At 30.0% G+C, this 57671-nt stretch carries 37 protein-coding genes; 30 read left to right on the top strand and 7 right to left on the bottom strand.

Annotated elements, in window-relative coordinates; all coding sequences use genetic code 11:
• Nucleotides 1–89 precede the first annotated feature (89 nt).
• The gene (locus tag P3X86_RS05950) at nucleotides 90–1577 is read right to left on the bottom strand and encodes a GIY-YIG nuclease family protein (protein ID WP_483291714.1); all 1488 of its coding nucleotides are present in this window, start codon (nucleotides 1575–1577) and stop codon (nucleotides 90–92) included.
• Between the two features lie 900 nt (nucleotides 1578–2477).
• On the opposite strand from P3X86_RS05950, the gene P3X86_RS05945 reads away from it, so the two are divergent.
• From P3X86_RS05945 to P3X86_RS05860, 18 genes are all read left to right on the top strand, one after another.
• Nucleotides 2478–3980 carry an alpha-amylase gene (locus P3X86_RS05945; protein WP_483291713.1) on the top strand — a complete coding sequence of 501 codons (1503 nt, stop codon included), beginning with the start codon at nucleotides 2478–2480 and terminating at the stop codon, nucleotides 3978–3980.
• A 240-nt stretch (nucleotides 3981–4220) separates the two neighbouring features.
• Nucleotides 4221–5906 carry a MutS-related protein gene (locus tag P3X86_RS05940; RefSeq protein WP_483291712.1) on the top strand — a complete coding sequence of 562 codons (1686 nt, stop codon included), beginning with the start codon at nucleotides 4221–4223 and terminating at the stop codon, nucleotides 5904–5906.
• A gap of 59 nt (nucleotides 5907–5965) precedes the next feature.
• Nucleotides 5966–6532 carry a Type 1 glutamine amidotransferase-like domain-containing protein gene (locus P3X86_RS05935; RefSeq protein ID WP_483291745.1) on the top strand — a complete coding sequence of 189 codons (567 nt, stop codon included), beginning with the start codon at nucleotides 5966–5968 and terminating at the stop codon, nucleotides 6530–6532.
• Nucleotides 6529–7065, top strand: a complete 537-nt coding sequence (locus P3X86_RS05930; RefSeq protein WP_483291711.1) for a flavin reductase family protein — start codon at nucleotides 6529–6531, stop codon at nucleotides 7063–7065. Before P3X86_RS05935 ends, P3X86_RS05930 begins: the two co-directional genes overlap by 4 nt.
• Before the next feature lie 29 nt (nucleotides 7066–7094).
• Complete coding sequence (locus tag P3X86_RS05925) at nucleotides 7095–7577, top strand: GNAT family N-acetyltransferase (RefSeq protein WP_483291710.1); 483 nt, start codon at nucleotides 7095–7097, stop codon at nucleotides 7575–7577.
• Nucleotides 7578–7792: 215 nt separating this feature from the next.
• Entirely contained in the window at nucleotides 7793–8575 is a 783-nt protein-coding gene (locus tag P3X86_RS05920) for a thioesterase II family protein (protein WP_483291709.1), read from the top strand.
• Between the two features lie 63 nt (nucleotides 8576–8638).
• The gene (locus tag P3X86_RS05915; protein WP_483291708.1) at nucleotides 8639–11467 is read left to right on the top strand and encodes an amino acid adenylation domain-containing protein; all 2829 of its coding nucleotides are present in this window, start codon (nucleotides 8639–8641) and stop codon (nucleotides 11465–11467) included.
• Nucleotides 11464–12555, top strand: a complete 1092-nt coding sequence (locus P3X86_RS05910) for a saccharopine dehydrogenase NADP-binding domain-containing protein (protein ID WP_483291707.1) — start codon at nucleotides 11464–11466, stop codon at nucleotides 12553–12555. The genes P3X86_RS05915 and P3X86_RS05910 overlap by 4 nt, the downstream gene beginning before the upstream one ends.
• Nucleotides 12552–13640: a Gfo/Idh/MocA family oxidoreductase gene (locus tag P3X86_RS05905; RefSeq protein WP_483291706.1), complete on the top strand. Its 1089-nt coding sequence runs from the start codon at nucleotides 12552–12554 to the stop codon at nucleotides 13638–13640. The genes P3X86_RS05910 and P3X86_RS05905 overlap by 4 nt, the downstream gene beginning before the upstream one ends.
• Before the next feature lie 25 nt (nucleotides 13641–13665).
• Nucleotides 13666–19155 carry an amino acid adenylation domain-containing protein gene (locus P3X86_RS05900; protein WP_483291705.1) on the top strand — a complete coding sequence of 1830 codons (5490 nt, stop codon included), beginning with the start codon at nucleotides 13666–13668 and terminating at the stop codon, nucleotides 19153–19155.
• An 8-nt stretch (nucleotides 19156–19163) separates the two neighbouring features.
• Nucleotides 19164–20606, top strand: coding sequence for a condensation domain-containing protein (locus P3X86_RS05895; RefSeq protein WP_483291704.1), 1443 nt, complete (start codon nucleotides 19164–19166; stop codon nucleotides 20604–20606).
• A 20-nt stretch (nucleotides 20607–20626) separates the two neighbouring features.
• Entirely contained in the window at nucleotides 20627–29305 is an 8679-nt protein-coding gene (locus P3X86_RS05890) for an amino acid adenylation domain-containing protein (protein ID WP_483291703.1), read from the top strand.
• 166 nt (nucleotides 29306–29471) lie between these two features.
• The gene (locus P3X86_RS05885) at nucleotides 29472–30089 is read left to right on the top strand and encodes a TetR/AcrR family transcriptional regulator (protein WP_483291702.1); all 618 of its coding nucleotides are present in this window, start codon (nucleotides 29472–29474) and stop codon (nucleotides 30087–30089) included.
• 28 nt (nucleotides 30090–30117) lie between these two features.
• Nucleotides 30118–31839: an ABC transporter ATP-binding protein gene (locus P3X86_RS05880; protein WP_483291701.1), complete on the top strand. Its 1722-nt coding sequence runs from the start codon at nucleotides 30118–30120 to the stop codon at nucleotides 31837–31839.
• A 17-nt stretch (nucleotides 31840–31856) separates the two neighbouring features.
• The gene (locus P3X86_RS05875) at nucleotides 31857–33572 is read left to right on the top strand and encodes an ABC transporter ATP-binding protein (protein ID WP_483291700.1); all 1716 of its coding nucleotides are present in this window, start codon (nucleotides 31857–31859) and stop codon (nucleotides 33570–33572) included.
• Between the two features lie 21 nt (nucleotides 33573–33593).
• Nucleotides 33594–34178 carry an MptD family putative ECF transporter S component gene (locus P3X86_RS05870; RefSeq protein WP_483291699.1) on the top strand — a complete coding sequence of 195 codons (585 nt, stop codon included), beginning with the start codon at nucleotides 33594–33596 and terminating at the stop codon, nucleotides 34176–34178.
• Nucleotides 34178–34897, top strand: a complete 720-nt coding sequence (locus P3X86_RS05865) for an energy-coupling factor transporter transmembrane component T (protein ID WP_483291698.1) — start codon at nucleotides 34178–34180, stop codon at nucleotides 34895–34897. Before P3X86_RS05870 ends, P3X86_RS05865 begins: the two co-directional genes overlap by 1 nt.
• A gap of 14 nt (nucleotides 34898–34911) precedes the next feature.
• On the top strand, nucleotides 34912–36339 hold the full coding sequence (locus P3X86_RS05860) for an ABC transporter ATP-binding protein (RefSeq protein ID WP_483291697.1): 1428 nt from the start codon (nucleotides 34912–34914) through the stop codon (nucleotides 36337–36339).
• Nucleotides 36340–36468: 129 nt separating this feature from the next.
• Here P3X86_RS05860 and P3X86_RS05855 read toward each other — a convergent pair whose 3' ends face one another.
• Nucleotides 36469–36798, bottom strand: a complete 330-nt coding sequence (locus P3X86_RS05855) for a hypothetical protein (RefSeq protein ID WP_483291696.1) — start codon at nucleotides 36796–36798, stop codon at nucleotides 36469–36471.
• 333 nt (nucleotides 36799–37131) lie between these two features.
• Nucleotides 37132–38604: a multicopper oxidase domain-containing protein gene (locus tag P3X86_RS05850; protein WP_483291695.1), complete on the bottom strand. Its 1473-nt coding sequence runs from the start codon at nucleotides 38602–38604 to the stop codon at nucleotides 37132–37134.
• Nucleotides 38605–39027: 423 nt separating this feature from the next.
• Here P3X86_RS05850 and P3X86_RS05845 point away from each other — a divergent pair, with 423 nt between their 5' ends.
• From P3X86_RS05845 to P3X86_RS05825, 5 genes are all read left to right on the top strand, one after another.
• Nucleotides 39028–40251 (top strand): DNRLRE domain-containing protein, encoded by a 1224-nt coding sequence (locus tag P3X86_RS05845; protein WP_483291694.1) that lies wholly within the window; start codon nucleotides 39028–39030, stop codon nucleotides 40249–40251.
• 154 nt (nucleotides 40252–40405) lie between these two features.
• Nucleotides 40406–42889: a DNRLRE domain-containing protein gene (locus P3X86_RS05840; RefSeq protein WP_483291693.1), complete on the top strand. Its 2484-nt coding sequence runs from the start codon at nucleotides 40406–40408 to the stop codon at nucleotides 42887–42889.
• 418 nt (nucleotides 42890–43307) lie between these two features.
• A complete protein-coding gene (locus tag P3X86_RS05835; RefSeq protein WP_483291692.1) occupies nucleotides 43308–43607 on the top strand; it encodes a hypothetical protein in 300 nt (99 codons plus the stop codon).
• 154 nt (nucleotides 43608–43761) lie between these two features.
• The gene (locus P3X86_RS05830) at nucleotides 43762–46302 is read left to right on the top strand and encodes a MerR family transcriptional regulator (RefSeq protein ID WP_483291691.1); all 2541 of its coding nucleotides are present in this window, start codon (nucleotides 43762–43764) and stop codon (nucleotides 46300–46302) included.
• 261 nt (nucleotides 46303–46563) lie between these two features.
• Nucleotides 46564–47436 (top strand): class I SAM-dependent methyltransferase, encoded by an 873-nt coding sequence (locus tag P3X86_RS05825; RefSeq protein ID WP_483291690.1) that lies wholly within the window; start codon nucleotides 46564–46566, stop codon nucleotides 47434–47436.
• Between the two features lie 93 nt (nucleotides 47437–47529).
• On the opposite strand, the gene P3X86_RS05820 is transcribed toward P3X86_RS05825, so the two are convergent.
• On the bottom strand, nucleotides 47530–48378 hold the full coding sequence (locus tag P3X86_RS05820) for a helix-turn-helix domain-containing protein (protein WP_483291689.1): 849 nt from the start codon (nucleotides 48376–48378) through the stop codon (nucleotides 47530–47532).
• Between the two features lie 259 nt (nucleotides 48379–48637).
• Between P3X86_RS05820 and yiaY the strand changes: the two genes are divergently transcribed.
• Together yiaY and P3X86_RS05810 are read left to right on the top strand one after the other, a co-directional pair.
• Nucleotides 48638–49786 carry an L-threonine dehydrogenase gene (gene yiaY, locus P3X86_RS05815; protein WP_483291688.1) on the top strand — a complete coding sequence of 383 codons (1149 nt, stop codon included), beginning with the start codon at nucleotides 48638–48640 and terminating at the stop codon, nucleotides 49784–49786.
• Between the two features lie 131 nt (nucleotides 49787–49917).
• A complete protein-coding gene (locus P3X86_RS05810; protein ID WP_483291687.1) occupies nucleotides 49918–50046 on the top strand; it encodes a hypothetical protein in 129 nt (42 codons plus the stop codon).
• Nucleotides 50047–50101: 55 nt separating this feature from the next.
• Here P3X86_RS05810 and P3X86_RS05805 read toward each other — a convergent pair whose 3' ends face one another.
• A complete protein-coding gene (locus P3X86_RS05805; RefSeq protein ID WP_483291686.1) occupies nucleotides 50102–50482 on the bottom strand; it encodes a hypothetical protein in 381 nt (126 codons plus the stop codon).
• A gap of 171 nt (nucleotides 50483–50653) precedes the next feature.
• Between P3X86_RS05805 and P3X86_RS05800 the strand changes: the two genes are divergently transcribed.
• The gene (locus P3X86_RS05800) at nucleotides 50654–51535 is read left to right on the top strand and encodes a class I SAM-dependent methyltransferase (RefSeq protein WP_483291685.1); all 882 of its coding nucleotides are present in this window, start codon (nucleotides 50654–50656) and stop codon (nucleotides 51533–51535) included.
• Nucleotides 51536–51960: 425 nt separating this feature from the next.
• On the opposite strand, the gene P3X86_RS05795 is transcribed toward P3X86_RS05800, so the two are convergent.
• Both P3X86_RS05795 and P3X86_RS05790 read right to left on the bottom strand, forming a co-directional pair.
• On the bottom strand, nucleotides 51961–53568 hold the full coding sequence (locus P3X86_RS05795; protein ID WP_483291684.1) for a hypothetical protein: 1608 nt from the start codon (nucleotides 53566–53568) through the stop codon (nucleotides 51961–51963).
• Nucleotides 53546–54061, bottom strand: coding sequence for an RNA polymerase sigma factor (locus tag P3X86_RS05790; protein WP_483291683.1), 516 nt, complete (start codon nucleotides 54059–54061; stop codon nucleotides 53546–53548). The genes P3X86_RS05795 and P3X86_RS05790 overlap by 23 nt, the downstream gene beginning before the upstream one ends.
• 260 nt (nucleotides 54062–54321) lie before the next feature.
• Here P3X86_RS05790 and P3X86_RS05785 point away from each other — a divergent pair, with 260 nt between their 5' ends.
• The 4 genes from P3X86_RS05785 to P3X86_RS05770 are packed head-to-tail and all read left to right on the top strand — an operon-like array spanning nucleotide 54322 to nucleotide 57544.
• Complete coding sequence (locus tag P3X86_RS05785) at nucleotides 54322–55176, top strand: ABC transporter ATP-binding protein (RefSeq protein ID WP_483291682.1); 855 nt, start codon at nucleotides 54322–54324, stop codon at nucleotides 55174–55176.
• 1 nt (nucleotide 55177) lies between these two features.
• The gene (locus P3X86_RS05780; RefSeq protein WP_483291681.1) at nucleotides 55178–56290 is read left to right on the top strand and encodes an ABC transporter permease; all 1113 of its coding nucleotides are present in this window, start codon (nucleotides 55178–55180) and stop codon (nucleotides 56288–56290) included.
• A gap of 15 nt (nucleotides 56291–56305) precedes the next feature.
• Nucleotides 56306–57310, top strand: coding sequence for an ABC transporter permease (locus tag P3X86_RS05775; protein WP_483291680.1), 1005 nt, complete (start codon nucleotides 56306–56308; stop codon nucleotides 57308–57310).
• A 21-nt stretch (nucleotides 57311–57331) separates the two neighbouring features.
• A complete protein-coding gene (locus tag P3X86_RS05770) occupies nucleotides 57332–57544 on the top strand; it encodes a hypothetical protein (protein WP_483291679.1) in 213 nt (70 codons plus the stop codon).
• The last annotated feature ends 127 nt before the right edge of the window (nucleotides 57545–57671 follow it).

Genomic DNA, 57671 nt, shown 5'->3' with positions numbered 1-57671 from the left:
AATAGTCAAAGCAAATTATATACTTTGACTGTTTTTTTGGGTCTAAAAATAGTACTTTTATTCTTAGTTTATAAAAAAATCTAGAGATATTAAATATCTGAATTGCAATATATATTTTGTTCTAATGATGCTCGATACTCCGTAGCTAATATAGTTTTTCTAAATTCTGCGCTTGGGTCAATCTCTGTTATTGTATTTGCTAGCTCGTCTATAGAAACTTTAAAAAATTCTTTTCTATAGTTTACTTTGTTAACTCTATTATCAGAGAAAATTTTATGCAACTTGTTCTCTAAAGCAGGAGCATCTTCTGAAAATATAAAGCTATGTACATCGAAAGGAAATGGTACGCTTGCGCTACTGAGTTCCTTAATTCTGTCTAATGGTTCAAGTCTTCTAGTCATTCCAATTTTAAAGATATTACTACCAAATGATCCTATATTACTTATAACATATATATTGCCAGCCTTTCCATTTTGCAGATTTATAATAGTTTCTTTTTTCTGCTCTACATCTAATAGCATTTGTTCTAGCTTTTCAATCCTATCTAATAGTTTTTGACGTTTTTTCATATCAAGTTCATCATTAATTTTAGACTTAATGTTGTTAATTTCTGATTCATATTTTAATTCTTCTTTGGCAAGCTTTTTCTTTTCTTCTGCGAGTTTTCTTTGTTCAGCCTTTTCTTGAGCAATTTGTTCTTTTAATAATCGTTGTTCTTCTTTATTTCTTTCTCTGGTTACATAGTATTGATATTCAATATCTATCAATTGATTGTAAAGGTATTCTACTTCTCTAATAAATTTTGCTGTTGTATTATATATTGTCTTATTACCGTCTATTGCAATAGCTAAGTATTTTAAAATCATTTTTTCTAATGATTCTTTGCTCTTGTCAAGATTAGTATATCTAAGGTTTATTATTATATTTTGAAGTTCAGAATTAAGTGAAAGAACCATTAGGTTGTATAGTGATTTATTTGTTTTAGTTGTGTACCTATTTTGATAGTCGTTTACTAATTTCTCAATATCTTTTTTTATTTTAGTGGATTGTTTTTTTAATATTTTAATGTCATCAGAATGTATGGGGAAGTTCACTGCTGGGGCTAATAAATCTAGTTCATATTGACTTATATCATCAAAATCATCATAAAGTCTATAAGATTCAATAGAATGTTTGATTGACATGTATGAATTTTTTAAACTTTCAATTTTGGATTTTAAGTTACTTTTTTGTTTTATTAACCTTTCTACTTGCGATTCTAATTTAAGAAATTTTTGTTTAGTTTCTATCCTTTTAAATTCAGTAACAACGATAGTTTGTGCTAGTGTTTTTTCTTTCTCAAGTAATTCATTTTTTATTATATTAGCTTCTGTAGTTGCTTTTTCTAAGAGTAAATTTGCATCATCATTAATTTTATTGTTTAAATTAGAGTAATAGTTTTTGTCAAATTTATATTGCATGAATAAAAGTATAATTCCTATAATTGCAGGAATTATAGCAAGCCACAAACAAAACATGATAGAGATAAAAGGAGTTGATAAATACCATGGTCTTTTAATAATATATTTATTTTTCATTAAATTCCTCCTATACAGTTATATAAAGATTAACATTCATCCTATTTTTATGTTTGTATACAAGTAAAATGCCAAATATACTAACCTTTGGGCATATCTAAAAATACCGATGCCTTTTCAGTTTAAACTACTAAAATTTTTTAAAAGAAAACTTATCAACTTCAGTAGAAATTCAATGATGCTAGAGGTTTTGTTATTAAAGTGTTTAGTTATATAAAAAATTCAAATCATCACTCCTTTACTTATATGTTATATCAATACCATAATTCTACAAAATTAACAGAATTCCTTTTATTTTTACGGTTTTAAAAAGTATTTTGTATTAAAGAATTATGAAAAATAATATGATTGACAAATATATATATTTTAAATAAACTAATGATAAGATATTAGCTATTTTATTTATGTTTAATTGTTATAGGTTAATTTTTATTAATGTCTATTTAAGAAAAGAATTTTACAAATATATATTAATAAAATTTTGCCAATTATATTATAGCCATAATATAATTAGTAATTGTTTATATAAAACATAAAAAAAGTAAGCTTAACTTTAGATATTATTGAGAAAAGAATAAAAATATGGTAAAATACAAATAAGAAATCTTTTCTCTCAAAACCTATATATACCATAGTCCATTTTTTTTACCTGATTATGAAACCGTTTGCAAACATAAAATGTAAATTTATATTTATTATAATTTAGTTCGACACATATTGCGTTTTTTTCACAAAAATTATATTGAAAGTATTATTTTTAATATAATTTTTACTACAAATCATGAAAACGGTTTCACTAATTTGGGCAATTTTCTAATTTATATATTTTTATTTAGTTTTTATAAAAGAGATTGGAGAGATTTCAAAATCTTATTTTTATAATTGAAGGAGGATTTAGTTATGAAAAAGAAAGCCGTTTTATCTTTAGTTTTGATTGCATTATTATCTATCAACAGTTGCATGGTTTTCGGTAGTTTTAATGGAACTATAATGCAATATTTTGAGTGGTATAATTCAAACGATGGACAGCATTGGAACAAGGTAGCAAATGATGCAAAACATTTAAGTGATCTTGGAATAACTGCTGTTTGGTTACCGCCAGCATATAAAGGACATAGTGGAATTAATGATGTTGGTTATGGAGTATATGATCTTTATGATTTAGGTGAATTTAATCAAAAAGGTACTGTTAGAACAAAGTATGGAACTAAAGATCAATATCTTAACGCTATAAACCAATTGCATAAAAATAATGTACAAGTATACGCAGATATAGTATTGAATCATAAAATGGGCAATGATTACAATGAAAATATAACAGTTACTGAAGTAAATCCTCGTAATAGGTATGAAAATTATAGTACATTCACAAAGAATTGCCCAACGGGATATACATTCCCAGGACGTAATGGAAAATATTCAATTTTTACATGGAATCATACTCATTTTGATGGTATTGATGATTACGGAAAGATATATCGTATTTATGGTAGAAGCTGGGACAATAATGTAGATTGGGAAAATGGAAACTATGACTATCTGATGGGAGCAGACCTTGATATGCAAAACTCTACAGTTGTTAATGAACTAAAAAATTGGGGTAATTGGTATACAAGCTTTGCTAAATTAGATGGATATAGAGTAGATGCTATTAAGCATATTAGTACAGATTTCTATAGCGATTGGCTTGATAATCAACGTAGTGTTTCAGGTAAAGAACTTTTTACTGTAGGAGAATATTGGAGCGCTGATTTAAGTAGACTTGAAAATTACCTTAAAAAAACTAATTATAAAATGAGCCTTTTTGATGTACCTCTTCATTCACAGTTTGTATCTATATCTTATGGGAACGGTAATTTTGATATGGGTTCATTAGGACAAAATACATTAACAAAAAAGCATAGTACAAAATCTGTTACTTTTGTTGACAATCACGATAGTCAGCCAGGCCAAATGCTTGGACCTAGTGTAAATGAATGGTTTAAACCACAAGCTTATGCATATATATTAACTAGACAAGAAGGATATCCGTGTGTATTCTACGGAGATTATTACGGAGTTAGTGAGCCAGGAAAAACTATAACATCTATAAAAGAAAGACTAGATGTATTATTAAAGGTTAGAAAGGATTTAGCTTTTGGTTATCAACGAGATTATTTTGACCATAAAGATATAATAGGATGGACAAGAGAGGGAGATTCTGAACATCATAAATCTGGAATAGCTGTTCTACTTAACGATGGTCCACAGGGAAGCAAATGGATGTGTGTTGGAAAAAAACATGCTGGAAAAGTTTTTTATGATATAACAGGAAATTCGTCTCATACTGTTACTATAAACAATGATGGATGGGCCGAATTTAAAGTAGGTGGGGGATCTTACTCTGTTTATGTTATTCGTTAAAAAGTCATTCTATGGCTTTAGTTAATAAATACCCCTTAGCAACGAAAAGAGCGAATATTTTTAAATCGCTCTTTTCGCATATATTTAAATAACATTTTATAAAAATAATGGATTAATAAAGAAATAATATGTTTGACAAATAACTTGGTATTACTTAAAATATTCATAAGATATCTAATTAGTATTAATTGATTAATAAAAATGTTAAAGTTTGTTGCTAGATTATAAAGGAGCGAAAGTATGAAAATATTAACCATAGTAGTAGTTGTTGTTGCTATATACATATTCATTGTAGTAAGAAATAAAGCAAGAAATAAAAAAGCATTAAAAGAGATACAATTTAGGTTTGGCAAAAAAGTTCAGAGAAAAAAATATAGTTGTAAAGAAATAGAGTACTACTGGAAAGAGCGCACTAAAAATATAAATGATGATGAAAAAATAGATGATATTACTTGGAATGATCTTGATATGGATAATGTATTTATGAGGATGAATGATTGTAATTCTTATGTAGGAGAGCAGATATTGTATTCAAGATTACATTGTATACCTAAAGGTGATAGTAGTACCAAAATATTTGAGGATAAAATGGCGTTTTTTTCATCTAAAATTGAAGAAAGAAGTAAGATACAGCTCTTACTAAATAGCTTAGGGAAATATAAAGATAATTATAATCTTCCTATATTTTTAGCTAATTTAAATTTAAATAGAATACTGAATATATGGAAGTATAAAATGTTGCAAGTATTATTAATTTTATCGATAATATTTCCTATAGTTATGCAAGATACTAAATACTTCTTAATAACGTCAATGGTATTTGCATTAAATGTGATGGTTTATTGTCTTAGTAAAGCTAAGTATGAACTTAATCTTGATATGTTAGAGCATGTAGTTGCGATGGTAAATGTTGCAAATAAAATATCTAATAATAAAGAATTTTCTTATGAAAGCACGTTTGGTGATTTAAAGAAAAAAACTATACCATTTAAAAAGATAACGAAAATGCTTGCATTTATAAAATTCAAAAAGGATGCGTCTATATCAGGAGATGTTTTTGCACTATTATATGATTATATAATAGGGGCAACAATGTGGGATATTGTTGCATATAACAATATTATTGATCTATTAGAAAATAAAAGAGAAGAATTCATGGAGTTATTTGAAGCTTTAGGAGAGATAGATGCTACTATATCAGTTGCTTCATTTAGAAAGAGTTTACCGTTTTTCTGTAGACCAACATATGTTAAAAAGCATGAATTGAATATGGAAAAATTATATCATCCTCTGATAGATGAACCTGTTTGTAATACAGTCAATATAAAAAATAGTTCTATTATAACAGGGTCAAATGCATCAGGTAAATCTACGTATATTAAAGCTGTATCAATTAATATTATTTTAGGACAAAATATAAATACTTGCATGGCTGAGAAGATATCTTTTCCAAGAGCTTATGTTATTACATCTATGGCTGTTAGAGATGATTTAATGGCGGGTGATAGTTATTTTATAAAAGAAATCAAATATCTTAAGCGAATAGTTGAGCGGGCTAATCAAGGTAGATTTATGGTTTGTGTAATAGATGAAATACTTAGAGGCACAAATACAGAAGAGAGAATTGCATCTTCAGCTTCAGTTATGAGCTTTTTGAAAAGTAAGAATTGTATTGCTATAGTTGCTTCACACGATTTTGAGTTAACACAGATACTTGCAGGTCAGTATGATAACTATCATTTTACAGAAAAAATAAACTCAAATGACATAGTGTTTGATTATAAAATCCATGAAGGTGCTTCTAATTCAAAGAACGCAATAAAACTTTTAAAATATGTTGGTTTTCCAGATAAAATAATCAAAGAAGCTCAAATGTTTAATTATAATGAAATTAATATATCTAGAGATCGCTTAGCAAAAGGCTAAGAACAGGAGCTAAAAATGATTATACTAAATGGCGTTCATATTATCCTGAATCACTACAAATTGATAAAGAATGGACAAGGCATATTTCTAAGCAAGATTTGATATCGTTTATTCCTTCTGCTACTGTTAGATCAAAAGAAGAATATCTAGTCTTTTTTAAAAAATATATGAAGAATTATGAATTAACTAATATTATATCCCTTGATTTATATGAAATTGGATGGAAAGAGAAATTGAAGAAATCTAAAGTAATATTTATAGCAGGTGGAAACACATATAAATTACTTGATATAGTAAGGCAATCCGGATTTGATGAGTTTATTAGAGATAGGCATGAGGATAAAATTATAATAGGAAATAGTGCAGGAGCGGTTATCATGGGATTAGATATAGTTACAGCTAATAGTAATGATATAATTGGATTATCGAATACTAAGGGTATGGGTTTAGTCAATTATTCTATATGTCCTCATTATACGAGTGATAAATATGCTAAATTATTAGATAAATCTAATAAACTAAAACATGAAATAATAGGGTTACCAGAGGAGTCCGCTATAATAATCGATGGCGATAAGGAGCATATAATTAATGAAATAGAAATAATAAAGGGGTGTAAAAAATGAAAAAAACACATAATGAATTAATTGATGGCATAAAAGCTTTGCCTCCATTTCCAGTCGTATTTGTAACGGTAGGGAAAAATATAATGGTAGCAGGTGCATTTCATTTTTTTTCTTATAATCCCCCATCAGTAATGGTTGGTATAAAGCCAGAAAAATATACATATGAGTTGATAAAATCAATGAAAGAATTTGCTATAAATATACCTAGTAAGGAACAGCTTGACAGTATAAAAATATGTGGAAGTCTATCAGGGCGAAAAGAAGATAATAAATATGAGCGAGCAGGGTTGACACATAAGCAAGGTAATAAGATTAATAGCTATATAGTTAATGAATGTAGTGTAAATTTAGAGTGTGAGGTTGTACATGAGATAGACTTTGACGGTAGCCATAAATGGTTTATAGGCGAAATAAAACAAGTACATGTAGATGAAAATTATAGAAGAAGCGATACTTTGATGTTCTGGCTTGGGCAATTTAGAGAAGTAGGCGCTTTGATAGAGGGAAGGAAGGATGAAGATATATTTTTATAAAATTGCTAATAAAAGGATAGGAGTATGTTATGAATGTTAATGTAAAACTTCAAAAATGTACAGATAAAGATATAATAATGAATTTATATCCACTATATTTGCATGATTTATCTCACTATAATAAAGAGGATGTTAATGAAAAAGGCAAATATGAATATGATGAGATAAATTTATATTGGCAAAAGGACAACATGCATCCATTACTCATAAAGGTTAATGACTGTATAGCTGGATTTGTATTATTAACTGAAAGAGTTTATGTTAGAAAAGGATGTGATTATTGCATACAGGAATTCTTTATTCTAAGAAGATATCGAAAAGTTGGTATTGGACAAAAAGTATTTAAAGAACTTATTAAACAGTTTAAAGGGAGATACTGTCTTTTAGTACTTAAAGAAAATGTGACTGCATTGAAATTCTGGACTAATAATTATAAGATTAACGATATTAAGTACGAAGAAGGGGATTTTGAAAAAGATAACAAGGCATATTATCATGAATTTTGTTTATAAATATATAAAGACAAAAAAGAAAATCAAATACGATTTTCTTTTTTTTTTTCTATAAATTAATATATAAAAAATAAGAACCATATTTCTAACTAGGCATATCCAAGCAATTTACAACACAATTACCATAAAAAAGAATACAAATAAAATATAAATTGCATAAAATTATTAATATTGACAAATAGTGAAAAAACTATTATAATAGTTACAGCATAATAATGATAATCATTATCAAATTAGGAGGTGGGACTATCAACAACCAAGATTTTTATAAAAAGTGGTTTCCTTTTGAAACAGGATTAAAAGAGAAAAATAAAATAACATTGTATTGTTTTCATCATGCAGGAGGAAGTGCATCCGTGTTTAGAAGATGGATATCTAAAAAGAATGATATAAATATTATTTCTGTTGAGTTGCCAGGGAAGGGAACCAGAATGGATGAACAGTTCATAGAAGATATGGATTTATTAGCCGACCAATTGGCAGATGCTATTATATTTAAAAGTCAAGATAGCCAATTTTGTTTTTTTGGACATAGCATGGGAGCTGTTATTGCATTTAAAGTAGCATATAGACTTAAGATAAGGTACAATGTTGAGCCTATAAAATTAATTGTTGCAGGCAGACATGCTCCATATGAACCTAATCCAGACGAGTTCAAAAGCTATATGGATGATGATGCATTAATAAAAGAAATGAAGAAAATAAATGCTACATCAAAACAAATACTAGAAAATAAAGAATTAATGGAATTTTTGTTACCTATAATAAGAAATGATTATAGATTACATGAAAGTTTCAAGTACCAAGGCGAAGTACTTAGCATACCTATTATTGCACATGCTGGTAAAAATGATATAGATGCTAATAAAGAAGTTATGGAAAAATGGAGAACAATGACTAGTAAAGATTTCACATTAAGGGAATTTGAAGGAAAACACTTTTTTATTTATGACTTAGGAGAGGAATATATTAATGAGCTAATAAAAGATATAGCTTAGTTTTTTATGAAGATACATATCATCTAGTAGAAGGGAGGAATAAATATTATTACAGAAGCTCAAATGCAAATTAGGCAAAAAGTAAACAAAACAAAAACTTATATTAAAGAACAATGCTTATATGAAGGATTTTTAAAAAATGCTGAGATAAATCCAAAAAATATAGCAGTAATATGGTATGAAAATGGTAACAGAAAAACTATGGCTTATGATGAATTAAAAGAAAAATCAATGAAACTCGCTCAAATGTTAGTAGAGGAAGGAATTAATAAAGGAGATTTAGTTGCAATATGTCTACCAAAAGGCATAGAGCAGATAATAAGTGTGTTAGGAATTTTAGCTTGTGGAGCAGTATATGTGCCTATAGGAGTTAAACAACCAGTCGATAGAAAGAAATCAATATTAGATACTGGAAAAATAGAGTTTATTATTACTGATTCTAAGATGAAACAAACTTTAAAGACTGATACAAATAGAAATATTGTAGTGGTAGAAGATATTCATAATTATAATGAATTAAATAGTGTTATTGATATATCTACTAAAGACACTGCATATATTATATTTACTTCGGGTTCAACAGGAACTCCTAAGGGAGTTGTTATATCTCATGAGTCAGCATATAACACTATTGCAGATATAAATAATAAATTTAAGATAACAGAAAAAGATACTGTAATAGCTGTATCAGAGCTAGATTTTGATTTATCAGTATATGATATATTTGGATTATTGTCGGTAGGTGGAAAAATAGTTTTACTTGATGACAGTACAAAATTAGAAACAACCATCTGGAAAAGAATGATTAAAGATAACGATGTGACCATATGGAATACTGTGCCTGCACTATTTAAAATGCTCATGATAACATGTCAAACAGATAAAGATAACCTTCCACTAAAAAAAGTGTTTTTATCTGGAGATTGGATAGATATGGACCTATATGAAAAAATGAAAGATAATACAGAGGATTGTAAGTTTATATCATTAGGTGGGGCAACAGAAGCTTCTATATGGTCAAACTATTACGAAGTTATAGAGATAGATAAAAACTGGAAATCCATACCTTATGGCATGCCATTAAGTAATCAGAAATTCAGAATAGTTGATGAAAATGGAAAAGATTGTGAAGACTATGTTGTTGGAGAACTTTGGATAGGAGGAACTGGAGTAGCTAAAGGTTATCTTAATCAAGAAGTTTTAACGAAAGAAAAATTCATAGTATATGAAGGAGAACGTTGGTATAAAACAGGGGACTTAGGTAGATATGATAAAGATGGAGTTATTGAATTTTTAGGGCGTAAAGACAATCAAATAAAGATTAATGGATTTAGAATAGAGATAGGTGAAATTGAAAATATTTTAAAACAACATGAGTATATATGTGATGCTGTTGTTACGAAAAGTAAATATGGTAATTCTCAGCACTTAGTTGCAGGGATAGTGCCAAATAACAATATGAATAATAGTCAGACAGCTATTATAAATAAAGTAAATAAAAAAATAGAACCCATATTCGAAAACCAAGCGTTGATAGTTGAACAGTTTATCTTTTATCTATTAGAACTTCAAGTATCAAAAGATAAGCAATGGTTATATGAAAAATACAACCAATATACAAATACAATCCAGATGTGGCTTCGCTGGTTAACTCAAAGACAAGTCATAAAAATAGAAGGTGGTGAAATAATACCTGCAAAAAGGTTTAATATTGTTTTCTACAATATAGAAAAGAACAAAGTAGAATTTTTATTTGATTCTATAGATATATACAAAAAAATACTGCTTGGAGAAACGCCAGTATTTTCACTATTAGAAAATCAAAAATTGTCACCAGAACATATAGCAATGAATGAAAAAGCTACCACGTTAGTTCTAGATAAAATCATAGACAAAATAAATGAAATTTATGAAGAGCAAGAAACAACAAATTTAAGGATAGCTATTTTAGATAGTAGAACGGGCTTAGTAGTTCAGAAGATAATTAATAGATTAAGTTTACCTGCTGAAATTACACTTTTTGATGAAAACATAGCCATGCACAACGAGTCAAGAATCAAGTTTAAAGACACTGTATCATATGAAATTATAACTGATGGTATAGTTAATAATCATTGTAAGTATTCATTTGACATTGTGATTGCAGTAAATGCATTGCATAGATACAAAAATCCAATACATGGGATACTTTTATCTAAATTACTGTTAGATAAAGGAGGATATCTACTAGCACTTGAATATAGCGAATTAGCGCCGATAGCATTAGTTACATCAGGATTACTTGAAGATGGATTTAAGAATCTATACGAAGGTAGAAGTAGAAAATATAATCCACTATTACTATCAGATGAATGGGTAGAATTTATCAAAAAAGCTGGATTTGAGCAAATAAACATTAACACTTATGAAAACGATGTTATTCAATATATACAGGCTAAAGATTTTAAAAATAAGACTATATTTAATGTTGAGGACATTATGGAGTTTGCAAAAGATAAACTACCAGAATATATGGTGCCTGATAATATAGAAATATTACCATGGGTTTCGCTGACAGACAATGGGAAAATAGATAGAAATAAAATAGCTAAGCAAATCAAAAAGAAAACTAATAAAGAAGATTATCATAAACCACTCCAGGGAACTGAAGAAGAAATAGCACATATATGGGAATCGTTAATACAATGCAATAAAATAGGAAGAAAAGAAAGTTTCTTTGAAGTAGGAGGAGACAGTCTAATAGCAACACAGTTTCTGTCGGAAATAAAAAAAATATATGATATAGAGTATACTTTTCAAGACATGTTCCAAAAGCCACGATTGTTTCAAGTAGCAGATAAAATAGATTTCCTTATCAATGAAAGAGGAAGCATGGTGGAGGGTGAAATATGATTGGAATAATTGGAGGGTATGGAGATATTGGTCTAAATACAGCTAGGATATTAAAGAATTTTTTTGGTGAAAAGTTACGTATTGGAGGAAGAAACATAGAAGCTGTATCAAGAGAAATAAAGGAAGAATTTAAAGATGATGAATGGATAAAGATAGATATAAAAAATGAAAACAGCTTAGATGAATTTATCAAAGGTGTTGATGTAGTTTTAAATTGTGCGGGAACTACTAATGGCTATACTGATAAATTGTGTAAAGTGCTAAATAAGTATAAATGTAATTATGTAGATGTTGGTTACAGTAAAGAATTTGAACGATTAAAAGTTATAAATGAAAGTAGCTTTATCTATGGAGCAGGATCTTCACCGGGATTATCGGGAATACTCCCTAGGTATTTGTCTAAACAATTTAACAAAGTAACAGATATGAATTATTACTATGGCGTTTTAGATGTATTTACAAAAGTTGCTGCTAGAGATTATTTGGATGGTATTAAAGATACTGAAAATAAATCAATGATGATCTTAAAAGAAGGAGAATATACTGCATATATTCCAAAAGAAAATACAGAGATATTTCCTTTATCTGTTCGTGATGTGACAGTTTTTCCTTATATTGATAAAGAAGCAAAAACTATTATAAAAAAACTCAAAATAAACAATGCTAGGTTCAATATGGTAGTTGACGGTGAAAATGCATTAAGAGTATTGGAAAAAGCAAGGAGAGATTACAATAAAGATAAAGAAAAACTAATCACAGACTTGTGTACAGCTACAAAAATAGATTGTCAAGGAAGAAAAAAATATGCAGGATTTGTTATTGAGATGTCAGGTGTAAAATCTAAAAAATATATTACTAAGACATTAATAGTAGAAGCTAATACTCAAGGGGAATTGACAGGATTATCTTCTGCTGTGGCATCAAAGCTAGTTAAAGAAGAGATACTTCAAAAAGGTGTTATAAGCTTAGGAGAAATAGATCAAACAAATGAAATCATGAATTATATTATAAAATCAAAGGCCGTTGAGCTAGAAATATTAGATGGTAGTATTAACGAATTATTCACGAAAGTTGAGGGGGAGCTATGAAGAATAGAAGAATACGTACAGTAGTATGCGGGACAACATTTGGTCAATTTTATATGGAAGCACTGAAAATTCTTGAAGATAAATTTGAGCTAGTAGGTTTATTAGCAAGAGGAAGTGAAAGATCAAAAATGTGTTCAAGAAATTATAACGTAAAGCTATACACAAATATAGATGATTTGCCAAAGGATATTGATTTGGCGTGTGTTGTTATGCGTTCAGGAGCACTTGGAGGGAAAGGCACTGAAACTGCAATGAAGTTTCTTGAAAGAGGAGTAGATGTTATACAAGAACAACCTATACATCATAAAGACTTGGAGAAATGTTATCGTGCTGCTAGAAAGAATAACAGACATTTTCAAACAGGAAACCTATACTGCAATCTTAAAGAAGTAAGAAGATTTATAGAGTGTGCTAAAGAGATGAATAAAATACAAAAGCCACTATATTTAAATGCAAAGTTTGCGCCACAAGTATCATACCCAGCTATGGCTATTTTACTAAGAGCAATGCCTTCTATTAGAGCATTGGATATACATATGGTCAATAAAGATAGTGGTCCTTTTTATATAATAACAGGAAGGCTTGGTAAGACACCTATTACATTTGAGATACACAACCAGATAGATCCAACTGATCCTGATAACTACATGCACTTATTACACAGCATAACGATAATGTATGAAAGTGGACGACTTTCGTTAACTGATACACATGGGCCGGTCATATGGAATCCTAGAATGCACGTTCCCACAACATTGTATAATACAGGTATACATCATGGGCAGCTTCCAGAGCATTTATTTGAAAATTCCACACACATATTGGGTGATTTCAAACCTGCTAATTATAAAGACATAGTAACAGAGAAATGGACAAAGGCGGTATCAGAGGATTTATTGTCTATAAGAGAAATGATGCAAGGAAATAATAAAGACAATCAAAAAGCACAGAGGGAATTATTAAGTTCAAAACAATGGCACAAAATAACAAAAACAGTTGGATTTGCAGAGTTGTTACATGATTGTAAGCATAAACATCTGCCAGCAGAGGTATTGAAAGAAATAGCAATGGGTATTGATGAGTAATGACAATTGAAAGGGGGAAACTTAAATGACAAATAATGAATCAAAAAAAATTATGGACTATTTTGAAAAATTAGGTTTTACACTATGGAGCGAAGATGGCAAATTGCGATACAAAGCACCTCAAACTGTATTAACTCCAGAAAACATTAATAAATTAAAAGAAAATAAAGAACTTATAATTAACTATTTAAAGAACAACAAGACAATAAAAAACATAGAGATTACCGAGAATATAGAGGCAAGATATGAAGAATTTCCTATGACAGATGTACAATCAGCTTATGTACTTGGAAGAAAGGATACTTTTAAATATGGAAATGTTGCTTGCCATGTATATTTGGAGATAGATTACAAAGAAGAATTACAAATAAATAAAGTAAAAAAAGCATGGGATAAGTTAATTGCAAGACATGATATGCTAAGAGCAGTTATGTATGAAAATGGTTATCAAAAGGTATTAGAAACAGTTCCGTCTCTAGAAATACCATTTTACGATATGGCGGATGGAGCTTCTACTAAAGAAGTTGATAAATTAAAAGAAGAGATGAGTCATAGAGTTTATCCACTTGGCAAATGGCCGATGTTTGGAGTAGCAATCACAAAGAAAAAAAACATTAGTACAATGCATTTTTCGATAGAGTTCTTAGTGGCTGATTGGACGAGTATATGGTCGCTATTAAGACAGTTTGAAACTGTATATTTTGGCTTAGATATTAAACTAGAGGATGTTAGATTACGTTTTCGTGATTATGTTTTAGCAGAAAGAAAGTTAAAGGAAAGCAGTAGGTATTTAAAAGATAGAGATTATTGGTTAAGTAAAATAGATAGTTTTCCATTAGCACCTAAGTTACCTATATTAAAAAACAGTGAAGATAAACCTAGATTTAAACGTCGTTTTTTAAACATGGGTATAGATAAGTGGACAAACTTTAAAAATCATGCACGAAAAAGTGGAGTTACTCCTACTGCAGCAGTATTGGCAGTTTATGCAGATGTCATAGAAAAATGGAGTAATAACAATAGATTTTGCTTAAATCTTACAGTATTAAATCGAATGCCATTACATCCAGAGATATCAAGTGTTATAGGTGATTTTACATCTATTAATTTATTAGAAGTCAATAACGATAGTAGCAAGGCTTTTTCAGAGAGAGCAAAAGATATAAATATGCGTTTATTTGAAGATCTTGATCATAGATTATTTTCTGGTATAGAAGTGATAAGAGAGATTTCAAGAAAAAAAGGAAGAGAAGCTTCAATAATGCCAATAGTATTTACTAGTGCAATAGGTTTAATTAATAACGATAAAGAGAAAATGAAAGGTAATATATCAGGAGAAGGTATAAGTCAAACTCCTCAGGTCTTTATAGATTGTCAAGCTATGGATGGAGACTTCGGACTACAGATTAACTGGGATTACAGAGAAGGTATTTATCATGAAAGCATGATAAGAGATATGTTTTCGATATTTGAGACTAAACTAAATAAATTAGCAGATTCGCTAAGTGAGTGGAGTGTAGATAATCATATTACATTACCAAAGTGGCAAACAGACTTACTTGTGGATGTAAACAATACAAAAACAAAAATGCCAGAGGGATTATTGTATACGAAATTTATTGAAAACGTAGCAAAAAATCCAGAAAAAATAGCAGTAATAGATGAGAGAGGTAGCTATACTTATAGTGAAATAAATAAAAGAGCTATAGAAGTTGCACAAAAAATTAAGCAACGAGGATTTAAGCAAGAGAATATAGCGATAGTTATGGAAAAATCTATGCACCAAGTAGTATCAGTATTAGCAGTATTATTTGCAGGTTGTGTATATGTTCCTGTTGATGCTAATCAGGCGAAGAAAAGAAGAAATACAATTATAGAGAATGTAGGAGCCAAAATAGTTTTAACAACATCAGGTAGTGACCATGATTATGAAGGTATAGAAATTATAAATGTAGATGAAGTTACTGCCACAGAAAAAGAGTTCAAACCAGAAGATATAAGTAGTGATTCACCAGCTTATATAATATACACATCTGGGTCGACAGGAGTACCAAAAGGAGTTGTTATTACTCATAGTTCAGCACTTAATACTATAGAAGATATAAATAATAGATTTAACATAACTGATAAAGATAGAGCATTAGGTTTATCACAACTTAATTTCGACCTGTCGGTATATGATATATTTGGAATGTTATCAATAGGTGGAAGCATAGTATATCCATCAAATGAAAGATATGCAGATGCGTCTCATTGGGTAGAGCTTATTAATAAACACAGCATAACAACTATAAACAGTGTACCTGCATTCATGAAGATACTGCTTATGCATTTAAAAGCAGATGAAAAAATTTCAGTGCCTAGCCTTAGATTGTCAATGATGTCAGGAGATTGGATTCCACTGCAAATGCCAGATGAACTGATTGAGAGAGTCCCAAATATAAAAATAGTAAGTCTTGGGGGAGCTACAGAGGCATCAATATGGTCTAACTATCATGAATATAAATGCTTAGAGGAAAATTGGGTTAGTATACCATATGGAAAGCCATTGAACAATCAAGGGTTCCGCATATTAGATAAAAATATGAATGATTGTCCTATATTCGTAGCAGGTGATTTATATATAACAGGTAAGGGATTAGCACTTGGCTATTATAACGATGAGAAACTTACAAAAGAAAAATTCTTTACACATCCTAATGATGGACAAATGCTTTACAAAACAGGAGACTTAGGAAGATACTTAGAAAATGGAGAGATAGAATTCTTAGGTAGAAGTGACAACCAAATAAAAATCAGAGGACATAGGATAGAGTTAGGTGAAATAGAAAACGCTATTATGGATCATAAGGCAGTTGATCGCAGTGTAGTATGTGTAAGTCAAGATGTGAAAATAGGACAAGAAAAGAAACTATACGGATTTGCCGAAGTTAAAAGTATTGATGATTTTAAGGAAGAGTATGTGTATAGTGAATTTTCTAAAGACACAAATGATATAGAGGATGAAGTTAGTAATATAATAAAAAAGCTATTAAAACAAGATATAGAAAAAACATTAGATTTAAGAGATAAAGCAGCACTTATGTCTATGTTGTATGGTTTGCAAAAATTAGGCATGTTAACAGAAGAAAGATACTATAATATTGACGATATATTGGATTGTGAACAGATTAGTGAAAAATATCGTTGGTTAGTAAGACACTGGTTGGTAAAGCTTGAGAAAGAAGGTTATTTAGATAAAAAATCTGATAGTTATAAAGCAAAAATATTTATAACAGAGCAAGATTACTCAAAAGCGTGGTCAGACATTAGAGAAGTATGGACGGACGATTTTGGAACAACTGATTTTATTAACTATGTGAAAAGTAATACAGATAAATTAGTAGGATTGTTGAAAAATGAAGTTGATCCAGTAGCATTACTGTATCCAGAAGGAAAGCGTGATTATACAGAAGCTTTATATGTTAAGAATACTATGGCTATTTACTTAAACAAGTGTATTTGTGAATTTGTAAAGCGTATAGCTAATAACAATCCAAACAAGACATTAAGAGTACTAGAAGTTGGTGCAGGTACAGGAGCTACAGCGAAGCATGTATTAGAAGCACTAAATGGCTATAACTTTGAGTATCATTATACAGATGTTTTAAAATACTTCCTACCTAGTGCAAAAGAAAGATTTAGTCATTTAAAAGAAGTTAAATTCAGTGCACTCGATATAGATAGAGATATTAGAGAGCAAGGCTTCTTGCCAAATAGTTTTGATATAGTAATAGGAGCGTATGTCTTAGAAAATGCTAAAGATATAGCTGTAAGTATGGACAGGATAGAAGAACTATTAGCACCAGGAGGATATTTCTTATTTACAGAGCCAGTTAAGGAAGAACCTTGGATATTAGCATCACAAGCTTTTATGATGATGAGACCAGAAGACGAAATCAGAAAAGATGTTGCATTTATTGAATTAGATGACTGGATAAAGTTACTAAATAGACGAACATCAGAAGATTCATTGAAAGTTATACCTTCTAATGAAGATAGACTCTCTAGAATGGGATTAAATCTATTTATAAAGCAGTTTAAAGTAGACAAGCAAAAAGTTAGGGAAAATGAGATAAAAGAACATTTAGAGAAGGCTTTACCAGAATATATGATACCAATTTCAATACAACTTGTTGATAAATTACCAATTACTTCAAATGGGAAAATAGATAGAAAACAAGTACAGAATTTAATTGTTAGTAAGCAGGAAACAGTGTTAGGTTCTGATACTGAGAATAACGAAATGGATGAAATGGATAAAGAGCTATCAAAAATAGTAGGTAAAGTGTTTAAAGTAGATTTCGTAGGTAAAAACCAAAACTTTTATGACTTTGGGGCAGATTCTCTAAGTTTAGCAGAGGTATCAACACAGGTTAGAAGTAGTATAGCAAAAGATATTCCATTTGATACAGTTTTAAGACATATGTTAAACCATCCTACAATTGCACAGCTTTCTAAATTCATAAAAAATAGTGCTATTGGTAACAATGCAAAAGATGAAGTTGCTGTAGCAAAAGGAGAAGATGAAAAAACTCATAATGCAGTTATAAGAAAATACTCAGAAGGTAAAACAGATACACTCAGGGTTGTATTCCATGGTGCCTTCGGGATGCTAAATAGCTTCCGTCATCTTATACCAGAGCTTGCAAAACAACAAAAGGGACAAGTTATTGGAATTGGTATAGAAGACATTGATAAATATTGCGAAATGGACGCAGCTAGCATAATAGACAATCTTGCAGATGATTATACTAAATTATTGTTAGAGACAGAAAGTGAAAACATGCAACTAGTAGGATATAGTTTAGGTGGATTGGTTGCAGTAGAGGTTGCAAAAAGATTAATTGAAAACGGAATAGACATAAAAGATTTAGTTATTATAGATAGTCAAACAGTACCGTACGAAATCAATGATGAAATAATGATGGAGTTGTTGTTTGCAGATACAATGAATGTATCAATAAAAGATATAGGTATAGAAAATGAATTGGAATATGATGAAGCTATTGCAGAGCTTCTTAAAGCAAATAATAATATAATCATGAAAGATGCACTCAGTAACCTAAAAGGTAATAATGAGAGAATAAAGATAAGTGAAGCAATTAGTAAATTATCCTCACTAGATAAAAAAGAGCGTTTTAAGAAATATATAAAAATAAGCGAGCGTAAAACAGGAAATAAAGCAGATTTGAATGTAATACAGAGAATGTATAAAACGTTTAAGCAGAGCTATAGAGCTATGAATTATCTTCCAGATGCATATGTAGGAGATATAAGATTTCTTTACGCAAAAGAGGTGGAGGGCTTATTTAAATACAAGCATAAGTTATTAGAAAACTGGAAAGAAATGTGCCTAGGAGATTTAAGTATCATAGAAATAGAAGGAAATCACTATACATGCATAGAAGATAAAGCAAATTCTCTGATAGTAGCAAAACATATAAATGAAGCATTAAAAAGCAAAGAAGCGTAGGTTTTGATATGGAGATGTTAGATAAATGCCTAAGAGATGGAATTAAGCTATGGGTAGAAGGTGAGAAATTAAAATATAAAGCGCAAGAAGGGAAGATGACGCAAGAGGTAATCAATTTTCTTAGACAAAACAAAAGTGAAATAATACAGTATCTAAAAGAAACGAAAAATAACACATGCAAATTGACGCCGATACAACACGCATACTTGATAGGACGAAAAAAAGAGTATGAGCTAGGAAATCTAGGAGCACATTACTATGGTGAGTATAGACTAGAGCATATAGATATAGATAAACTAGAGAATGCTATAAATATGATAGTAGATAACCATGAGATATTGAGAACAATAATATACAGTGACAGTACTCAAAAGGTTATAAATCCTACAGAAAAAGTAAAGGTTTTGTTTGCAGAAAAAGTAGATGATCAAGAGCTAAAAGAAATTAGAAATAAATGGTCACATCATACTTATGAAATAGGCGGGTGGCCTATGTTTGACGTAGTTGTTAGTAAAACGATAGAGGATTACTTTATATTACATCTTAGCTTTGATTGCATGATACTAGATGGGTGGAGTGCAGGAATAATGCTAGATGAGATATTTAAAGTTTACTATGGAGAACAGGTTAATAGACCATCTTTTACATTCAAAGAATATGTCAAAAATGAAGAAGAGTGGTTAAATAATAATAGTAATAACAAAGAAGCTAAGGAATATTGGGGCAACATATTGCCTCATATTCCTGATTCACCAAAGCTTAAATACAAACGTGAATTAATAAATATAGATAAACCGCATTTTGATAGGATAAAACATGATTTAAGCAAAACCGAATCTCAAGTATTTTTAAAAAAATGTAAAGAGAACAGATTTACTCCGTCAGCCGTCTTGCTTACGGCATACATGAAATTGTTGTCTACATTAAGCGAAGAGAGGGATATTACTGTAAATCTTACGTTATTTAAACGAGTTCCAATGAATAAAGAAGTGCATCAAGTACTTGGAGATTTCACTAATGTAGGATTAGCATCGTACAAATATGATGATTCCAATACGTTTTTAGATGAAGTTAATAATATCCAAAAGCAGATTTGGCAACTTGTAAAATATAGATATTATAATGGAGTGAAATTGATACAGGAACTTTCAAGAAACAAACCCGGAAAAGCAGTGATGCCAGTAGTTTTTACGAGTATTTTACAAGGAAAACTAGATAAAAAAACTTATTATCCAGAAGGATTTAAAGAAATCTACGCGATAAGTCAAACTCCTCAAGTGGCATTAGATCATCAAGTGTATGATATTAACGGCACAATTGCCCTAGCATGGGATTATGTAGTTGAGGCGTTTAGTAACACACAAATAAAAAATATGTTTGAAGAATATATAAATCTAGTAGAAAAGTTAATATATAAAGATGACTGGCAAAAGATTGATATGGACACATAACCGTAAAGGGGGTAAACAAAGTGGATGTACAAAAATTGCTTATTAATTGCTTTCGATACAATAAGAGTACAATAGAGGTAAAAGACAAAAACCAAGTAACAAAACTCACATATAAACAGCTTGAAGAAAGAATCACAGCACTTGCTACCTTGTTATATGAAAATGGAATAAAACCAAACGATTATGTCATACTTCAGATGAATTCAAGTAAGCACTATTTAATAGCTGTATTAACACTATTCTACATGAGAGCTATTCCTATGGCAGTACCTATAAGCAATAATATTGAACAGTTTGGTAGATTAAAAAAAATAAAATCAGAAGTACCTAGTGCTGTGATACTAACAGATACGGATGGAAATGAATATATCAAATTATATGATGAAAATAATGATTTAAAGACAATAACTTTAAATGAACAAGATTTTAATTTAAAGTGGACAGACAAAAAAAGATACAATATACAAATAGATGAAAATGTTAGTGATGAAGATGTAGTAATAGTACAGTATTCTTCTGGTACTACGTCAAGTCCTAAAGGTATAATGCTTACTCACAGGGGGTTTTTGAACAATCTAAAAGGGTTTAGTGATGCAATTAATAGTGATACAGACGACATTTGGATGACATGGATGCCATTAACGCATGTTAGTGGATTATTTTACTTGATGATACCTCTTTACAATGATAGTGATACAACTTTCTTAGAAACAAGTGAATTCTTAAAAAGTCCAAAAAGTTGGTTTGATGAATTAGAAAGAGTGAAAGCAACTGTCACCATAGGCCCAAATTTTGCATTTGGATATTTAACCAAAATGATTGATGAACATGATATATGGGATTTATCAAATGTTAGAGTTATAATAAACGGCAGTGAGCCTGTTTCAAAAGGTATCATTGATGGCTTTGTTAAACAAATGGACAGATTTAAACTTAAGCAGGATGTCATTTATCCAGCATACGGGTTAACTGAAGCGACTCTTTTGTGCACTTTGAATACTTCTATTTTAGAAGATAAACCAGTTAATTTTGAAAGAGTAGTTTCAAAAATAGATTTTGATGTTGAAGACATCAATCACCTTAAAGAAGATTTAACAAGTATTGGACCAGCTATAAAAGGAGTTACACTTAGAATCGTTGATAATGAGTATAATGAATTAGAAGAATATCAAATAGGTAATATACAAGTTGGAGGTTTTTCACTTTGTAAAGGGTATCTAGGAAGAGATGATAGTGAATTATTTTACAATGAATGGATTAATACAGGAGATATAGGATTTACAGTAGATGGAAATTTATATATTGTAGGAAGAAAAAAAGACATGGTATTTGTAAATGGTAAAAACATATTTTTAATGGATATAGAACATGCGATCAAAGAGAGATTTAAAGTTAGAAATGCAGTATGTGGCGAACATATAGCTAGCGAAGGAAAAGCAAATATATATGTATTTATAGAAATGGATGTAGATAAAGAAAAGTATGAAGAAATTAAAAATGAAATCAGGCAATTTATACTGAAAGATACATCTATATTGGTCAAAGAGGTAGTATTTATGGACAAGCTGAAAACTACTAGAACTGGTAAAATCAACAAACCATCGTTACTTAAATGGTATAAGCAAAAAATAACTAATTCATATGAAAATAAAGATATTGTACTCAAAAAGCTAGAAGGTATATTTGATGATAAGCTTGAAGTAAACATGTCTATTTTTAATATAATGGAAGATTCTATAAATATGTTTCAGAAGATAGCTAAGATAAACAAACAGTTTGATATAGAGATAGAGATGTTAGATATAGCAAAATGTAGTACAATAAAAGATTTGGTAGATAGAATATGTAGTAAAATAAAAAATGAAAAGAAGTATATAGAGAAATCAAACATAACAAATAAACAGATTATAAACCAGATGATGCCACTTACTAAAATACAAGAAGCTTATTATATAGGGAGAGAGCAGGAGTTTTGTGGAGGATTTAATTCAACTCATTTTTATGCAGAAATACAGCATGATATGGATATAGAAAGACTTGAGAAATGTATGAATAAATTGATAGAAAGACATGAAATGCTCAGAACCGTATTTATTGATAGTAAGCAAAAGGTTCTTACGATAAATCAAGTAGGTAAATATAGTCTAGAAATGTTGAGCATAACCAAAGATAGAGCTGATGATTTCATTAAAACAATGAGAGAAGAAAGTCAAAAAAATATAACAGATCCAGAAAAGTGGCCACTATTTAAAGCAACAAATGTGAAAGTTGATAATAACAATATACTTATAATAGACATAGATATGTTGATAGTAGACGGTATGAGTATAAAAATTTTGATAAACGACTTTTTAAAGCTTTATAATGAAGAAGAACTAGAGCCAGTAACAACTAGCTATAAAGATTATATTGATTGTATTATGAATGAGAAAACAAGTAGGAAGTATAACAGAGATAAAGAATATTGGATAAATAAAATTAAAGACATACCTGAGTCTCCAAAGCTTCCATTAAAGCATAACATAGAAAACAATGAAAACATTTATAGCAGAATAAAACATGATTTTACAGCTGATGAATATGATAAACTAGAAAATTTCACACGTGAAAATGGAGTTACTGTTAGTTCACTGTTATGCTTCTTGTATATGAAAACACTCTCAAGGTGGAGTGAAAATCAAGATTTGACAATAAATATTACTATATTTGATAGACACAAAATAAAAGATTCACATAAAATAATAGGTGATTTTACTTCTTCGGTATTATTTGATTATAAATCATCAGATTATAAAAATGATATCCTAAGCAATGTTAAAAAAATAAGAGAAAAGCTGTACGAATATCTAGATCATAATTCATTTGAAGGAACAGAGGTGATTCGTGAACTTTCAAGACATAGAGCAGAGCATGCAGAGAGTCAGATGCCAGTAGTTTTTACAAGTATGCTTTTTGAAGAAGGTATAGATTTTATGAGTCTAGGTGAAATACTGTATGGACAATCACAGACTTCTCAGGTTTATTTAGACAACCAAATAATAAAACTCAAAAAAGGTTTTGTTATAAGGTGGGATTATTTAGAGAAATGCTTTAACCTAGACATACTAAAGGATATGTTTACTTATTATATTGAGAGTATAAAGAATATAATAAACAAAGATATCTCAGATGTAAAAATATCATCAAGTAAAGCTTTTGTAGATTATAACAATACTAAAGTATCTTTTAAACAAGCTCAAACTCTTGATTGTTTAATAATAGAGGCACTAGATAAATATAGACATAAAAATGCCATGTATGATAATGGCAAATACATCACATATGAAGAACTCAAAGACAGTATATATCGTATATCATCTCAACTTGACGCTATGGGCATAAAGAAGGGTGATTATATAACGGTACGTGCAAATAAAAGCATTGAATCAATATCTGTGCTAATAGCAGTAGTTGTAATAGGAGCGGTGTATATCCCTGTTCCAATGGATTACCCACAAGACAGAATACAGTTTATTATGAATAATTCAAAATCAAAACTATTGATTAACTCGATTAAAGTTTTTGATGATGCTAAGAGTAAAACACCACTCTTTAATATAAAAAAAGAGTGTAATAAAGAAGATTCAGCATATATCATATATACATCAGGAAGTACAGGTGTTCCAAAAGGTGTAGAAATCACACATGAAGCAGTGGTAAACACACTATTAGATATAAACGATAGATTTTCTATAGATAGCAAAGATAAGATAATAGGAATATCCGCACTTAATTTTGATTTATCAGTATATGATATATTTGGAACTATTATAGCAGGTGGATGCCTTGCAATTGTCAAAGATCAAAGAGATACGAGTCACATACAAACTGTGCTAGATTCTACTAAATCTAGTGTTTGGAATACAGTACCAGCTATAATGGAACTCTTTTTAGAAGGAGTAGAGATAGGGTATATAAACAGAAATCTTAAAAAAATACTGTTAAGTGGAGATTGGATTGATTTAAAATTACCACAAAAGATTAAAAATTCTTTTCCAAATGCTGAAATTTACAGTCTTGGTGGCGCAACAGAAGGATCAATATGGTCGATATATTATCCTATAAAAGAGGTAAAACTAGAGTGGAAGAGTATACCTTATGGATATCCACTAGCTAACCAAAACATATATATACTAAATAGTGAGTTACAGCTTTGCCCATATGGTGTTGCAGGAGAAATATATATAGGTGGAAAAGGTGTGGCAAAGAGATATATTGGAAACAAACAAAAAAGCAGAGAAGCTTTTATTGATACAGAAAAATTTGGACGAATATATAGAACTGGTGATTACGGAGTATTCTCAAGAGAAGGATATGTTACATTTTTGGGAAGAAAAGACAGTCAAGTAAAAGTAAGAGGTCACAGGATTGAACTTTTTGAGATAGAGCTAAATTTGAACAAGCTATCTTTCATCAAAGAATCAATAGTTATACTTGATGATTCAAAGAAGATTATAGCATATTATACAGGAGAGGAAGAAAGTGATAAGGCAATAAAAGGAGCATTAATGAATTTCTTACCAGAATACATGATTCCTAACCAATATGTATGCATAAAGGAAATACCACTTAGTGAAAACGGAAAAATAGCAAGAGATAAATTACCTAAAACATCTATAAAGAAAAGGGAAACAAAGCTTCCCAATAGTGATATACAACAAAGAATAATTAAGATCTGGAAAGAAGTATTAGATATAGATGATTTAGGCATTGATGATGATTTTTTTGAGCTAGGAGGAGATTCATTATCAGCGCAGAAAATAGTACAAAAAATAAAAAAGGAATTTAAAGAAAAGATATCAATAAACGCTATAATCAAAAAAGGAACAGCCCGAAAACTTTCAGAGTTATTACAAAAAAACGATCAAGTGATAATTAATAAAACAAACAACCTACTTACATTAAAGCAATTATTTGATATACAGGACGAAAGATATAGTAGTATTGGCGGACGTAGAATAGAGTACGGTAGTGATGAATATTACAAGTACAAAGAGGAAATGTCATTAAGACATAATAAGAATAATAAAGACCTTATAATGTTAAATCAAAGCGAAGAGTATCCTGATTATATGGAAAAAAGAAGGTCTATTAGAGAATTTGATAAAAACACCAAAGTCTCATATTCAGTGTTTTGCGATGTGCTATCAAGTTTTAGACAGAAAGACGACAAAGATCAGCGTAGATGCTACTATCCAAGCTCAGGAGGATTATATGCGATAGATGTATATGTGCATGTTAAAAAGAATAGAATAGAAGGAATAAATCAAGGCATGTATCTATACAACTCACATGAAAATGGGTTAAAGTTAATAAATAATCAAGTGGATTTACCATCAAATGTACATTTTTATAGTAATAGAGATATATTTGATTCATCAGCATTTTCAGTGTTTTTCGTATATGACACTAAATGCAATATGCCAGTGTATGGAGGAATGGGGAATTTTAATGCTCTCATAGATACAGGATTTATGGCATATCAATTAGCACTTGTTGGTCAGATGAAAGGCTTAGGAAGTTGCTCTATAGGAGATATGAATTTTGATGAAGTTTTAAAATTGTATAATTTGTCTCAAGATAACATGATACTTCACGCAGTGGAGATGGGAATAGAAAAGTGTACTTTAGAAAAAGAGCAGTATCCACAATCAGAGATACAAAGAGCTTATCTCAATGGAAGAAATGAAGGATTCGAACTTGGAAAATACGATGCTCATTACTATTTAGAAATAGAAACAAAATATGATACCAATCTAATAGAACATAGCATCAATGAATTAATAAAGAGGCATGACATATTAAAAACAGTGTTCCTTACAAATGGAATGCAAGAAGTAACAAGACAAGTACCATATTACAAAGTTAAGTTGACTGATGTATCAGAAAAAGATGAAATAGAAAAACAAGAAGCAGTTGATAGAATAAGACAAAAACTATCACATAAAAGATACACATATGACAAATGGCCATTATTTACTTTTGAGTTTGCCAAGACAGAGAATGATAAAGGTATATTATTTATAAGTATGAATTTAATGATATGTGATGGAGCCAGTTTTCATATTATTATAAAGGAACTATCAGAGTTACTGGATAATAAATTTGATAGTGAACAATTGAGATATTCATTTGGAGAATATACACGTAGCTTGGAAAAACTTAAAGATAGTAGTGAATATATAAAGGCAAAAGAATATTGGTTAGAAAAAATAAAGAGTTTTTCAGAGTACCCTAAGCTACCGATGAAACAAAAGCTGTCATCGCTTAAAGATTATTCACTTAAAAGAAAGAGCGGAGTAATTAAATCAGATGTATGGAAAAGAGTAAAGGATTATGTAAAGAAAAAAAGAATATCTCCATCGGCAACTTTGTGTACAATATTTAGCAAACTACTTTCGATATGGAGCAATCAAGCAGAATTGATACTTAATCTTACAGTATTTCAGAGACTAGATTTTAACGAACAAGTTGACGAAATAGTAGGAGATTTTACAAAGTTAATACCTCTTAATGTTAACTTAGATAGTAAGGATTTCATTGATTGTGCTAAAGATACACAAGAGAATATATTAAGCGGAGTAGATAACATAGCGTTTGATGGAGTAGAAGTTATAAGAGAACTATCTAGACAAACACAAAGTATAGGGAAAGCAGTATTGCCAGTAGTTTTTACCAGCATGTTGTTTGATACAAAAGTGAACTATTTTAATAGAATAGGAAAAATAAAATATGCAGTTTCTCAGACACCACAGGTATTTTTGGATTGTCAAGTAATGGAGTTAGAAGGAGAGCTCCATATATCATGGGATTATGTAGACGAGCTATTTGACAGTGATATGATTTCACAAATGTTTGGTCAATTTTTAGAAATGATATCAAAAGCCAACAATGAAAAAGAAATGCTAACTGATATCAAAACTGATAGTCTGGAACTTTGGAACAAATACAATCATATAATAAAGTCTGCTAAACCATTAACTATGCATGAAATGTTTATAAAGCAGGTAGCCAAAACACCAAAAGCTATAGCCATTGCGTTCGAAGGGGAAAAATATACGTATGAAGATATAGATAAAAAATCAAATCAAGTAGCTAGATATATACTTGATAACGGTATAAGTGAAAAAGCTAGAGTGGGTGTTATTGGATTTAGAAGACCAGAAACTATCATATCTATCCTTGGTATATTAAAAGCAGGGGGCATATATGTGCCGATAGACCCCAAATATCCAAAAGATAGAATAGAGTATATTTTAAGAGATAGCTCTTGTGAAATGTATCTAGATTTAGAGATATATTCATGTTTAACATTAGATAAGTACAATAATGATAAAGTCAATGTAAAATATGACCCTGACTCAATGGCATATATCATATATACTTCTGGTAGTACAGGAAAACCAAAAGGTGTCATGATAGAACACAAAGCTGTATGTAATACAATAGAAGATATAAATGAAAAGATAAGCTTGTCACAAGACGATTGTATAATAGGTATATCCTCAGTATGTTTTGATTTATCGGTATATGATATATTTGGAGCACTCAGCACAGGGGCAAAACTTGCTATAATAAAAGATCCAAGAGATAGTGGTGAGATACTAAGAGTTATTAAAGACGAAGGAGTTACAATATGGAATACAGTCCCTATAATAATGACGATGCTGACTAGCTATATGGAAAAAAGAAATATAGAAAAAATCACTACACTAAGAGAAGTAATGCTAAGTGGAGATTGGATACCAGTTGAGTTACCAGCAAATATAAAAGATAAATTTCCTAACTCCTTTACGACTAGCTTAGGTGGGGCTACAGAGGGATCAATATGGTCAATATACTACCCTATAAAAGAAATAAGAGATGAATGGAGCAGTATACCTTATGGTATGCCACTTAAAAACCAAGCTATGTATGTGCTAAATTATGAAAAAGAATTATGCAGTGCAGGAGTAAAAGGCGATATTTACATTGGAGGAGTGGGTCTTGCAAAAGGCTACAACAATGACGAAGAGAAAACTAAAAAAGCTTTCATAAACCACCCACAGCTTGGTATGATTTACAGAACAGGAGATATAGGTGTTTACAACAAAGATGGTTATATAGAATTCTTAGGTAGAGCAGATAATCAAGTAAAGATAAGGGGTTATAGAGTTGAGTTAGGAGAGATAGAGACAGTACTGAGCAAAAACAACGATATAAAAGAAGCTGTAGTGCTAATGTCAAAAGAAAACAAGCAGTTAATAGGGTATGTAGTAACTAAAGGTAATACAAAAGATGAAAATATAAAAGACTACTTAAACAAAAAACTACCAGATTATATGGTACCAGCTCACATAGTGATGCTAGATGAGTTGCCAAGAACGGTAAATGGTAAGGTAGATAAGAAAAACTTGCCTTCAATAAAAATAGAAGATTCAAAGGATAAAAATTATAAAAAACCAATTACAAAATTGCAGAAAGAGCTAGTAGAGATTTGGGAGAACTTATTTGAAATGACACCAATAGGAATAGACGAAGATTTCTTTACACTAGGGGGAGATTCCATAACTCTAATGAAAATGATAGAAGAAATAAATAGAATAACAGGAGTAGATGTATCAATAGATGATCTACTAAACTATAAAACTATAGAAAACATAGCACTAAATATTAGTTAAACAATCCTTTAGGATGTCTGATTAGACATCCTAAAAATTTTCATTTAAAAATATGTAATAAATATTGACTTTACCATATTTATAAACTATAATTGATAATGAATATCAATATTGTTGATATATTTATTTTGTCAATAAGATAACTAAGTTATCTAAGGGAGGAATAATGTCAAGAAACTATAAAAAAACGCATATCAAAATACTAAATAGTGCTAAAAATAATTTTCTAGATTATGGTTATGAAAGGACTAATCTCAGGAAAATTTGTAAAGATGCAGATGTTACAACAGGAGCATTTTATAAACATTTTCATAATAAGGCTACATTATTTGAGAGCTTAGTATCACCAGCTTTAAAAGAGATTAAAAATATGTATATTGAATCAGAGAATGAATATTTTGATTTAATTAATAGTGATGAATTATATAGAGCATGGCAATTGTCACCTGAGACTGTAAAGCAATATGTTAAATTAATATATGCACATTATGACGCATTTAAATTATTACTAACATGTTCAGATGGTACTGTGTTTAGTTCATTTGTAGATGACATGGTTAACATTGAGGTAAAGGAAACTATTAAATTCCTAAATGAAGCTAAGAAAAGAGGTATTACTATAAATGAGTTAAACGAAAAAGAACTTCACATACTCATTCATTCATATTTATCATCATTGTTTGAGATTGTAATTCATGATTATATATTAGAGGATGCATTAAGATATGCAAATACACTCGTTAAGTTTTTTAATGCAGGCTGGCAGGCTGTACTAGGATTTTAGGTTTAAGAAAGCATAAAGGAGGTGAAATATGAACACTTTTATAAAAATACTTAACTTTGCCAAAGAAAGCAAGAGTAAAATGATACTAGCTGTAGTACTTGCAATGACTGGAGTGTTATGTGGGATGTTTCCCTATTTAAGCGTAGCTAAGATTACGGTAAACCTATACAATGAAACAGCAACAATAAACATAATTTTTCTATGGGCAATATTTGCTATAATAGGTCAGATTTTAAAAGTATTACTCACAACAATATCTTCAATGATCTCACACGACATAGCTTTTACTATATTAAAAAATATAAGAGCAAAGATTTTAAAAAAGATGGCTAAAGTTCCAATGGGAGTAATGATTGATACCCCAACAGGATCACTTAAAGCGTTAGTAGTAGATATAGTAAATAAGTTAGAAAAACCACTAGCACATATATTACCTGAGATGACATCAAATGTTTTCGTGCCAATAGTGATAATCATTACTTTATTTATTTATGACTGGAGGATGGCACTTGCATCTCTGATATCTATACCGCTAGGATTTATTATACTTATGGGACAGATGATAGGATACAAGGAAAAATCACAAGAGCATTTTAGAGCTGCAGATGATATGAACAATGCTATCGTGGAATATGTAAATGGTATTGAGGTAATAAAAGCATTTAATCAATCAGCAACATCTTATGCTAAATTCACAAAATCAGTAGAGTATTTTAGAGATTATACTCTTGATTGGTGGAAAAAGTGCTGGGGATTTTCATCTATAGGATATACAGTGATATCTTCTACATTAATTGTTGTATTGCCATTTGGAGCTTATTTATTTATGAAAGGAAGCATTGATTTTTCTACATTTATTACATGTGTGATACTATCACTTGGTATAGCTGGGCCTATAATGGCAGCTACTCAGTTTATTGATGATTTTGCATTGGTGTACCAAAGTGTAGACCAAGTTGAAGAATTTCTAAATAAAGATGAGCAGAAAAGGCCACAAAAATATGTAGAATTAGATGATAGTGGATACCACTTTAAAGATGTAAGTTTCTCTTATGGACAAGAAAAAATACTGCATGATATAAATCTTACTACATTTAAAAAAGGAGTAACAGCAATAGTTGGACCATCAGGAGGTGGAAAATCAACTATTGCAAAATTAATGGCAGGTTTCTGGGACTGTGATAGTGGAAGTATACATATGGGAGGTAAAAACATAAAAGACATACCAGCTAATCAGTTAATGAAAAATATTAGTTATGTTACTCAAGATAATTTTTTATTTGATACATCTATTATCGAAAATATTCGTATAGGAAAACCTACAGCAACAGATAAAGAAGTTTATGAGGCTGCAAAGTTAGCAAACTGTCATGATTTTATTAATAAGCTTGAAGATGGTTATAACACAAATACAGGAGAAGCTGGTGGAAAGCTTTCGGGAGGAGAAAGACAGCGTATAACTATAGCTCGTGCTATATTAAAAAACTCAGATACCATTATATTAGATGAAGCTACAGCATATGTTGACCCAGAGAATGAGATGGTTATGCAAGAAGCAATTAATAAATTAATAAAAGGTAAGACATTAATAGTAATAGCACATCGCCTGTCTACCATAAAAAATGCAGATAAAATAATAGTTGTTGATAGTGGGAATATTGCAGATGAAGGTATTCATGAACAGCTATTGGATAACTGCAGTTTATATAAAAAAATGTGGAATAGTCATGTCGTAAATGCAGAAGCATAGGAGAAGGGGGTGTCAAAATGATTCATACTATAAAGCGTATTATAAAACTTTGTGGTTCATATAAATCCAGAGTAATTTATGGCATAATAAGTAGCTTAATGTATTCCGTATTTACATCATTGTCTATTTTCGGGATATTGTACATACTAATAAATCTTAAAGAGTTAAATAATCACATAATAACAAATAGCTTTCTAATATTAATGATTAGCGTTGTAGGAAAGTGTATTTTCAAATGGCTTATAAGCATATATATGAGTGGAAATGGGTATAGTGTATTTTGTGAAAAGAGATTAGAGATTGGAGATAAATTAAAGAAAGCGCCAATGGGTTATTTTAACGAACAAAACCTTGGCAAGATAAATAATGCACTTACAACAACTATAGAAGAGTTAGAAAAATTTTCTATGATGGCTGTGGAAAATATGATAGGAGGGATAATACAAGCTATATGTATTACGATTTTACTATTTTATTTTAGGTGGCAGATAGGACTTATAACATTATTAGGGATAATAATATCTTCATATATTTTAGTGCTTATCAAAAAAAAGACAATAAAGCTTGCACCTAGGAGAGCGAAGGCAAAAGAAACTATGGTAACTAAGGTCATAGAACATATACAAGGCATAGCAGTCGTTAGATTGTTTGGGCAAGATGTAGATGATAGCATAGATGGAGTTCTAGAAGAAGATAAAAATGCACATATAGCAATAGAAAGAAGTGTTATGACCCTAGTTAGTTCATACAAAGGTGTATTAGAAGTGGCAAGTGGTTTTGTAATTATGATAACTGCATATATGTTATTTGTAGGCACAATAGATTTTGCTATAGGTATGATGTTCTTAGTTTCATCATTTATGGTTTATGGACAAATGGAAACTATGGGTAATGGAGCATTTTTGCTTAGAATAATAGATACTGCTTTAAATAGTATAGAGGAGGTAACTAATATACCAATAATAAAGAGTAATGACGAAGCTGTATCAGATAACTATGAAATAGAAGTAAAGAATATACGCTTTGCATACGAGAGTAGAGAAGTAATCAAGAATGTAAGCTTTAAAATACCTCAAAATTCAAAGACTGCTATAGTAGGGTACTCAGGGTGTGGTAAGACAACACTATGCAATCTGTTAGCTAGATTTTGGGATGTACAGTCTGGCGAAATACTATTTGGTGGGAAGAATATAAAGGAGTATTCAAATGACAGTTTACTTTCAAATATGAGTATGGTATTTCAAAATGTCTATCTTTTTAATGACACAATTGAAAATAATATCAAATTTGGAAAGCCAGATGCTACTAGAGAAGAAGTTGAGTTGGCAGCTAAAAAAGCATGCTGTCTTGAGTTTATTAACAAGTTACCAGAAGGATTTGATACAGTTATAGGCGAAGGAGGTTCGACGCTTTCAGGTGGTGAAAAGCAAAGAATTTCAATAGCTAGAGCTATATTAAAAGATGCAAAGATAGTCATATTAGATGAGGCAACATCTAGTGTAGACCCAGAAAATGAAAATCAGCTTTTAAAAGCGATAGAAGAATTAACTTATGAAAAAACACTTATAACTATAGCACATAGAATGTCTACAGTGAAAAATGCTGATCAAATAATAGTATTAAATAATGGACAAATAGTCCAAAGAGGTAGACATAGTGAACTTGTGAAAGAAGAGGGGATATATAAAAGGTTTGTTGAAATAAGAGAAAAATCTGCTTGTTGGCAGATATAAAATATAAAGGGGTGTAATTTAATGAAAAATAACAAATTAAATTCAAAGGACTTAATAAACATAGGTATTTATACAGCGATATATTTAGCGATTTTCTTTGTGGTTGGAATGATGGCAGCTGTACCTATTTTGTACCCAGTATCATTATTTGTAATACCAATTTTAACAGGTATACCATTCATGTTGTTCTTAACTAAAGTAAAGAAAAGAGGAATGGTTTTAATTATGGGACTAATTTTAGGGTTGTTCTGGTTTAGTATAGGATATACTTGGACTCCAATAGCATCATATTTATTAAGTGGCTTATTAGCAGAATTAATACTTAGGGTTGGAAACTATGAGAAATTCTCTAGTATGTTATTAGGGTTTGCAACTTTTAGCTTGGGAGCAATTGGTTGTACACTTCCGATGTGGATAATGGCAGATACTTATATGGAGCATATCAGAGAAGGAATGGGAGAACAGTACGTTGAGCAGTTAGGAATATATATGCCGGCATGGATGGGTGTTGCAGGTTTAGGAATAATATTTGTAGGGGCTTTGATTGGTGGTGTATTAGGAAAGAAGATGCTTAAAAAACATTTTAGAAGAGCAGGGATTGCATAATGAGAAACTACAACTATGAAGTACAGTCTAATACTAAAGTAAAATTAGACCCAAGAACTAAATTACTATTGATGGTTCTTATAACAACAACAATGTTCATGTATAACAATGTCAAATTAATACTAGGAATAGCACTCATACCTTTTGTATTACTTATGTTTAATAAGCAATATAAATTAGCAATATCATATATTTTGATATTTATATTATCTATATGGGCTAAGGTATCACACGACGCTATCCATATAAACCAAGTATTCAATGGTATACTAGTGTTATTAGTAGGTCTTGTAATGAGACTATTTCCTGGACTTATGATGGGAGCATATGTTATTTCAAGCACAAAAGTTAGCGAATTCATAGCAGCTATGGAGAAAATGCACTTAAGTCAAAATATAATAATACCATTAGCTGTAATGTTTAGATTTTTGCCTACAGTAAGAGAAGAATCAAGATCAATAAAGTTGGCAATGAGGATGAGAGGAATCCAATTTGGGTCAAAGAAATTTTTTCGCAATCCAGCTACTTTATTAGAATATAGGATGGTACCATTACTTACTTCAATAGTTAAGATTGGAGATGAGCTTTCTGCAGCAGCACTAACAAGAGGGCTGGGTAGTCCTATAAAAAGAACTAATGTGGTAAAAGTAGGATTTGGAGTATACGATGTGTTATTTTTAAGCATAGCTTTAATTTTATTTATGGTCTTGTTTCTATAGAGGTGGTGTAATAAATGATAGAATTAAACAATGTTTCCTTTACATATGATAATGAGGAAAATGAAGTAATCAGAAATGGCATAAAAAATATTAACCTAAAAGTAAAAAAAGGAGAACTTGTACTAATATGTGGAGAGTCAGGATGTGGAAAAACAACAATTACTAGATTAATAAATGGATTAATACCTAATTTTTATGAAGGTAAATTACAAGGGGAGGTATTGATTGACAATATTAAAATAGCAAATCAGCCTTTATACGAAACAGCTAAAAAAGTAGGTTCAGTTTTTCAAAACCCTAGATCTCAGTTTTTCAATGTTGATACTACTAGCGAAATAGTATTTGGTTGTGAAAACATGGGGCTACCTATGGATACAATACTTAGTAGATTAGACAATATAAATAATAGTTTAAAGATGAACAAATTATTAGATAGAAGTTTGTTTGCACTTTCAGGAGGAGAAAAGCAGAAGATAGCATGTGCATCAGTTGCTGCAATGAGTCCTGAAATATTTGTGCTAGATGAACCATCTTCTAACCTTGATATATTATCAATATATGATTTAAAGGAAGTCATCAAGGTATGGAGAAAAGAGGGTAAAACAATAGTAGTTGCGGAACATAGATTACATTATCTTATAGATATAGTAGACAGAGTTATATATATGAAAAGTGGGAAGATTATAATGGATATATCAAGAACAGATTTTACTAGTATGTCTAGTGATAGGATTTCACAGCTTGGTCTACGATCTTTGGATACAATTGAATTTGATAAATTAAAGTATATTAAAAAGGAAGAAAACATAGAAGATAAAATAAAGTTCAAAAATTTTAAAGTTGCATACGATAAAAAACAAGTGCTTAATATAACAAATCTAGAACTACCTAGAAACGAAATAATAGGCATAATAGGTAAAAATGGAGCAGGAAAAACTACTTTCTCAAAGTGTTTATGTGGTTTATTAAAATCGCTTAGAGCTAAGTTATCTATAAATGACAAGGAATACAGTACAAAACAGAGACAAAAAATTTGTTATATGGTTATGCAAGACGTAAATCATCAACTTTTTACAGAAAGAGTATTAGATGAGATTTTACTTAGCATGGAAGGTGTAGATGAGCAAAAAGATATAATAAGAGCAGAAAAGATACTAAAAAGTTTAAATTTACTAGACAAAAAAGAGTTACATCCTATGTCGCTATCAGGAGGAGAAAAACAAAGAGTAGCAATAGGAAGTGCTATAGCTTCAAGCAAAGAAATAATACTTTTTGATGAACCGACGAGTGGTCTAGACTACAGACACATGGTCGAAGTTTCAGAAAATATAAAGCTTCTTAAAAAACTAGGAAAAAGCATATTTGTGGTAACTCATGATGCAGAGTTGATTAAAAGATGTTGTACTCATATTGTTAACATTGATGAAGGACAAGTGGTTTGATATAGCCAAAATTTATTTAAAGTTAATGCGATTAATTAATCGGTGTAACTGCATTTCTGAGAGTTACACCGATTATAATTTTTAAGCAATATTAGAATCTAAATGTCTATTAATAGTTTAAGTACAAAATTAACTTAATGGAATTAAAAATGCTTCATGTACCCAGCCAGCTCCAAGTGAAAGACTAAATACTTTTATGTAAGGACCATCTTTTTCATCCCAATTATATACAATCTCCCCACCGATTAAAACACCTATCCTGCTACAACCAGCTTCCCATATAGGCTTATTCCATAAAATTGCATTACTTCCACAAATTAAGTACGTATCAGTAGTACGAGTAACTACTTGTTGCAAATTATTACTCTCATTCATAATATCAATAGCAAAAGCCCCTGTATTAAAAGATGCTAGAATTACAACTACTAATAAAAAACTCATTAATTTTTTATTATTCATAATTTACCTCCTTTTGTATAAGTATACATCTTTACAACAGTTATCTAAATAAATATTAAATTGCAAACAGCACTATAAGCATAACATAATTGGAGCAAAATGTAAATGCAAGACATTGTTCTCGACGGAGTTAATTTACTATTGGAAATTTAAGACAGAAAAAACATTCGGTAATAATATAAAATTGTCTTGTTTTATTAAAAATTAACAGGATTAAGGTTAATAAACACGCTACCTAAAAAGTTTATCAGATAGCGTGATTAGTGTTGATAAATTAAGAATAAGCTTAACCTATTTATTTGTATTACTTTACCTTGGATAAATGTGAACTTATCATTTCTTTTTAACAGGTAAAATAGCACTATTACATGGGTAATTAGGAGGGAGTATTTTATTTGGTGGATCTACCTGGTATAATGCTATTTGACCACCAGGATAATTTCCGTAATTTGTGTTTTGATAATCACTATGATTGTGCATAGGATAGAATTGAGGGAAATAATTATCATTTGGATCACCAGGAGGTTGATTGCAAATATCTATACTAGTTATTGTTTTAGGATTTGGACAATTAACAGGTTCTGTAGGGACATTTGCAATGCTTGATGGATTTACTCGCTTTATAAACTTCATTTGACTACATTGAGAAGTGATTCCATCTTGTCCATTAACAATGTAATTTCTATACTGAGCACGTTGATCACTTGTAGGAACAATAATATCCTTTGTCTGACCTGGTGCTACGTTAATCGTAAATCCTTTTTGAGCCAAATTCAAACTAAAATCATTATTTTGAGATGCAATTTTAAGAAAAGGACTCAGCTGTGCATCTTCTCCAGCTATAAAATAGTGGAAACCATGTATATGAAAAGGATTTGGTTGATAAGCAAGGTTACTCATTCTTAGTAAAAAACTCTGACCTGCTGATACATGGACATAAGCGTTATAACTTACATCGCTTCCGGGCTCTTTAGGGTATGGTAATAAAGTATCAGGATATGCACGACCATTTATAAGCCAATAATCAGGCTTATAGTCTACTGAATTATATGGATAACCATATAAATGACTTTGATGCCACTCGTAATCAATATCTGAAAAGAAATAAACATATTCTTTGTCAAAAAAAGTATGAATATCATTGTAAGCAAAATTTCTGTTTGTTGCTGTTTTTGGTATTTGAGGCTGCAATTGGTTATTAAAATACCATTGTTTCGTATCAGGATCTTGCTCGATGCCAGCATCTTTTAAACTCTCTACAGATGGATAAACAAACAAAGATCCATACATACCCATCTGAATATGGTCGTCTGCACGTACATGACAATGATACATGTAAGTACCGGGATTTGGTGAATCAAACAAATATGTTGTCGATGGAGGTCTTGAAAAATTCCCACTACTATCAGGTTCCCATACAGGAACATTAAGGCTAGTTTCTGGAAAACCATCTACCGTAGTTGCTACTTGCGCACCATGTATATGAATAGTATGGTTCTGTCTATTAGCTATTTGACTAAACCCAACATTAATTAATGTTATATATAGTTTATCTCCAGCCTCAGCATATACAATTGGAGATGGTATTTTAGCTGTACCTCTTGTAGCTAATATAGCTGGCCAATTTGCAGGATTTCTATAGTCTAGATATGCATTTTCAGGCACAATTTTTCCATCAACTTCTAGAAGTCCACCAACAAATCCCCAAACGTATACTTCACGTCTTAAAGTATCACAAACTACTGTTTGAGTTGCTATTTCTTGAAATCCATCTGTACTTATTAAAACATAGTGTCTTACTGCCATTTTAATATCCTCCTTTACTTTTTAGTTAGAACTTATAAAACTCTATAACCATTTTAAAATACTGCCTTGAAAGTACATTATGTAATTATACTTATTTTATTCATTTTGAAAAATTCTGTGAAATATATTTATATTCATATATTTATAGGTAATGTTGATATTCTCATTGTGTAAATAACTATAAATATCATTCATACACAATATTTATTTTAAAAAGGTGACAAAAAATAATTTCGTCAAACGCAACCTATATATGAAAATATTACATAGTTGCATTTATTTACTTTGACAATCAAACTATTCTACACCTATTATTCTAAATTTAAGGGTAGATTATTTCTGCTTGCACTATGGATTAAGGGGGTGTTTTATAGAAAATTAAGCAGAATTGATTTAGAAATTATTAAACAGGAGATGATATTAATGAAATTGAATTTTAGAAAAACAAGTATTATATTGATACTAGCATTCATAAGTGCTATAATACCTACTTTCGCTAGAGCGAGTGAAACGGTGATTGAAAAAACAATATACCCTTCGCATGATGCCTATGTATGCTTTGGTGCAAGTCGTAATACTAATCATGAATATAATGACACAGTAAGACAACGTCTTGAGTTTTTTCAACATAAGCCAGATGGGGCTGTATTTTTAAAGTTCCCTATGGGTGATTTAGCAGATGATTTTTCAAATTCAAAAAAGGCTATAAAGTCTGCACATTTAGAGTTTGAAATCGAGCAAAAAAGTTCAAAAGCAGCCTCTGATATAATAGTTCAGGATATGAGAGACAACTGGGATTGGAATGAAAGTACAATGACAGGAAAGATAGCTTGCAAATATAAAGACAGAAGAAAAATTGCTACTTATCCTGCTGTTTTTAATGGGAAATATAGCATTAACATAACTGAAGGAGTAAAATCTTATTTAAATAATCCTGTAAACAACAACAATATGACGTTGAGACTGCATAGTGTAAAAAATAATGTAAACAATTTAGAAGATTGGTTTTACATGCACTCTAGACATACTTCAAAATCACCAAAGTTGGTCATAAAATATGTTGAAAGACCAATAAAAACAATGACGATATCAGCAGAAGACACTCATTATGTTGCATGGGGTAAAGACATAAAGAAGCATTTTTCTTCGCCATCATCTGCTCCTGCAATTAAAAACTCAAACCTTGGAAGTACTTACTCTAGAACGGCATTTACAAAATTCGATTTATCTACATTAGAGGATAAGAGAGTGATGTCTGCTAAATTTGAATATAATCTTAGAGCATATGGAGGAGTTCAGACTGCACCAACCTTGACTTTTTGTGAAGATATCGATGCTATAGATTGGTGCCAAGATACACTAACTGGAAATATAGCTAAACGTTGGGATAATCATAAATATTTGTTTAAAAACAGAGTACACAGCAAAAGTCATCTTGCTGGAGGTCCTATTCGTCTGAATGACTACGACGGTGCGTTTCAATTTGGTATTACTGATTTAGTTAGAGAATTTTTCCAGAGAGATGACGCTGATAATAAAATGACCATCAGAATGAACTCAAGCAAGAAAGGAAAATCTTATTATTTGAGAAATAACTCTACAAATCATCCGAAAATTATAGTTGAATATGTAGACTTATCATTTTAGAATAGCAATATGAGTTAATTTAAGGCATTATAGCAATAGGGCTGTAGTATTAGAAATTTGGATTAATAGAACATAGCCCTTTTGCTTAATTAGTTATTATTAGATTGAGACAATTAAAAAGTGTTAGACATTTTAAAGAAAGGACATAAAGAACATGCGTAAAATTTTATCTACAATATTATTAGGATTTATAGCATTTAATTTATTTACTTATTCATTTGGAACGAGTAACGAAAGCAGTTCAACTGATAATGATAACAGATCAATAATAGAAAAAGCTATTTACACACATATGTACAATTTAAGATATGATACAATAAAGCAATATTGTAAAACTTATTATGCTACTGATGTGACTAATGAACAAATAGACAGTGCAATTTTAAATCTAGCTAAAAAAAATGATAATACAAAAATATCTGGCGGTTCTTTTTTATTGACATACGCACAATTGGATATGAGATTCAATCAAATGTTGTGGCCAGCTACTCATAATTCATTCGCTAATGATTTCGATGGCGAAAAAGTTGTATCTAACTACTTAAGCAAAGAAGAGACAGGTGATCTTAACCTTAATATAGATGGTGCAGGCAATAATGTATGCACAGAAAATCACAGAATCAGTATAGAAGATCAAATAAAAAGAGGCATCAGATGTATAGATATTGATCTTGGACCAAGAATGAATCTAGGAGATACTATTGCTGACGGAATCAAATCTCTTATTGAGAATGCTTTTGAAAAAGGATGGCAAGGTTTTAAATCACTATTTGGAAAAGCTAAAAAGCCGACCTGGGATTGGACGGATGTATTAGGAAATATTGATGCGGATTGGAGCATAATAGAATGCTATCATCGTATTGGATTTATGGGTAGAACATCTATAAATAAGATATCTAATGATATTAAAGATTTTCTTGATGATAATCCAAATGAAATAATGGTAGTGAGAGTAAGTGATTTATATGATGGGGCTTTCGGTAATCTAGATACAAATGACGATAAATTCTATCATTTGATAGATAAATATTTAGAAAATTTAAATGAACATGGATTATTATCACAAGTAGCTAATTACTATGGAGATGATAGTACAGCTACAGACAAGAGGCATGAATATATGTTTTACCCAGGAGATAATTTCAATGGAAAATCTATGCAAGAATGGCCAATGCTTAAAGATATGATACTTCAAAATAAGAGATTAGTTATTGTATTACCTACTTATAATAAAATAAAGGGAGATTCAAGGACAAATGTAAAGAATACAGATAATGGATCTTTTACAGATCCACCAGGAGGAAGTGAAAAGCCATACAAGTTTAGTGCTGAAAGAATAAATATAAATGATGATCAGATAAAAAGTCTTAATGAAGCACCACATAGATTACTAAAAATAGATCCTATTTCAGATGAAGGCGTAAAAGCTGGATCCCTTGAGGCTGGTAAACAAAACAATAATGGACGTAGAATATATGATATGGTGAATGACTACAATAAAATATTAGCATATAAAGGTGCCAATAGAGTTGTAAACTTTGTTGGACTGGATTACTTCTTTGGAGATAAGCATAAGGATGGTAATAGAAGTGTTGATGTAGTAGATGCGGCAAACAGAATAAACTATGAAAATAGTGGACTATCATGGAATACTGTAACTGAGGTAGATGGAAAATCATACTTCAATTACTTAAGCAAATCGAAAAATTTAGGGATAAATAAATATATAATAAATGCTAAAAGTGATATACCAGATACTCATCCACTAAAGTTTATAGATAAAAACGTATGGACAGGAACAGAAAGTCAAAATATTCAAGGAAAACATGTAAGTGTAATTTTTAGCAAAGATGTAATGATAGATGGAGTTAAATTGAATTTCTTCTCATATGAAGACATTGTGCCATTTGAAGTAAAAATAACAAAAGATGGTGTAGAGTCAAGTGTTGGAGTATTTGAGATTAAGCAAGATAGACTTTCTGATTGGTACCACATACCTCTAAATGGCTCATATCAAGGGAATAAGGTGACACTATACTTTAAAGGAGATAGAGGAATACATCTTAAAGAAGTAGGTTTTAGTGGTTCACAAGTTAAACCACTTGTTAATACAGATAATCTAGTACCAATAGATGACACTTTTGTAAAATGGAGAGATAAGAAAAAATATAATTATCATAGCGATCAATATAACATAAATAATCTAGAAATGTATTCTGGCAAAACTGGTAAAAGTACATTCATGAAATTTGATATGGAACCTTACAAATCTCCAGACAAAGAACTACAAAAAGCTTACCTAAGATTTAAGGTATCAGACGTAGGAAGTAAGATAGATATTCATATAAGAGAAGATAGGGATGCTACAGACTGGAATGAAACTGAGTTAACAGGTAATATAGCTAAAAACTTTGATGACCACAAAGACGTAAATGATTTTCACATACAAAGTGATGGTTATGTAAAAGTTGATGTTACAGATGCTATCAAAAACTATATAAACAGCACAGACCAAGATAATAAAATGACGTTTAGAATATATACTAACTCAGGTGATTGGTTTGTAATCAAGTCATCCGAATCAGATACCCCACCAATATTAGATTTGGTTTATAAGCCAGTAGAGGTAGCAAATTAAAAACAGTGGTGGAAAGCTATTGAAAAGGGCTAACATCATTGAATAGGTAAAGCTATGAAAGTCGGTAAAGAAAACACTATGGGACATTTAAGCATAGCTAGGCGTAGTATCAATAGGATGATTAGGTGCTGGTAATCCTAAGCAGCGGTAAATGGCTCTGGAAATAGTATCAATAAACGGTGTAACTAATATCATAAAGCTACACCGACTGCTGTTTTTAAGATGTATGTAATGGATAGAATTAGTTAACTTTTTTTATATATTTTTTCAGAACCCAACCTAGAGAGCTTTGGACTATATATTTGAGCCCAAACAATAGAAGGAAAACAAATAGCTTATAAAAAAGGTATATGGCTAAATATGTAGAAATATTATTGTTAAGGTTTTTTATATAATTCAGGCGAAGGGAGTACATTATATGAAATGTAGTGGCTGTAGTTATGAAATAAACAATGAGAGCTATGCTTTTTGTCCAAAATGTGGTGTAAGATTAGATGGAAATTTATCTAAAGAAGTTGTTCGAAATAGTAATGATAAATATAAATACAGAATTAACAGTGTTTATTGTAAGGTTAATAATAGAGAAACCGAAAGAAATAATAATGGGGCTATAAATTTAATAAGTATAGGGTCGTTCTTTAAAATATTATGGGTTGTAGTGGCGTTTATTGTTCTAATGATAAGTAAGATTGGTAATGGAAATAGAAACAGTAAATAAATAATTGATAGTGTGTTATTAAATATATAATAATAGTTGACGAGATTACTAGTATTTTTAATTTTGTCAACTTTTTCATTTCTAATTATTGACTTTTACGTACAGTCAAGTGGTAAAATATATAACATAAGTGAATGCCTAGGAGTGAAAACAAATGGATTTAATAAAGATAACTAAGCTATCTAAAGAATTAGATATTTCATCTCGTAGTTTACGGTATTATGAAGAAGTTGGATTAATAAAGAGCATAAGGATTAAATATGAAAAATACCGTTACTATGATACTGATACTGTAGAAAGATTAAAACAAATTTTGATACTTAGAAAAATGCAGATTTCAATTAAAGATATTATTAAAATTTATGAGAGCAAAGATATGAGCATTGTAGTGAAAGTTTTTGTTGATAAGTTAAATAATATTGATGAAGAGTTAGACTCATTATACAAAATACGTGTAATAGTAGATGATTTTTTACAGACCCTAATCAATAACGGAATAGACAATGTTTCGGTTATTCCTGTGTTATATAATAAAGTTAATGAACGTCTGAACTTTAATATTAATAATAATGTTAAAAAATATGATTATAATCATATAAGCCAACTAAAGATTAAAAAGCCTTTTGATGTGCATATAGTAGAATTACCTACTATGCGTGTTTTATCTTCTTTTACCAAGGCTTCAAATAGTCAAGTATCTGATATGGATGGTTTTTGGGAATTCACACATAACAACAATTTGATTAACTGGAATTATGGAGCACATAAATCTTTTGAATTCCAAAACTCTAATATAACTGGAGATTATCAAGGTGTGGCGATAATTTATATAGATAATAGCTATATAAATAATAGTCCATTTGTAGACTATATATTTGAAGGTGGATTATTTGCAATGAGAGCAGCTTATGTTGATGATGATATAGGGAGTTGCCATGATGAATTAGTAGAATATTTGGATGGAAATTCTTATTATCAAATAGATTATACTCCTGATGGCAAACAACGACATGAATCACTTGGAGAAATAGTTATATCGCCAGATGAATCGCGTGAAAGGATGAATATATATATACCTATAAAAAGAAAAATGATAGATGTATCTTCCTTTAAGCCTATTAAATTAAAGAAGAATATAAGTATCAATCAAATCGAAAACTCTAATCCTATAGGAGATGTAGAGAGAATTGACTTAAGCAGTTTAGTACCTACTGGATATCCATATTACTCAATGTTTGATAATCAGTTGATTATGCAAAGTTATATTGACAGGTACAAACTTACTACTACAAAAAAATTTAAAATACCGTTTCGTGTTGATGTCATCGTCAAAACAGATAATACAGATATAAGATTACATTATAATAAAGGAAGTATAATTCTTAACTGGTGGCAAGATAAAGAACAATTAATAATTAAAGATCCAATGTTTGGCAATAGCTACAGTTTTAATGAAAAAGGATACGTACCAGAGAAACAATATATTAATCTCACTTGGATTGTTGGTGAAAAATATTGTGTTGTTATTATTGATGGTAGGATACGTCATTGTGGTCAAAATTATCCCTATATGCAATCTAAAAATAATGAACAAACTTATCCGATATCATTTGCCACTGATAGAGGGAGTAGTGTATCAATTAAAAAGCTTGAAGTTTCAAGAATAAAGATAAACAAACAAAATTATATTAAGGAGGGTGACTTTATGATTAAGAAGAGGATTAGTAACAATAAACTAAAAAATATTCATAATCTAATAACCGCTCATTTTGGAGAAAATTATATGCTTGCTGGTTGTTTAAGATACTTAATGCAGTCATTAGATGAAAAAATAGAGTATGATTATTGGTTTTTTGCGGGAGTTTTGGGTGATACTTTTACACAAGTTTTTGGATATGATTATATGCAGTATAATCATTGTCGCTCAAAAGTTTTATTTGATATTGATACGCTAAAACTTGCATTTGATGCTTGTGGCTATGATTTTTCATTAATAGTTGATGAAGAGATCAATAATAAAAAAAGTTATTATATAAACAAAGTAATAAATTATATTGACAGGGGAATACCAGTACTTGTAAAAACTACGCTTAGAGGCGCAGAATATCAGGTGATTTGTGGTTACGAAGATTATGGGAATGTATTGTTAATATTAGATGGAGATAATAAAGAACCTTTAAGATATGAAACAGGTCAGTATATAAATGCTCACTGGATCTTTGTTGGAGAAAAAATAGTATGCCCTTCTATAGAAGAAGTATATAGGAAGACTATATTGAATGTGCCTAATTGGCTAACCATGTCACAAACAAATAATTGTTCTTTTGGTAAACAAGCTTTTGTTGATTGGGCTAACAGTTTTCAAAATGGCAGTTTTGATAATATAGCAGAGAAAAATCTAGATCAATGGAGACAGCATGGTACATACCTATGTATTTGTGCTACCAATGCGTATAAACAAGATTTTCTAAAGAGAGCTATAGAGTATTGTCCAGATTTAAATTTCATAGGAAACATCCTTGAAGTTTATACAAAAATGCAAGGTATAACTGAGGAGTTAATGAAATTAGAGGATGGCTTTGGGATAGATACTATAAAATTTAAAAATAAATTAATTATGCAACCAATATCTAAAGAAATACTCTGTTTATCACAGATGTGTGATGAAATATTGAGTATATATGAAAACAAATAATTAATTTTTAATTTGTAAACAATAAAATAAAAATGAGCCAGCAAATTGTTTGTTGGCTTTTTTTATGTATTTCGCCATACAAAATTTTTTGCGACTATTACTTATTATGGTTTAATTGGATATCAAATCATAAATCAATAAAATTAATAAAAACATTAATAACATTAAATAAAATATAAAAATAAATTGAATTTATTTAATAAAAATGATATCATAAATTATAAAGTATAAAACATTCTAATAAAAACTGGGGGTAGCATTATGTATAAATCTTTTTTAAATATGATAGTTTGTCCAAAATGTAAAAAACAATTAAAATTAGAGATAATTAAAGAAGAAAATGATGAAGTTATTGAAGGAAGGCTTATATGTAAAGATGAACACATTTGGATTATAAAAGACGGTGTTGTAAATTTAGAATCAGAAGAACAAACATTTATGAACAACTGGAAAGATTATTATAAGGATATTGATTATGAAGAGTTTGATAGAAAAGTAGATGCAATGAAACCTGAGATGGCGAAATATGCTAATCAATTAACTAAAGAAAAGATATTAGAACTTATTAAATCTAAGGAAGCAAAGAATATTATTGATATAGCTACTGGTAGGGGAATGTTACTTACATATTTAGCAGAAAATTTTACATCCGATATGAATCTTGTATGTGTGGACTTAAGTCATGAAGTACTTAAGTATGATAGATTAAAAGTAAATAAAATAAATCCATCATTAAAAGTCAATTATGTGGCGTGTGATGCTACAAATTTACCTTTTAAAAATGAAGCTTTTGACCTTTCTACATCTTTCTTCGGCATTATGAATATGGGGGATATGGTCAGTCAAGGTATAGATGAAGGGGTAAGAGTTGCTAAAGATGGTTTAATCAATCTAGCAGTTATAATAAAAGATGACAATCCAAAGATTGATGAGGTTAATAAGTATTTAAAAGATAGTAATTATGATTTTGATGTAAGAGGAGCTTGTGAAAGTAATTGCTTAAAGGTACATCAAGGTGAAGGTAAATTCGGTGTGACAGTTGAAAAAATATATGAAAATATTGCAGAAAAAAATGAAAATGTTATCCCCATAGAAGGAGAGTGGTTTGCTTATCAGCTTTACCAAGTGAAATAATGTATTAAGAAGAATATATGATGAGTGTCTGCTATCTTGATACTTTGTCATCACTCTAAAGGAGTGTCTACTGAGACACTCCTTAAAAATGGTTTAATTCATATGCTTTATACATGACAGCTGATACTGCTTAGGTGTTATACCATATTTATTTTTAAACAGCCTTATAAAGTTTGATACATTTGTATAGCCTAATTGATAAGATACCTCGCTAACTGTTTGTGTTCTAAGTTTTTGAGTGGATTGCTCGATTTTATAATTATTCAAATATTGTATAGGTGTTATTCCAAAAGTTTTTTTAAATTTATTACTAAAATACGAAGAAGACATATATAGCTTCTCGGCTATATATGCTATAGTTATCCCTTTGTCATAGCCTTCTTTTATTAGTATGATAGCTTCCTTCATTGGATTGTGTATATCCTTGTATATAAAGTTGCAAGTACATTTATCTTTTAAAAGACTGTAGGCTAGCTTTTGTACTGCTAAATCTACAAAGAAAAAAGCATCCTTATCTTTATTTGTTGTATTTATTACATCTCTAATAGATAATATGGAGTTTTTCATAAAGTTAGACATTCCACTATGGAGGTAATCTATATCATTAAAAGATACATCTTTTTCTAATTCTATAGATATTTTGTTACTCACATCATCTATTAAATTATCACTAAGTTCTAATACCAATGCACGAGTATTTACAGGGATATTCATATTTACTTTTGCATAGGGAGATAGTAAAACAAAGTCATCTTTACCATAAGTAAAGCTATCACCTCTATCTACGCTTACATTTTTTATACCATCAATAATGGTACATATTCTATGATATGAGTAGGTACGATACGTATCTGCATATCCTGGCTTAAAATCATAATAGTATAGTTTGATATAGTCTGTTTCTACTGCGTTAAGTTTTTCCCACTCTTTTGTAAAAAACATGTAAATCCTCCTTAAGAATATGATTGTGCATTTTTTATCAAACTTATAAAAAAAGAGATACTTTTGAAAATTAATTGGTAGAAATATAAATACTAAAAAAGATATTATTAATATAAATAATTCAGATGATGAAGTCTTTTATCTGATATATTGATTTGTATACAATCTTAGATACTATTAAGTATACAATATTTATTTAATTCATGTAAATACAATAAGTGAAAAAACATAATTTAACATAATTAGAGGAGGAGTTTTGATGAGTGCGACTTTTTATATGCCTACAATAAACGTTATGGACAAAAATTCTTTAGGAGATTCTTGTAATATGATTAAAAGCTTTGGTTTTACTAAAGCATTTATAGTTACAGATAAGGTTTTGAATGAGATAGGGCTTGTTAATAAATTAACTACTAAGCTAAAAGAAATAGGAATTGATTACGTGGTATTTGATGAAACAAAACCAAATCCTACTGTTACAAATGTACATGATGGTGTTAAACTACTAGAGTCAGAGGGATGCGATTTTGTGATTTCTTTTGGAGGTGGATCACCACATGACTGTGCAAAGGGGATTGCACTAGTTTCAACTAATGGTGGGAGTATTAAAGACTATGAAGGAGTTCATAAATCTAGTAAACCTCAGATGCCCTTGGTTGCAATAAATACAACTGCTGGTACAGCTAGTGAAATGACTATATTCTGCATAATCACAGATGAAGAAAGACATGTAAAAATGGCGATAGTAGATAAGCACGTTACTCCTATTTTATCTGTAAATGATCCATCATTGATGGTGGATATGCCAAAAGCTTTGACAGCAGCTACTGGTATGGATGCATTAACACATGCAGTTGAAGCTTATGTATCTACAGCTGCTACTCCTGTAACAGATGCTTGTGCATTAGGGGCTATCAAGTTAATAGCTGATAATTTAAGAAAAGTTGTTGAAAATGGTAAAGATGAAGAAGCTCGTAGTAATATGGCGTATGGTCAGTTTTTAGCAGGGATGGCATTTAACAATGCAAGTTTAGGGTATGTACATGCAATGGCGCATCAATTGGGTGGATTTTATGATTTACCACATGGTGTGTGTAATGCAATTCTTTTACCTCACGTACAAAGCTATAATAGTCAGGTTGCAGCAAATAGACTTAAAGATGTTGCTGGGGCTATGGGTGTAAAGGTAGGTACTCTATCAGATGAGCAAGGGGCAAAGGAAGCAATTAATGCAATAAAGAAATTATCAAAAGATATAGGAATTCCAGCAGGATTAAATGAAATAGGAGCTAAAAAAGAAGATATTCCAACTTTAGCTGAGAATGCACTAAAGGATGCTTGTGGACTAACTAACCCTAAACAAGCAACTCATGAAGAGATAATAAAGATATTTGAAAATGCTATGTAGATTTATATAAAAAAGTACTAGGATATAATTATTAGATTATGTTCTAGTACTTTTTACATGTTTGAACAAATATACTAAATATAGTAAAATATACATAATAAATAAAATAAACCAAAGAAGGGAGAAAATTGATGAAGAGACTAAATAAAAAGATAAGTTATATTGAAATATTTAGAGTAAACAAATGTGATTGTTCGTGTTATAGTGATGAAATAGACGTTATCAATAATTCAATTAGTGATGCAGCTAAGATATCATAAAATACTATAATATAAAGAGGTTGTTAAAAGCTAACAACCTCTATTATATGTTAAGTTAGCTTGCTTTAACAAATGCATTCAACGAATATGTACGTCCGTTAACTACAAATTTAGCATAACCAGTGGCTTGAACTAATCCAACTATAGGTGGACTATCAAAACCTACACTATGCATAGGTGTATAATCACGAGTAGAAGACTTAATAACTTTATCAGCAAATAAAAATTCACCTACAGCTCTAACAGATATAGAATCAATTCTTTCACTTGCTATAGCTTCTACATGAACTGTATTATTTACAGCAACGACTCTAAGTTTACAATGAACTCCATCAAAAGTTCTTTCTACAGTCTTTGTGTAAGCTAAACAATTGCTACTACAGCCTATGATTAATAAAAAAGCCAATGATAGTATTAATATTTTTTTTAGATTCATAAAGCACCCTCCTTTGTTTTAATGTATGAAATATATATTATAATATACTCTTCTACATTTATACATATATTCCTTTATTTATTTTAAAATTAGAATTAAAATGTACTAAAATAAATGAATATGTGAATATATGATATAATTAACGTAAAAAGCTGACAAGGAGAGGATAGCATGTATAAGTCTATATTAGAGGATTTGGTTTGCGCTAAATGTAAAAGTGAGCTAAGCCTAGAGATATTAGAGCAAGAACAGGATGAGATTATAGAAGGTAAATTAATCTGTAAAGATAATCATACTTGGATAATAAAAGATGGTGTAATTAATTTTGAATCACAGGAACAAGAAATAGTTAATAATTGGAGTGAACATTATAAAAACATTAACTATGACGAGTTAGATAAAATGGTTAAAGAGGCAACGCCAGATAATCAGCTTGAGGGATATAACATATCCAAACAAGTTTTATTAGAAAAGATAAAATGTAAAAATGCAAAAAATATCATTGATATAGGAACTGGTAGAGGAATGTTATTGACCTATATAGCTAAAAATATTACTGATGAAATAAGTTTAGTATGTGTAGATTTAAGCTATGAAGTTTTAAAATATGATAGATTGAAAGTCAAAAAAATAAATCCAAAAATAAAAGTTAACTACATAGCCTGTGATGCGGCTAGGTTACCATTTAAAGAGAATAGTTTTGATTTATCCGTATCATTTTTTGGCATTATCAATATGGGAGAAATAGCAAAAAAAGGTGTTGAAGAAGCAGTACGTGTATCAAAAGAAGGTTTAATCAATGCAGTAATGGTTATAAAAGATGACAATCCTAAAGTAGAGACAATTAATAAATATTTGCAAGATGATGGTATTGATGGGAAGATAGATAATATTATAGAGACAAATTGCTTTAAGCTTCACCAGGTAGACGGAAAATACAATGTTACTAAAGAGTTGACATATGAAAGTGTAGCGCTTCCAAGTAAATATGATTATGTACCTATTGAAGGTGAATGGTTTGGGATTAATGTATATGACTGCAAGGAAAAATAAAAGGAGATGTCTCAAAGAGACATCCCGTCAGACTGTAGAAAAAAGCCCAATTTCTACGTTGTAGTTAAAATTTACGTTGCTCACTTACCTCTAAGTAAGCTCTGCTACTCAATTTTAACACGCCCCCGAATTGAACTCTTACTACAGTCTGCTATCTTGATGACTTTGTCATCAATTTAAGGAGATGTCTTAAAAAGACATCCCGTCAGACTGTAGAAAAAAGCCCAATTTCTACGTTGTAGTTAAAATTTCCGTTGCTCACTTACCTCTAAGTAAGCTCTGCTACTCAATTTTAACACGCCTTGAAATTGAACTCTTACTACAGTCTGCTATCTTGATGACTTTGTCATCAATCTAAGGAGATGTCTTAAAAAGACATCTCCTTTAGGGATTAAATCAGGTATAATTTATAAAACTAAATACAATTATTTATCAGAGTAGTTTGATATAACTTTCATAATATTATCAGTATGTTTATTTGGCATATCACCAAGCATTAATAGTGAAGCAAGGTATTTCTTATTGTTCTTGTTATAAATGGTAAATAACCAATCATCATCTATTACATATTTATGACCGTTGTAGTCATATTCTTCTATAACTCTACCATCTAAAAAGCTGAGATTATCACATTCTTGGAATCCTAGATGAGTCCATTTATTTATTTCATTATCATAAAAACTTAACCTTACAAGTCCTATCATATCAAGACGAGGTGTTTCTAAATAGAAGTAGTCAAGACCTTTATCTTTAGCATCATTATATAGATATTCTAAGTATGCATCTTTATCTAAATTCATATCATTTTCATATATTTTTTCAGAGTCGTGTAAATACGTTATAGTTGCATTTTTAAACTTGTAGTTATTATAAAGAGTATCTGTTAAGAACTCAGTAGGAATAGGTATACCTACATCTGGTAGTTTATCAAGACCAAAGAACTTATCACCTGTATTAGCCATGATAGAATTTTCAGGATCAAATTTGTCCATACCTTTAAAGCAGTAAACTTTAGCAACTTTATCTTTAGGTAACTTAGCTTCAACTTCATCGCGAGCATCAAGTAGATTTAAGAAATCATCGTTAGCAATAACTTCTGAAAATTTAGTTATAGCTTTCATAAATTTGTTTGTTTGCTCATTTGGTTTATCAGTAAATATCCATATATTTACAGTGTATAGTTGTTTGTTTTTGTAAAATGAAGTATAAAGGTTATTATTTCCTAAGATATACTCGTGGCCATTATACTCATATTTTTTATAAGAAGAATCTTGTTCTTCACAAACAAAAGAACGACCTTTTTTTATATAAACATGATTCCATTTATTAATATCGCTGTTATGGTAACTGATACTGATATTATGTACAGTATCAGCTTTTTTAGTATCTACGTAAAAATAGTCTTGGTTTTTATTTTTTGCTTCATCATAAAGATATTTTAAGTATTGATCTGAATTTAGACCCATGTCATTAGCATACAGTTCAGAGTGTTCAAAATCATAGTTTATAGATACACTTTTAAACTTAAAATTGTCATAGAGTATTTCAGATAATAAACCATCAGGTATTGGGATATCAATATCTGGAATTTCATCAAATTTGTAATGTTTATCATGAGAGTTTGCAAGTCTACTATAGTTTTGGTTAAATTCACCTTTGCAAGAGTAAATTATTGCAACTCTATCTTTAGGTAGTTTGGCCTCAACCTCTTCTTGAGCTTTATCTAAACTTTTGATTATAAAAGGAGGTCTTTTATCGCTAAGGTCTTTTGCGGTGCTTACTTGAACTATAGTTTTACCTTCTTTATCATGCAACTGTGCTTTTATAGTACCAAAGAAATCAGTAGCGATAGCAACTGATGCTAGTAGTATAGTAGATGATACAGCCGCAACTAAAGCTACTCTTTTCATTAAGTGAGAAGGTCGCTTGCGTATTGATACTTTATTTAATATTTTGCTTTTTTGATCTTGATATGGTACACTTTCATTTTTCAAATCATTTATTATATCATCAAACGTATAATGTTTTTTCACTTTGAACATCTCCTTTTAATAATTTATTTCTGACCTTTATTTGAACACGGTTATATTGTTTACGAATAGTGTTTTCATTTTTATCAAGTATTTCGCTAATTTCTTTATAGCTTAGCTCTTGAACTGCTCTTAAAAGCAGGACACTCTTTTCATAAGGAGAAAGATTGCACAAAATCATTTCTATTTCTTGACTACATATATCTTCCATCATATTATCTTCGACTGATGGTTCATATGTTTTCTTATGAAATTTAACAATGTTCAATTTCTCAAGCTTTTTCCTACGGAGGAGGTCGATACATTTGCTATGAGCTATGCTATATAGGTAGCTTTTATTATATTCTTTTTTGTTTTTAGAAAGCTGATAATATTTTATAAACACTTCTTGAACAATATCTTCGGCAGTTTCCTTGCATCTTACCATTTGATAACAATATCTATAAAGTTTATGTTGATATTCATCAATAATATACTCTAGTTCTTGTCTGTCCAATATTTACCACACTCCTTTATATAGTATTAGACGCCTAATGAATGATTTGATATCAAAGCTTACATATATATAACGATTAAACAACATGGTTTGTGACGTATATTTACCTTTTTATAAAATTATATCAGATTAAATGTAATATAAAGTAATGATACCAAATAAAATAAAACAAGAAAAACATTGACTAAAGTGGTCAATGAACATATAATGTAATATATAGATTGACCCGAGTGGTCAAGATTTATAAAGGAGGGGTTAAAATGATAAAGGTTAAAAATTTGTATCACTCTTATAATAAAGATGGTAAATATCAAGTCAATAATGCAAGTTTTGAGGTTGAAAAAGGAGAAGTGTTTGGTTTTCTGGGGCCTTCAGGAGCAGGGAAATCAACTACACAGGGAGTGCTAACTGGTCTTTTACAGCTACAGAAGGGAGAAGTATCAGTAGCAGGATATGATATGAAAAAAGTATCCAATAAGATGTTCAATAAAATAGGCATGTCATTTGAGCAATCAAATGTTTATAGTAAGCTTACAGCTAGAGAAAATCTAAAATTTTATAGTAAATTATTTGATGTACCGACTAGAAAGCCTAGAGAGCTATTAGAGTTAGTAGGTCTAGATGGAAAAGAAAATATTAAAGCAGGCCAATTTTCAAAAGGCATGAAACATAGATTGACATTTGCAAGATCTATGATAAATAATCCAGAGTTATGGTTTTTAGATGAACCTACGACTGGGTTAGATCCAGCTATTGCATCCAATATAAAGGATATAATAAGAAAGGAAAATAGAAAAGGAGTAACTATATTTCTAACTACACACAACATGTTTATTGCAGATGAATTATGCGATAGAGTAGCATTTATAATAGATGGAGAAATAAAGCTGATAGATTCACCAAGGAATTTAAAATTGCAATATGGAGATAAGCTTGTAGAGGTTGAATACATTAAAAACAATGTAGTGATTAAAGAAAAATTTTCAACAGTGTTAAACGAAGAAAAATTAAGGTTACAATCAGTAATAGAAAACTATGAAATAGAAACAATGCATACTAAGGAGGCGACGTTAGAAGAGATATTTATAAAAGTTACTGGAAGGGAGCTTGTATAATATGAAATTTTTGAGTAGCTTTATTAAAGAGATAGTATTAGCTTCTAGAAGTTTTTATTTTTATATTGAAATAGGAATGGCGATTGTACTATTATTGATAATGCTATTTGTAGTACCAGATAGCTTTGATAATAGGAGCACAGAGTATATATATTATGACTTACCTAAAGAATTAGTCGATACAATAAAAAGCGATATGTTAAAACAGGACTTAGACCATAAAAGTGAAGAAATAAACATGGATATAGAAGACAGAGAAGTATCAGTTTCTTACTACAAAACAGACAACAAGAAGTATTATATTGTTAATACTAATAAACAGGATTTAATAGATATAGCGAAGGATAAGAAAAAATTAGGCATAGTAATGAAACTGAATGAGAAAAAAGAGATGATATATGATTATTTTTTGCAAGGATATGAGACAGACAGATTAAAAAATATATATAAATTGGTTCATGCTAAAAGTAGTGTAGACTCACTTGAGCAAAGTATAAAAAATCAAGAGGTAGTTACAACAGGAAACTATGATAAATTGTCAGATAGAGAAAATTCTTTACCTCCAATGCTTGCGATAAATTGCGGGCTGATGGGAATCTTTATTATAGCAGCCTATGTGTTTTTAGATAAGAAGGAAGGCACTATAAGGGCATTTGCAGTATCACCTTGCCCAATATATCAATATTTGCTTAGTAAAACAGGGATTATAACTATTACAGGTATAGTGAGTAGCTTAATAATACTAATTCCATTGATGGGAAGTACACCAAACTACCTTATGCTAATAGTACTATTAGTGGCAACGGGTTTCTTCTCTTCATCAATAGGATTATTAATAGCTAGTTTTTTCAAAGACGTAATTGAGTCAATGGGTACTATAGTCGTAGTTTTAATTACTTTTGTGTTACCAGTTATTGGATACTATATACCTTCATGGAATCCACAGTGGCTTAGTTATATACCATCATATCAAATAATACAGAGTATTAAAGAGATTATTTTGCAAAATGGAGATATGAGCTATGTAGCATTATCATCATTACGAGTGGTAGCTATAGGTATAGTAGTGTTTATAATTGCAAACTTAAGATATAAAAAAATACTATCAGTTTAGCAGGAGGTGACTAGTATGTTAAAAAAGATATTTCAGATATTTAAGCGTGATGTTAAGGTTAATTCTAGAGAATTTATATCACTATATATCATACTCTTTCCGATAATATTGGCAATAGGTATAAATCTATTTGCACCTGATATAAACGATACAACCATAAGTTTAGCATTACTTGAAAACGATAATAAACAAATTGATTACCTAAAAGATTATGCAAATATAGAATTATACAAAAATACAGATGAGATTGAAAAAAGAGTTAATAGGAGAGATGCTGTGATAGGCATAGCTTTAAAAGATAATGGAGAATATTATATTTTATCTCAAGGAAACGAACCTACGTATGTAGTTGAAATGGCAAAATTACTAAAATCCTTTTACGAATTAGATTTAAAAGTTGAAGATACTAATGTAACATTGCACAGCTTTGAGAGAACAGTTCCTCCTCTCAAAAAAATGTTAGTCAACTGCTCAATATTAATGATATCTGTATTAGGAGGAATGTTGATTACAATAAATCTAGTAGAAGAAAAGGCTGATAATACTATTAGTGCAATAATAGTAAGTCCAATATCAAGAATAGCATATATACTTGGAAAGTGTATTATAGGTGTATTGTTAGCTGTAATAGGATCGATTTTGCTAATAATATTGACTGGATTTACAGATGTGAATTTTCCTCAATCCATATTGGCTGTTTTTAGCTGTACTCTCATAAGTGTTATAATCGGATTTTTACAAGGGATAAGCAGTGACGATGTTATGGAAGCTATTGCAGGAATAAAAATGATGTTTTTACCAATGGCAGGGGCGATAGCAGCAATACAGCTATTAAGTGATAAATGGCAAAGAGTAGTTTACTGGATTCCTTTTTACTGGACATTTAAAGGAAATGATGCAATACTATCAAAAACAGCAACATGGCCACAAATATTAACTTATACATCTATAGTATTGGGTATAACACTAGCGGTATTTTTATTGTTTATGCCAAAAATAAGAAAAGGGTTAGAAAAATAAAATATATAGAGGAGTGATACAATGAATGGTTGGGCGTTATTAGGATTAGTATTTATTATTTATTCTGTTTTCATATTATTTGTAAGCATAAAAAAACCTACATCAATATGGGAAATGAAAAAAATACAAGGTTTTAAAAAGATGTTTGGTGAAAATGGTACGGTAGTGTTTTTTATAATATGGGGATTAATAATAGGTAGCTTAGGAGTGTGGATGCTGGTAACTAAGGTATAATGTAAGTAAATACAAATAAAAAAAGATGGTTCAAATTGCTTAGAATCATCTTTTTTATTTGCTTAGTCAAAAAATTCAATACTTACTGAAGTAGAAAAACAACTAATTAAAAGAAATGATAAACCAA

Source organism: Abyssisolibacter sp. ZYX002 (genome assembly GCF_056892235.1).
The sequence above is the reverse complement of the archived record's forward strand: the minus strand, read 5'-3'. Positions and strand labels throughout refer to the sequence as shown.

What these genes read in the sequence shown, in the direction of transcription:
- P3X86_RS05855 (WP_483291696.1), bottom strand. Translation starts at nt 36,798, where the DNA reads ATGAATAATAAAAAATTAATGAGTTTTTTATTAGTAGTTGTAATTCTA.
- P3X86_RS05895 (WP_483291704.1), top strand. Translation starts at nt 19,164, where the DNA reads ATGGAGATGTTAGATAAATGCCTAAGAGATGGAATTAAGCTATGGGTA.
- P3X86_RS05830 (WP_483291691.1), top strand. Translation starts at nt 43,762, where the DNA reads ATGGATTTAATAAAGATAACTAAGCTATCTAAAGAATTAGATATTTCA.
- P3X86_RS05905 (WP_483291706.1), top strand. Translation starts at nt 12,552, where the DNA reads ATGAAGAATAGAAGAATACGTACAGTAGTATGCGGGACAACATTTGGT.
- P3X86_RS05920 (WP_483291709.1), top strand. Translation starts at nt 7,793, where the DNA reads ATGATAATCATTATCAAATTAGGAGGTGGGACTATCAACAACCAAGAT.
- P3X86_RS05900 (WP_483291705.1), top strand. Translation starts at nt 13,666, where the DNA reads ATGACAAATAATGAATCAAAAAAAATTATGGACTATTTTGAAAAATTA.
- P3X86_RS05945 (WP_483291713.1), top strand. Translation starts at nt 2,478, where the DNA reads ATGAAAAAGAAAGCCGTTTTATCTTTAGTTTTGATTGCATTATTATCT.
- P3X86_RS05865 (WP_483291698.1), top strand. Translation starts at nt 34,178, where the DNA reads ATGAGAAACTACAACTATGAAGTACAGTCTAATACTAAAGTAAAATTA.
- P3X86_RS05835 (WP_483291692.1), top strand. Translation starts at nt 43,308, where the DNA reads ATGAAATGTAGTGGCTGTAGTTATGAAATAAACAATGAGAGCTATGCT.
- P3X86_RS05850 (WP_483291695.1), bottom strand. Translation starts at nt 38,604, where the DNA reads ATGGCAGTAAGACACTATGTTTTAATAAGTACAGATGGATTTCAAGAA.
- P3X86_RS05860 (WP_483291697.1), top strand. Translation starts at nt 34,912, where the DNA reads ATGATAGAATTAAACAATGTTTCCTTTACATATGATAATGAGGAAAAT.
- P3X86_RS05775 (WP_483291680.1), top strand. Translation starts at nt 56,306, where the DNA reads ATGTTAAAAAAGATATTTCAGATATTTAAGCGTGATGTTAAGGTTAAT.
- P3X86_RS05780 (WP_483291681.1), top strand. Translation starts at nt 55,178, where the DNA reads ATGAAATTTTTGAGTAGCTTTATTAAAGAGATAGTATTAGCTTCTAGA.
- P3X86_RS05940 (WP_483291712.1), top strand. Translation starts at nt 4,221, where the DNA reads ATGAAAATATTAACCATAGTAGTAGTTGTTGTTGCTATATACATATTC.
- yiaY (WP_483291688.1), top strand. Translation starts at nt 48,638, where the DNA reads ATGAGTGCGACTTTTTATATGCCTACAATAAACGTTATGGACAAAAAT.
- P3X86_RS05925 (WP_483291710.1), top strand. Translation starts at nt 7,095, where the DNA reads ATGAATGTTAATGTAAAACTTCAAAAATGTACAGATAAAGATATAATA.
- P3X86_RS05840 (WP_483291693.1), top strand. Translation starts at nt 40,406, where the DNA reads ATGCGTAAAATTTTATCTACAATATTATTAGGATTTATAGCATTTAAT.
- P3X86_RS05805 (WP_483291686.1), bottom strand. Translation starts at nt 50,482, where the DNA reads ATGAATCTAAAAAAAATATTAATACTATCATTGGCTTTTTTATTAATC.
- P3X86_RS05950 (WP_483291714.1), bottom strand. Translation starts at nt 1,577, where the DNA reads ATGAAAAATAAATATATTATTAAAAGACCATGGTATTTATCAACTCCT.
- P3X86_RS05825 (WP_483291690.1), top strand. Translation starts at nt 46,564, where the DNA reads ATGTATAAATCTTTTTTAAATATGATAGTTTGTCCAAAATGTAAAAAA.
- P3X86_RS05845 (WP_483291694.1), top strand. Translation starts at nt 39,028, where the DNA reads ATGAAATTGAATTTTAGAAAAACAAGTATTATATTGATACTAGCATTC.
- P3X86_RS05915 (WP_483291708.1), top strand. Translation starts at nt 8,639, where the DNA reads ATGCAAATTAGGCAAAAAGTAAACAAAACAAAAACTTATATTAAAGAA.
- P3X86_RS05810 (WP_483291687.1), top strand. Translation starts at nt 49,918, where the DNA reads ATGAAGAGACTAAATAAAAAGATAAGTTATATTGAAATATTTAGAGTA.
- P3X86_RS05800 (WP_483291685.1), top strand. Translation starts at nt 50,654, where the DNA reads ATGTATAAGTCTATATTAGAGGATTTGGTTTGCGCTAAATGTAAAAGT.
- P3X86_RS05820 (WP_483291689.1), bottom strand. Translation starts at nt 48,378, where the DNA reads ATGTTTTTTACAAAAGAGTGGGAAAAACTTAACGCAGTAGAAACAGAC.
- P3X86_RS05875 (WP_483291700.1), top strand. Translation starts at nt 31,857, where the DNA reads ATGATTCATACTATAAAGCGTATTATAAAACTTTGTGGTTCATATAAA.
- P3X86_RS05770 (WP_483291679.1), top strand. Translation starts at nt 57,332, where the DNA reads ATGAATGGTTGGGCGTTATTAGGATTAGTATTTATTATTTATTCTGTT.
- P3X86_RS05930 (WP_483291711.1), top strand. Translation starts at nt 6,529, where the DNA reads ATGAAAAAAACACATAATGAATTAATTGATGGCATAAAAGCTTTGCCT.
- P3X86_RS05885 (WP_483291702.1), top strand. Translation starts at nt 29,472, where the DNA reads ATGTCAAGAAACTATAAAAAAACGCATATCAAAATACTAAATAGTGCT.
- P3X86_RS05785 (WP_483291682.1), top strand. Translation starts at nt 54,322, where the DNA reads ATGATAAAGGTTAAAAATTTGTATCACTCTTATAATAAAGATGGTAAA.
- P3X86_RS05870 (WP_483291699.1), top strand. Translation starts at nt 33,594, where the DNA reads ATGAAAAATAACAAATTAAATTCAAAGGACTTAATAAACATAGGTATT.
- P3X86_RS05880 (WP_483291701.1), top strand. Translation starts at nt 30,118, where the DNA reads ATGAACACTTTTATAAAAATACTTAACTTTGCCAAAGAAAGCAAGAGT.
- P3X86_RS05910 (WP_483291707.1), top strand. Translation starts at nt 11,464, where the DNA reads ATGATTGGAATAATTGGAGGGTATGGAGATATTGGTCTAAATACAGCT.